At 61.1% G+C, this 53,488-nt stretch carries 50 protein-coding genes and 2 pseudogenes; 28 read left to right on the top strand and 24 right to left on the bottom strand.

From position 1 onward, the window contains the following. Positions 1–135: 135 nt before the first annotated feature. Complete coding sequence (locus tag HDG32_RS33870; RefSeq protein ID WP_221307953.1) at positions 136–648, top strand: hypothetical protein; 513 nt, start codon at positions 136–138, stop codon at positions 646–648. Between the two features lie 1,806 nt (positions 649–2,454). Here HDG32_RS33870 and HDG32_RS33865 read toward each other — a convergent pair. From HDG32_RS33865 to HDG32_RS33835, 7 genes are all read right to left on the bottom strand, one after another. Next, entirely contained in the window at positions 2,455–3,462 is a 1,008-nt protein-coding gene (locus HDG32_RS33865; RefSeq protein ID WP_184073956.1) for a galactitol-1-phosphate 5-dehydrogenase, read from the bottom strand. 32 nt (positions 3,463–3,494) lie between these two features. Continuing rightward, complete coding sequence (locus HDG32_RS33860; RefSeq protein ID WP_184066472.1) at positions 3,495–4,262, bottom strand: SDR family oxidoreductase; 768 nt, start codon at positions 4,260–4,262, stop codon at positions 3,495–3,497. 43 nt (positions 4,263–4,305) lie between these two features. After that, positions 4,306–5,619: a histidinol dehydrogenase gene (gene hisD, locus HDG32_RS33855; RefSeq protein WP_184073954.1), complete on the bottom strand. Its 1,314-nt coding sequence runs from the start codon at positions 5,617–5,619 to the stop codon at positions 4,306–4,308. Positions 5,620–5,719: 100 nt separating this feature from the next. After that, positions 5,720–6,778 (bottom strand): ABC transporter substrate-binding protein, encoded by a 1,059-nt coding sequence (locus tag HDG32_RS33850; protein ID WP_184073953.1) that lies wholly within the window; start codon positions 6,776–6,778, stop codon positions 5,720–5,722. 65 nt (positions 6,779–6,843) lie between these two features. Continuing rightward, on the bottom strand, positions 6,844–7,650 hold the full coding sequence (locus HDG32_RS33845; protein ID WP_018422900.1) for an ABC transporter ATP-binding protein: 807 nt from the start codon (positions 7,648–7,650) through the stop codon (positions 6,844–6,846). A 352-nt stretch (positions 7,651–8,002) separates the two neighbouring features. Then, positions 8,003–8,911: an ABC transporter permease gene (locus HDG32_RS33840; protein ID WP_184073952.1), complete on the bottom strand. Its 909-nt coding sequence runs from the start codon at positions 8,909–8,911 to the stop codon at positions 8,003–8,005. Further along, positions 8,908–9,690, bottom strand: a complete 783-nt coding sequence (locus HDG32_RS33835) for an ABC transporter permease (protein ID WP_184073951.1) — start codon at positions 9,688–9,690, stop codon at positions 8,908–8,910. The genes HDG32_RS33840 and HDG32_RS33835 overlap by 4 nt, the downstream gene beginning before the upstream one ends. A 197-nt stretch (positions 9,691–9,887) precedes the next feature. Between HDG32_RS33835 and HDG32_RS33830 the strand changes: the two genes are divergently transcribed. Further along, positions 9,888–10,934, top strand: a complete 1,047-nt coding sequence (locus HDG32_RS33830; protein WP_184043540.1) for a substrate-binding domain-containing protein — start codon at positions 9,888–9,890, stop codon at positions 10,932–10,934. A 33-nt stretch (positions 10,935–10,967) separates the two neighbouring features. Here HDG32_RS33830 and HDG32_RS33825 read toward each other — a convergent pair whose 3' ends face one another. The 5 genes from HDG32_RS33825 to HDG32_RS33805 form a co-directional block, all read right to left on the bottom strand. Further along, complete coding sequence (locus HDG32_RS33825) at positions 10,968–11,969, bottom strand: Ldh family oxidoreductase (protein WP_184073950.1); 1,002 nt, start codon at positions 11,967–11,969, stop codon at positions 10,968–10,970. Then, the gene (locus HDG32_RS33820; protein ID WP_184043536.1) at positions 11,966–12,967 is read right to left on the bottom strand and encodes a hydroxyacid dehydrogenase; all 1,002 of its coding nucleotides are present in this window, start codon (positions 12,965–12,967) and stop codon (positions 11,966–11,968) included. Before HDG32_RS33820 ends, HDG32_RS33825 begins: the two co-directional genes overlap by 4 nt. Further along, on the bottom strand, positions 12,964–14,298 hold the full coding sequence (dctA, locus tag HDG32_RS33815; RefSeq protein ID WP_184073949.1) for a C4-dicarboxylate transporter DctA: 1,335 nt from the start codon (positions 14,296–14,298) through the stop codon (positions 12,964–12,966). Before dctA ends, HDG32_RS33820 begins: the two co-directional genes overlap by 4 nt. A 227-nt stretch (positions 14,299–14,525) precedes the next feature. After that, positions 14,526–15,701, bottom strand: coding sequence for a UxaA family hydrolase (locus HDG32_RS33810; RefSeq protein ID WP_184073948.1), 1,176 nt, complete (start codon positions 15,699–15,701; stop codon positions 14,526–14,528). Positions 15,702–15,784: 83 nt separating this feature from the next. After that, positions 15,785–16,054, bottom strand: a complete 270-nt coding sequence (locus HDG32_RS33805; RefSeq protein WP_244144807.1) for a UxaA family hydrolase — start codon at positions 16,052–16,054, stop codon at positions 15,785–15,787. A gap of 254 nt (positions 16,055–16,308) precedes the next feature. Between HDG32_RS33805 and HDG32_RS33800 the strand changes: the two genes are divergently transcribed. The 6 genes from HDG32_RS33800 to HDG32_RS33775 all read left to right on the top strand — a co-directional run bounded on the left by HDG32_RS33800 (position 16,309) and on the right by HDG32_RS33775 (position 22,040). Then, positions 16,309–17,094 carry a GntR family transcriptional regulator gene (locus tag HDG32_RS33800; protein WP_184073946.1) on the top strand — a complete coding sequence of 262 codons (786 nt, stop codon included), beginning with the start codon at positions 16,309–16,311 and terminating at the stop codon, positions 17,092–17,094. A 477-nt stretch (positions 17,095–17,571) separates the two neighbouring features. Then, a complete protein-coding gene (locus HDG32_RS33795) occupies positions 17,572–18,591 on the top strand; it encodes an ABC transporter substrate-binding protein (RefSeq protein WP_184073945.1) in 1,020 nt (339 codons plus the stop codon). 2 nt (positions 18,592–18,593) lie between these two features. Further along, a complete protein-coding gene (locus HDG32_RS33790) occupies positions 18,594–19,403 on the top strand; it encodes an ABC transporter ATP-binding protein (protein ID WP_260336690.1) in 810 nt (269 codons plus the stop codon). Then, positions 19,396–20,316 carry an ABC transporter permease gene (locus tag HDG32_RS33785; RefSeq protein WP_184040199.1) on the top strand — a complete coding sequence of 307 codons (921 nt, stop codon included), beginning with the start codon at positions 19,396–19,398 and terminating at the stop codon, positions 20,314–20,316. The genes HDG32_RS33790 and HDG32_RS33785 overlap by 8 nt, the downstream gene beginning before the upstream one ends. A 28-nt stretch (positions 20,317–20,344) precedes the next feature. Further along, positions 20,345–21,097, top strand: a complete 753-nt coding sequence (locus tag HDG32_RS33780) for a sulfite exporter TauE/SafE family protein (RefSeq protein ID WP_184073943.1) — start codon at positions 20,345–20,347, stop codon at positions 21,095–21,097. A 34-nt stretch (positions 21,098–21,131) separates the two neighbouring features. Beyond that, positions 21,132–22,040 carry a LysR substrate-binding domain-containing protein gene (locus tag HDG32_RS33775; RefSeq protein ID WP_184073941.1) on the top strand — a complete coding sequence of 303 codons (909 nt, stop codon included), beginning with the start codon at positions 21,132–21,134 and terminating at the stop codon, positions 22,038–22,040. Here the strand turns inward: HDG32_RS33775 and HDG32_RS33770 are convergent. Genes HDG32_RS33770 through HDG32_RS33745 form a run of 6 tightly spaced genes read right to left on the bottom strand, consistent with a single transcriptional unit; the run spans position 21,980 to position 26,799 of the window. After that, the gene (locus tag HDG32_RS33770; RefSeq protein ID WP_184073939.1) at positions 21,980–23,731 is read right to left on the bottom strand and encodes an L-aspartate oxidase; all 1,752 of its coding nucleotides are present in this window, start codon (positions 23,729–23,731) and stop codon (positions 21,980–21,982) included. The genes HDG32_RS33775 and HDG32_RS33770 overlap by 61 nt on opposite strands. Before the next feature lie 34 nt (positions 23,732–23,765). After that, the gene (locus HDG32_RS33765) at positions 23,766–24,377 is read right to left on the bottom strand and encodes a FumA C-terminus/TtdB family hydratase beta subunit (RefSeq protein WP_184043520.1); all 612 of its coding nucleotides are present in this window, start codon (positions 24,375–24,377) and stop codon (positions 23,766–23,768) included. Between the two features lie 46 nt (positions 24,378–24,423). Beyond that, positions 24,424–25,293: a fumarate hydratase gene (locus HDG32_RS33760; protein WP_184073937.1), complete on the bottom strand. Its 870-nt coding sequence runs from the start codon at positions 25,291–25,293 to the stop codon at positions 24,424–24,426. A gap of 29 nt (positions 25,294–25,322) precedes the next feature. Beyond that, positions 25,323–25,742 carry a succinate dehydrogenase, cytochrome b556 subunit gene (gene sdhC, locus HDG32_RS33755; protein WP_184073935.1) on the bottom strand — a complete coding sequence of 140 codons (420 nt, stop codon included), beginning with the start codon at positions 25,740–25,742 and terminating at the stop codon, positions 25,323–25,325. Next, positions 25,739–26,071, bottom strand: coding sequence for a succinate dehydrogenase (locus tag HDG32_RS33750; RefSeq protein ID WP_184040186.1), 333 nt, complete (start codon positions 26,069–26,071; stop codon positions 25,739–25,741). Before HDG32_RS33750 ends, sdhC begins: the two co-directional genes overlap by 4 nt. After that, positions 26,068–26,799 (bottom strand): succinate dehydrogenase/fumarate reductase iron-sulfur subunit, encoded by a 732-nt coding sequence (locus tag HDG32_RS33745; RefSeq protein WP_018422880.1) that lies wholly within the window; start codon positions 26,797–26,799, stop codon positions 26,068–26,070. The genes HDG32_RS33750 and HDG32_RS33745 overlap by 4 nt, the downstream gene beginning before the upstream one ends. A 477-nt stretch (positions 26,800–27,276) precedes the next feature. On the opposite strand from HDG32_RS33745, the gene HDG32_RS33740 reads away from it, so the two are divergent. The 20 genes and pseudogenes from HDG32_RS33740 to HDG32_RS33645 all read left to right on the top strand — a co-directional run bounded on the left by HDG32_RS33740 (position 27,277) and on the right by HDG32_RS33645 (position 47,951). After that, positions 27,277–27,573 carry a hypothetical protein gene (locus HDG32_RS33740; protein ID WP_184073934.1) on the top strand — a complete coding sequence of 99 codons (297 nt, stop codon included), beginning with the start codon at positions 27,277–27,279 and terminating at the stop codon, positions 27,571–27,573. A gap of 232 nt (positions 27,574–27,805) precedes the next feature. Next, complete coding sequence (locus HDG32_RS33735) at positions 27,806–28,081, top strand: hypothetical protein (RefSeq protein ID WP_184073932.1); 276 nt, start codon at positions 27,806–27,808, stop codon at positions 28,079–28,081. A gap of 895 nt (positions 28,082–28,976) precedes the next feature. After that, positions 28,977–29,651, top strand: coding sequence for a response regulator transcription factor (locus HDG32_RS33730; RefSeq protein ID WP_184073930.1), 675 nt, complete (start codon positions 28,977–28,979; stop codon positions 29,649–29,651). Further along, positions 29,632–31,083, top strand: a complete 1,452-nt coding sequence (locus HDG32_RS33725; protein WP_184073929.1) for a cell wall metabolism sensor histidine kinase WalK — start codon at positions 29,632–29,634, stop codon at positions 31,081–31,083. The genes HDG32_RS33730 and HDG32_RS33725 overlap by 20 nt, the downstream gene beginning before the upstream one ends. A gap of 101 nt (positions 31,084–31,184) precedes the next feature. Beyond that, on the top strand, positions 31,185–31,433 hold the full coding sequence (locus HDG32_RS33720; protein WP_184073927.1) for a hypothetical protein: 249 nt from the start codon (positions 31,185–31,187) through the stop codon (positions 31,431–31,433). A gap of 228 nt (positions 31,434–31,661) precedes the next feature. Next, complete coding sequence (locus tag HDG32_RS33715; RefSeq protein ID WP_184073925.1) at positions 31,662–32,057, top strand: PepSY domain-containing protein; 396 nt, start codon at positions 31,662–31,664, stop codon at positions 32,055–32,057. Between the two features lie 108 nt (positions 32,058–32,165). Beyond that, positions 32,166–32,408: a hypothetical protein gene (locus HDG32_RS33710; protein WP_184073923.1), complete on the top strand. Its 243-nt coding sequence runs from the start codon at positions 32,166–32,168 to the stop codon at positions 32,406–32,408. 202 nt (positions 32,409–32,610) lie between these two features. Further along, positions 32,611–32,940 carry a carboxypeptidase regulatory-like domain-containing protein gene (locus tag HDG32_RS33705; protein WP_184073921.1) on the top strand — a complete coding sequence of 110 codons (330 nt, stop codon included), beginning with the start codon at positions 32,611–32,613 and terminating at the stop codon, positions 32,938–32,940. A 33-nt stretch (positions 32,941–32,973) separates the two neighbouring features. Continuing rightward, positions 32,974–33,579, top strand: a complete 606-nt coding sequence (locus HDG32_RS33700) for a hypothetical protein (protein WP_221307952.1) — start codon at positions 32,974–32,976, stop codon at positions 33,577–33,579. Then, complete coding sequence (locus tag HDG32_RS33695) at positions 33,533–34,243, top strand: ABC transporter ATP-binding protein (RefSeq protein WP_184073919.1); 711 nt, start codon at positions 33,533–33,535, stop codon at positions 34,241–34,243. Before HDG32_RS33700 ends, HDG32_RS33695 begins: the two co-directional genes overlap by 47 nt. After that, the gene (locus tag HDG32_RS33690; protein ID WP_184073917.1) at positions 34,236–34,913 is read left to right on the top strand and encodes an ABC transporter ATP-binding protein; all 678 of its coding nucleotides are present in this window, start codon (positions 34,236–34,238) and stop codon (positions 34,911–34,913) included. The genes HDG32_RS33695 and HDG32_RS33690 overlap by 8 nt, the downstream gene beginning before the upstream one ends. Continuing rightward, positions 34,910–37,561 carry an ABC transporter permease gene (locus HDG32_RS33685; RefSeq protein WP_184073915.1) on the top strand — a complete coding sequence of 884 codons (2,652 nt, stop codon included), beginning with the start codon at positions 34,910–34,912 and terminating at the stop codon, positions 37,559–37,561. The genes HDG32_RS33690 and HDG32_RS33685 overlap by 4 nt, the downstream gene beginning before the upstream one ends. Positions 37,562–37,789: 228 nt before the next feature. Beyond that, positions 37,790–38,083: pseudogene (locus tag HDG32_RS33680) on the top strand (IS30 family transposase); the annotation flags it as partial. 313 nt (positions 38,084–38,396) lie between these two features. Next, on the top strand, positions 38,397–39,305 hold the full coding sequence (gene gcvA / locus HDG32_RS33675) for a transcriptional regulator GcvA (protein ID WP_090805019.1): 909 nt from the start codon (positions 38,397–38,399) through the stop codon (positions 39,303–39,305). Between the two features lie 287 nt (positions 39,306–39,592). Then, positions 39,593–42,091 (top strand): CoA transferase, encoded by a 2,499-nt coding sequence (locus tag HDG32_RS33670; protein ID WP_184073913.1) that lies wholly within the window; start codon positions 39,593–39,595, stop codon positions 42,089–42,091. Positions 42,092–42,468: 377 nt separating this feature from the next. Then, a complete protein-coding gene (locus HDG32_RS33665) occupies positions 42,469–43,560 on the top strand; it encodes an ABC transporter ATP-binding protein (RefSeq protein ID WP_090805787.1) in 1,092 nt (363 codons plus the stop codon). Between the two features lie 39 nt (positions 43,561–43,599). Then, positions 43,600–44,637, top strand: coding sequence for an ABC transporter substrate-binding protein (locus HDG32_RS33660; RefSeq protein WP_184073911.1), 1,038 nt, complete (start codon positions 43,600–43,602; stop codon positions 44,635–44,637). Between the two features lie 52 nt (positions 44,638–44,689). After that, positions 44,690–45,952 (top strand): ABC transporter permease, encoded by a 1,263-nt coding sequence (locus HDG32_RS33655; RefSeq protein WP_184073909.1) that lies wholly within the window; start codon positions 44,690–44,692, stop codon positions 45,950–45,952. Between the two features lie 4 nt (positions 45,953–45,956). Then, entirely contained in the window at positions 45,957–46,796 is an 840-nt protein-coding gene (locus tag HDG32_RS33650; RefSeq protein ID WP_184040168.1) for an ABC transporter permease, read from the top strand. Positions 46,797–46,943: 147 nt separating this feature from the next. Next, positions 46,944–47,951 carry an MDR family oxidoreductase gene (locus HDG32_RS33645; protein ID WP_184073907.1) on the top strand — a complete coding sequence of 336 codons (1,008 nt, stop codon included), beginning with the start codon at positions 46,944–46,946 and terminating at the stop codon, positions 47,949–47,951. Between the two features lie 113 nt (positions 47,952–48,064). On the opposite strand, the gene HDG32_RS33640 is transcribed toward HDG32_RS33645, so the two are convergent. The 6 genes and pseudogenes from HDG32_RS33640 to HDG32_RS36860 all read right to left on the bottom strand — a co-directional run. Beyond that, on the bottom strand, positions 48,065–49,576 hold the full coding sequence (locus tag HDG32_RS33640; RefSeq protein WP_184073960.1) for a CoA-acylating methylmalonate-semialdehyde dehydrogenase: 1,512 nt from the start codon (positions 49,574–49,576) through the stop codon (positions 48,065–48,067). Between the two features lie 154 nt (positions 49,577–49,730). Beyond that, on the bottom strand, positions 49,731–50,888 hold the full coding sequence (locus HDG32_RS33635; RefSeq protein WP_184073905.1) for an iron-containing alcohol dehydrogenase: 1,158 nt from the start codon (positions 50,886–50,888) through the stop codon (positions 49,731–49,733). Positions 50,889–50,936: 48 nt separating this feature from the next. Next, positions 50,937–51,140 carry a hypothetical protein gene (locus HDG32_RS33630; RefSeq protein ID WP_184073903.1) on the bottom strand — a complete coding sequence of 68 codons (204 nt, stop codon included), beginning with the start codon at positions 51,138–51,140 and terminating at the stop codon, positions 50,937–50,939. A 668-nt stretch (positions 51,141–51,808) separates the two neighbouring features. After that, complete coding sequence (locus tag HDG32_RS33625) at positions 51,809–52,072, bottom strand: hypothetical protein (RefSeq protein WP_184073902.1); 264 nt, start codon at positions 52,070–52,072, stop codon at positions 51,809–51,811. 304 nt (positions 52,073–52,376) lie between these two features. Continuing rightward, on the bottom strand, positions 52,377–52,748 hold the full coding sequence (locus HDG32_RS33620) for a hypothetical protein (RefSeq protein WP_184073900.1): 372 nt from the start codon (positions 52,746–52,748) through the stop codon (positions 52,377–52,379). Positions 52,749–53,313: 565 nt separating this feature from the next. Continuing rightward, positions 53,314–53,488 (bottom strand): annotated as a pseudogene (locus HDG32_RS36860) (Tim44 domain-containing protein); the annotation flags it as partial.

Raw genomic sequence — 53,488 nt, 5'->3', positions numbered from 1 at the left:
GTCCTCTTTCTCGTTGCTGGCAAGCTCGATTTCTCCGGCTTCAACCCGCATGCCTCGTGAGCCCCGTTACCCACTGCATTTTCAAAAGAGCCAAAAAAAGGTAATTTGGAATTTATTTTTGATCTACGACATCAAATGCAGGCAGAAGGGTTATCACTAATCACGGTGGCGGGCATCTACCAGCCGACACTAGAACAATTTTTTGGTGATTTTGAAAAAAACGAAAGTTGGAGAAAGTTAAGCTTGGATGTCTTCCGGCGTGACATGAGTTTCAGTTGCGTTTCAAACCAAGACGACCTGAGACTCACTCTTGAATGTGTTGATTTAGCCGAAGACGGGCGAGGGCAAAGCTGGGTCCAATTTTTCCTTCCCATGGCATACGCAAAAGGATTCCGCCTTGCGAACATGACGGATGCCTTGTTCGGTAAGCTCTCCGCGGAATCGAAGTGGCTCGAACTCGGATTTCCGTCTGGCGCAGTCTTCGCGATAATTCGAAAGTTTCTATCGTTAGCTACACACCATGACGGCGGGTCCTGCTCTTTGGACGGCTTAGCCAACGACATCTTGAATAGCGTGTTCGAAACGTCCGGATTTCGTGCTGCAATGGCCGACAAACTCTCTGCTGACGTCTACAACGGACACATTTAGTCGACCAGGGCGATCATGGATACGTTCGAATGGGTTGGCCTTAGGTACTCGCCCCTGCCATACGAATCAACGCCATCAATCATTGGAAGATTCGCATATTTCAACGTCCTGAGTCGCAGCTCGCTTACCAAGCTAGTTGACTTCAAGAGTGACTCGGGACTTCGCCCCTATCCGCGCGGTATTTACGTCGATAAACAGAAGTTCATTGCGCAGACGGGTTGGGAATTTCCCGGCGAGGAGAGTAGGTTTTTTGCTGCGACCCGGGAGTTATCGGGCTTGCTTTTTTCCAATAGCTTTCGATTCTGTCCTTCATGCCTTGACTGCGGGTACCACAGCTACTGGCATCAATTCGAAGGGCTTGAGCGATGCCCACTCCACGGCGAGGTACTAACGAGATTCTGCCCCAATTGCAAAAGACTGGTGGGCACCGTCGCTTTCGGAATTGGCAATGGGTCCGGCTTCTACAACTGCCCTCATTGCAGCGCGCCGCTGTCGGGCAGTCCGTTTTCCTCAGAGAGTCACGAATACCTTCGAGACCACACGTCGTCTCTCGATGCATTCAGGCCACTACAACAATGGTGGGCGGGGGATGATGACCTGCAAACGAAAGACGTAATGCGCATCGTGTCGCGGAAAGTGATTTTCAAATGGGCACATTGGTGTGACGACCGAGCAATCCTCCGAGGTATGGCCCGAAGATTGACGGCTTGCGCACTTGAATCGATGGGAGGGGAGTCGCTCAAGCGTATCACCGTGTTGCGCTGGCCTCTTCAATTGACAACAAACAAATCTTCCGATGACGAGCGTATCGGTCACCTGCAGTGCTCTCCCGAGCGAGAGAGCACTGCATACAGGACGACCTTGCGTGCACTTCATAACTGGGCAGTTGGCAAGCGCGGAGGCGCCATCTTAGCGCGAGACATTCGCACGCTTATGCTAAGAGGGGTTGTGAGCACAGAAGGCAGGGATTTGCGGCAACTTGCACTTGCGTGGTTCCGCTTGCGTTTTGAGCTATGGCCGGCAACGCCTTTCGGATGGGTTAATCCCGATCAAGCGCGTTGGGGAGCACATTCACGACTTCGTCACATGGAAAAATTTGAACCGAGGCCCCCCTTGAGCGCATTTTTGCTTGCGACATATTCACTGATGCTTGAAATTGTGAAACGGCGAGAAAGGGAAAGCGAAGTGTTAGATGTCGGCAGCATCCGAATCGTTGACTCCTGCGTTCCCGTCGTGTACTTACCTGACTATCGGCTTTCGCTGAACACCAGTGAACCGTCAGAAGGATTTGTAATCTTTCCGTCACTTTCGGGGTTCGATTTAGACTCCGTCTGGCTCAAGAGGGATGACGCGGCGTAAATTTAGTGCAATCTCGTCCGCGGTTGACCGGCGCTGCTCAGATTCGGAAGTAACACCGAGGCTTTCAGATGTTTTTCGGTGGGAAAGACTGACGCTTTTAGATGACATTGGGTGGATCCTACTGATTCGAGAGCCACGCAAATTTGGCAAAAACATTGAACACCGAAATATCCCGCCTTAACATGGGATTTGCGTCAGTTTACAGACGCCTTTAGATGGAATCACTGAATGTGGATATATTGATAATACAACGTAAAACGCACCATATACTACACAATTCAATACTTAACACGACATTAGTACTATAATGTCGTGTTTATGGTTGGCGTGCGGATTGTTCAATCGTTAGTGTCGATGTCCTCGAGGCTTGGAATCCGATCGAAGCCTGACGACAATGAGTCTGTCGCGGACAGTCTCGCTTTCCTGCTGGACTGCTATGGCCTAAATTTAGAAGCCCGGCGTCAGGACGACTTTCCCTGACGCCGTCCTGCCGTTCTGCAAATCGTCGAACGCCTGGCTTCCGGCATCGAGCGGCCGCACGTCGAGCCAATCCAGCGAACCGAACGCGCCTTCGTGCAACGCCGAAACCGTCGCGCGAAGATCCGCCATCGTATATGTGTACGTACCCAGCAGCGTGATTTCAGCGAGCGTCAGCTTGCGCATATCGATTTCGCTTGCCCAATCCTGGAGGCCGATGTGCATCACGACGCCGCCAGGCTTCACCGACGATAACGCGAGCGCGCGTGTCGGCTTTGCGCCCACGGCATCGATCACGAACTCAAACCGGCTTTCAGGCGCCGGCGCGTCCAACGGATCCCATGTCTCGCACTGCGCATGCTGCTGCGCCGAACGTCGACGCAGCGGATTGACCTCCGCCATTTCGACCGACCGGCAGCCGTACGATTTCAGTAACAACGCCGACAGCAATCCAATCGCCCCGCCGCCAATGACCAGCGCGCGGGTTTCCGGCAACGGTCTTTGCAGCGCGCGCATCGACAGATTCAGCGCATGCAGCGCCGTAGCAGCCGGCTCGGTCACCGCGGCGTGCGTTGCGGGCATCTCCTGCGGAATTTCGACAACGCATCCCGCAGGCAACGACATATATTGTGCAAATGCACCCGGACGCGTCATGCCGACCATCGTCCGGTTCGCGCACAGATTGTCGCGCCCCTGCACACAATATTCACAGTGCCCGCAGGTGATCAACGGATTGCCCGTGACGCGCAAGCCTTTCGTCAGATGCGGTGCGCGCGTCTCCACGATCGTGCCGGCGAACTCATGACCGAGAATGAGGCCGGGTTTGCGTCGCGGATCGTGGCCGTGGAATGCATGCATATCGGAGCCGCAAATACCGACCGCATCGATCCTGAGTATCACCTCGCCGTCGGCTGCCTGCGGTTCGGGCCGATCCAGCAACTGGACCTCATTGGGCTGCGTGTAGACAAGTGCTTTCACAAGCGTTCTCCGTCGTGCAATTGCGTTACCGCCTACCGCGCGGTGTACCCGCCGTCGACCATGATGGTCTGGCCCGTGACGTACGCGGACGCGTCACTCGCAAGAAACACCGTGACGCCATACAGATCGTCGAGTTGTCCATTGCGTCCGATGCACGTGTTCTGCGCGTGCATGTCCGCGACGCGCGCGTCGTTGAAAACGGGAGCCGTCAGCGCAGTGGGGAAAAAGCCCGGCCCAATCGCGTTGCACGTGATGCCGTAGCGTGACCACGCCTGCGCGATAGCACGCGTCAATTGCACGACACCGCCCTTCGCCGCGCCGTATGGCGCGCTATCGTTGAATGCACGGTATGACTGCAGCGACGCGATGTTGATGATGCGACCATGTCCGCGCGCCTTCATCGAGGGTGCGAGCGCCTGCGTCATGAAGAACGGCGCGCCAAGATGCAGTGCGAGCTGCTGTTGCCACGCTTGCGGCGTTACTTCATCGAATGGTTGACGCAGATTGACGCCCGCCGCGTTGACGAGAATGTCAATCTGGCCGTGCTGTGCCGCTGCGTCGAGCGCGCAGGCGCGCGCCGCATGCGCGTCGCTGAGATCGCACGCGTGCATGTGCGCATCAATACCGTCATCCCGCAGCCGCATTGCCGCTTCGTCGAGCGCATCACTTCGCCGCGCCACCAGCACGACGCGCGCACCCGCCCCGCCCAACGCGCGCGCCATCGCTTCGCCGACGCCCGAGTTGCCGCCGGTCACGAGCGCGGTTCTGCCATTCAGGTCGAATAGTCGAGCGATGTTCAACGGTGTCCTCCTTCGTCGTACCGATTGCACATGCCGATGGCGTTCATACCTGTACCGGTTCGCCACGCACGAATGCTTCGTCGGGAAAGTACTTCTGCAAGCGGTCGTCAGCGGTACGGGCGTGGGCTTCCATGCCTTCGAGCCGCGAGATACGCGCCGTCACTTCGCCAATGCGCTTCGCCGCATCGCGCGTCATGCGCTGCCACGTCAGCGTCTTCACGAACTTGTGCACCGAGAGCCCCCCTGAATAGCGCGCTGCGCCCTTGGTGGGCAGAACGTGATTCGGACCGCTCGCCTTGTCGCCGAATGCGACCGTCGTTTCTTCGCCGAGAAAGAGCGAGCCGTAGCACGTCAGATGTTCGAGCCACCAGTCCAGATCGGCAGCCTGCACTTCGAGGTGTTCCGATGCATAGCGATCAGACACGTCTACCACTTCCTCTCGCGTGTCGCACAGGATCACTTCGCCGTAGTCGCGCCACGCGGCGCCTGCGGCATCGTGTGCGGTCGGCGGCAACGCATCGATGAGTTGCGGAACCCGCTCAATGACCTCGTCGGCGAGCGCCTTCGACGTCGTGAACAACCATGCCGGCGACTCGTGGCCATGCTCGGCCTGGCCGACCAGATCGCTCGCGACCATCGCCGGGTCGGCACTGGCGTCGGCGATCACCGCAACTTCCGACGGCCCCGCGAAGACGTCGATCCCAACCTTGCCAAAGAGCGCGCGCTTCGCCTCCGCGACGAACTTGTTGCCCGGCCCCACCACAACGTCCGCCTGCTTGCCGGTAAAAAGCCCATACGCCATCGACGCAATCGCCTGCACGCCTCCCAGCGTCATCACGACATCGGCGCCTGCCGCCTTGAACGCATACAGCACATACGGATGGATGCCGCCTCCGCGAAACGGGCTCGAACAGGCAATCACCGTCTTCACGCCCGCTGCCCTGGCAGTCGCAACGCCCATGTATGCCGACGCGATATGCGCGTACCTGCCAGCAGGCGCATAACAGCCGACCACGTTGACGGGCACCACTTTTTGCCCTGCCGTCACGCCTGGATACAGTTCGACCGAGAAATCCCCAATCGAGCGCCGCTGGGCGAGCGCGAAGTCGAATACCTGTTGCGCGGCGAAATCGATATCGGCCTTCACGTGCGCGGGCACTTCGAGCGCACGCCGTTCGATCTCATCGGCGCAGACGATGATCGGACCGTCCCAGTTATCGAGTTTCTTCGCATACGCACGCGCGGCGTCTTCGCCATGCGCCTGAATCTGCGCAAGCATTTCACCGACGACCTGTTGCGCCGTCGCGGTCTCGGTTTCCGGCGTCTTGGCTGCTTTCTTCAGGTAAGTCACGCTCATCGCCTTCTCCTTCATCGATGTTAAAAATGATGCAAGCGCTTGCAGCGAGGGGCTTTTAAAAGGCCACACCGTGGCCTTTTTGCGCGATCGCGACCGCGCGTTATTTGCTGCCGTCCATTGCGAACGCCGCGAGTTTAGGGTCGCCCAACACACGCTTCATCGCGCTGTCGTCGATATAGTCTTTTGCTTCGGGGACGGACGCGAGCGCGCCCGATGCATGCATGAACTGCGCGATCTTCGTGAACGAATCGTCGGCCTGCGATGCGCCTTTCGTGCGGTCCATCGCGGCGAGTTGCTGCTTCAGGTCGAAGGTCGGGCGCGTAGCGAATTCCTTGCGCATCGAATCGTCGCTGATGTTGACGCCGCCCTCCTGGTAAAACTTCTTCATCATCGCGACGGCCTGGTCAGGGTTCGCCTTCATCCACGCCCATGCATGCAGATAGACGGCGAGAAATTTTGTCACCTGATCGGGATGCTGCTTCTCGAATTCGCCACGCGTGACGAGCGCGCCGGGCACCGATGCGCCGCCGTCCTTACCGGAGCACAACACGCGCGCGCCCGCCTTCTCTTCGAGCGTATAGTCATACGGCGCCCACACGCCCGCGTAATCAGCATTGCCCGACGACACAGCGGAAATGATCTCGGCCTGGCCCATGTTCCTGAGCGTCACATCAGCCTTCGTCAGCCCATACTTTTTCAGGCATGCCTGTACCGCGTAATCACCCGTCGAGTTGGACGTCAACACGATGGTCTGGCCTTTCAGCGACGCCGGATTGCGGCGCACCGCGTCATAACGCGCCTTGCTCGCCATCAGAACGTTGCCCTGCGATTCGTCGTTTGTCAGGCCGATCACCTGAATGCCGAAGCGCTTGTAGCCGAGCACCGCCGGCACGGAACCCGTGCCGCCCACGTCCCAGGATTTCGACGCCGCCGCCGCAATCTGCGGCACGCCTGCGGGAAACACCGAAAACTCGGGCTTCAATCCGACCTCTGCCCACCACCCTTTTTCGGTTGCGACATAGAACGGCAACGCCCAATACAGCGCGGGCTGATAGCTGACCCTGATCAGAGTGAGATCGGCGCACCACACCGTGCCCGGCAACGCCGCACTGCCCGCGCAGAGCAACGCAATGAAAGGGATCGCACGCAGACGTTTCATGTTGGTCTCCTGTTTTATGGGGTATTGCGCTCAGCCGTTGGAACCGGTGGCAGTTTTATGCAGCTTCATGCAGCGACACGTTCGACAGCGCCGTGTTCGTCGCGCAACGACTTCCAGATATGCGTGCGCAACCGGACGAACGATTCGAGATCCATCACGTCTTCGATCCGCTTGCACGCGTCCCAGCCATGCTGCTCGCGCACGGACTTCACATCGATCACTTCTTTCACGCGCCCCGGCCGGCCCGTCATCACGACGACGCGATCCGCGAGATACACCGACTCTTCGACCGCGTGCGTGATGAACAGCACCGTGCGCGGATTCACGCGCGTGAGCCGCACCAGTTCTTCCTGCATGACGACCCGGGTTTGGGCATCGAGCGCGCCGAACGGCTCGTCCATCAGCAGCACGCCGGGGTCGAGCGCATACGCGCGCGCGATCGCGACGCGCTGCTGCATGCCGCCCGATAGTTGATGCGGATACGCCTGCTCGTAGCCGCGCAGATTCATCAGCGACAGATAGCGTTCGATCGTTTCGCGTCTTGCGTCGGCGGCCATGCCCTTCGCGCGCAAGCCGAGATCGATGTTGTCCCACACTGTCTTCCACGGGAACAGCGCGAACTGCTGAAAGACGACCGCGCGATCGGGTCCTGGCCGTGTCACCTTGCGGCCCGCCACCGTCACGCTGCCCGAAGTCGGAAACTCGAGACCCGCGACCATCCGCAGACACGTCGTCTTGCCACAACCCGACGGCCCGACGATCGCAACGAATTCCTTGTCGGCGATTTCCAGTTCGACGTGTTCCAGCGCGACGACGCTCGCCTTGTCGCGCCTGAACATGCGGGACACATCATTGAAACGAATCATGCTCATCGTGCGCTCCGTCACGGTTGAGAGAGTGAAGCCACGGGTGCCAGGGTCTGTTTACATATGGAACGCACGTGCGTTGCCGCGAGAAGGGCCGCTCGCAAGGATTGCGACGCCGCGAATACTCGACGTATTCGCAAGAAGCATGACGCAGCGAGCGGCCCTTCTCGCGGCAACCCCAGTTCTGAATTTCATTCCAGGGGAATGCCCGCTATCGGCCGCATGGCGGCGTCGTGCGTCGCTCACGTGGCGCGGCCACGCAGCGCTCCTTACTCCTTGCCCTGCGCCCCGAAGGAAGTCCCCTTGGGGGACGCCCGATAGCGGGCATTCGCACGTGCGTTCCATATGTAAACAGACCCTAGTGCCGGGCCACGCGCCGGTTGCGCATCGCGTACGCTTCGATGCGTCCAAGCAGCAGGTCGATTGCCGCGCCCACCATACCGATTGCGATCATCGCGCTCATCACCGTCGCAGTGTCGATTGCCGCTTGTCCCTTGACCATCATGTAGCCAATGCCGCTCGACGCGACGATCAGTTCGGCGCCGACCAGCGACATCCAGCCCAGTCCCGCCGCGACGCGCACACCTGCGATCACCGACGGCAACGCGCCTGGCAGCAGCACTTCGCAGACGATCATCCGGTTCGACGCGCCGAGCATGCGCGCCGCTTCGAGCAGCCTGCCGTCGACCTGCTGCGCACCGCGATAAGCATTGACGACGCACGGCGGAAACGCACCCGCAAAAATGATCAGCACCGGGCCACCGATGCCCGTGCCGAACCACAACGCGGCAAACGGCACCCATGCAATCGGCGCGATGAAACGCACGGTTTCGAAGAGCGGCGTCACGCAGTAGTCGAGCCAGCGGAACCAGCCCATCGTCAGACCGAGCGGCACACCCAGCGCGACGGCCAGCAAAAAGCCCATCAGATAGCGCTGCAAGCTCGACCACAGATGCACTTCGAGCGTGTAACCGACAAACGGATGCGTGAGCAGATCGGCAAACTTGTGAACGACTGCAAGCGGCGTCGGTAGAAAGATCGCGGGGACGAGTTCTGCTGCCGATGCCAGCCACCAGATGCCGAAGAATGCGATCAGCCCCGCGGCATTCAGCGTCCAGAGCGGCACGTTGCGTTGAGCCACAGCACGCCCAGGCTCGCCGACCATCTTGCGCTGGCGCAACGTGCGTGCCGCACTGCCGGACTCGCGATTGACGCCGACGGGCTCGATGTCAGGATGCGCGACACCGCGCAGATGACCCGGTTTCATCTGTTCGCTCTCCAAGGCATGAGTTGCCGTTCGATTTGCCCAAGCGCGACCGTCATCAACCATCCACACAGCGCGACCGTCAGCATCGCAACGACGATCATCGCCGGATAGATGTCGAGCGAGCCTTGCGTCAGCAGATGCCCGAGACCTTTGACCGCACCGATCAGTTCGCCCGCCACGAGCGTCGTCCATGAGGCCTGCAATGAGAGGCGCAAGCCTGTGAAAATCATCGGCAGCGCGCCGGGAATCATCACTTCCAGCACGAAGCGCGAACGCCGCAAACCCAGCATCTCGGCGGCTTCGAGCATCGGCACGTCGAGATTGCGCACGCCCGCGAAACTGTTGATTACGCATGGCACGAACGCCGCGAACCAGATCACCATCACCTTCGCGGAGTCGCCGAGTCCAAGCCAGACGATCGCGAGCGGAATCCACGCGAGCGGCGGAATGGGTCGCAACAGCAGAAAGATCGGGTTGAAGAACGCCTGCGCACGCGGCGAGTAGCCCATCCAGAGGCCGAGCGGCACGCCCGTCACCGCCGCCGTCGCGAAGCCGTATAGAACGAGCTTCACGCTCTGCACGATGTGCTGGTCGAGACGGCCGTCGGCATAACCGTCCGTCACCACCTGGGCAAGCGCCTGCCAGGTATCGAACGGAGTGGGGAATCTCGACGGTGCGACGATGCCTGTGAGAGCCGTCAGCACGTACCACGCGGCGAGCGTTGCTGCGAGCGTGCCGATGCTGCACAGGAAGCGCGGTGAACGCAATGCGGGGAACACATTGTCTCCTGCCTGTTCAGCGGCGTGAAATGCAGCGCGCCGCGCAATGAAATGTAACCGCTTGCATTTGAATATAGACGCTATGATCACGGGTCACATCGGGATTTATACCAATTCGAATGATGTTGTACTGTCGTTCGCTTGCAATCGGGCACTACAATCAATTGAGCCTATCCAAACCTGTCTGATCTGCCGCAATGAATACCTTGCCACGCGCCCGTATCAGCGATGTCGCCACACTCGCCGGCGTCTCGACGGCAACTGTGTCGCGCGCTCTCTCCAACCCCGACATGGTGAAAGCGGACACGCGCGCGCGCATCCGTGATGCGATCGCCACGCTGGGATATGTGCCCGACGGCGCGGCGCGCGCGCTTGCGCTGGGCCGTGCGCGAATGGTCGGCGCAATCGTGCCGACGCTCGACAACGCGATCTTCGCGCGTGCGGTGCAAGGCTTGCAAACCACACTGTCGAATTCCGGCTATCAGTTGCTGATCTCCGCGCACGAGTACAACCTGTCCGCGGAAATCGAAGTCGTGCGCGCGCTGCTGGAACGTGCTGTCGACGCAATCGTTCTGGTCGGCACCGACCATGCGCCGCAAACCTATGAACTGATTCGCGCGAGCCACGTCGCGCTGCTGCTGACCTGGTCGCACGCCGAGCGCCCCGGCGCAGCCGGCAGCGGCGACGCAGATACACCGCCGTCGATTGGCTTCGACAACCAGTTGATCGGGCAACTGGCCGCTGAACATCTGCTCGAACTCGGTCATCGCCGCTTCGGCGTGATCTCGGGCTTCACGCGCCATAACGACCGCGCGCGTCAGCGGATCGAAGGCTTCCGGCGAATCCTTGCACAGCACGATATCCGTCTGCCTGATGCGAACATCATCGAACAGCCATTCGGCTTCGAAGGCGGTCGCGCCGGGCTCAAGCTACTGACGCAATTGCGCCCTGCTCCAACCGCCATTTTCTGCGGCAATGACGTGCTCGCGCTGGGTTGCCTGTTCGAAGCGCAATCGGCCGGTATCGCCGTGCCGCAGCAGTTATCGATTGTCGGTTGCGACAATCTGCCCATCGTCTCGCAGATCACACCAGGTCTCACTACCGTGCTGTTGCCCACTTACGAACTCGGCGAACGCGTCGCGCGCGCACTGCTGCGCTGGCTCTCGGACGGCGTGCCGCCGCAGCGCGAGTGTCTGCCGATCGAGCTGATCGTGCGTGGCACGAGCGGTCCGGCGCCCGCGTGAAGTGCGCCTGGTTCCTTTCGGCGCATTCGCGCATCACGCGACCAATGTCTGCAACTGTGTGAGCAACGCATCGGGAATCTCGATTCCATCGCGGCTTGCCGCGTCGGCCAACGCATGCCGCCGTTGCCCTGGCAAACGGACATCCGCATCCTGCAACATCGCCGCGACAAGCGCCTCGACCCGTTCTACGTACATCTCATTGCCCGCCAGCGCGCCCGGATCGATGGCCCAGAACAGATGGCCGATCCGCGAGCGTGCCCCCTCCTCGGTCAGGAACGATCCCGCTTCATAGCCGAAGTTCGCGCCCGCCAGCGCCGCCGCCAGCAGCTCGACCATCAGCGCGAGCATCGCGCCTTTCGCGCCGCCGAACGGCAGCATCATGCCGTCGAGCGCCGCCTTGGCGTCGGTGGTCGGCGTGCCGTCACGGGCGGTCGCCCAGCCGGACGGGATGGGCTTGCCATCGCGCGCCGCAACCATGATCTTGCCGCGCGCCACTTGCGACAGCGACAGGTCGACTATCAATGCGTCGCCATTGCGGCGCGGAAACACGGCGGCAATGGGATTGGTGCCGAATAGCGCATGACGCCCGCCCCACGCGGGCATCGCCGCCGGGGAATTGCTGAACGCAAGGCCCACCATGCCCGCCGCGCCGATCGCCTCCAGGTGATATGCGCCGACGCCGAAATGATGGCTGCGGGTCACGCTCGCCACTGCGCTGCCGTGTTCGCGCGCACGGCCGATCAAGGTCTCGACAGCAAGCGCGCAGGCGGGAAACGCCATGCCATCGGCGGCATCGACGAGCACGGCGGCGTTGCGCGTCGCAACAATGGAGGGCTTCGCCTGCGGATCGACGCGCCCGTTGCGCAACTGCGCGACGTACATCGGCAAACGCGAAACACCGTGCGACGACAACCCGCACGAGTCTGCATACACCAACGCGCGGGCCGTGGCCGTCGCGGTCTCCGGCGTTGCGCCCGCGTTGCGGACGGCGCGCGTCGCGAGGTCGAGCAGTTCGTCGGCTGAGACTCGCGTCATCGTGAAATTCCTTCGGTCACGTGTGAATCACGCTGCGCAAGCAGGGCCTCCGTCACGCGCGCCGCAACGAGCGTGCTGACACGTTCGTTCGACTGCATGGTCAGCCCCGCGATGTGCGGCGTGAGAATGAGGTTTGGTGCGTCGGCCAGCGGGGAACGGGCGGCGAGCGGCTCATCGTTGAAAACGTCGAGCGCCGCGCCGCCGATGCGGCCTTCGCGCAACGCCAAGGCAAGCGCCGCTTCATCGACGATCCCGCCGCGCGACGTGTTGACGATAATCGCGTGGCGCTTCAGCGCCGCGAGTTGCGATGCGCCGAGCAGATTGCGCGTGCTGTCGACGAGCGGCACATGCAGCGTGATCACATCGGCGGCACGCAACGCTTCGTCGATGCTCACGCGGCGTGCGCCGGTCGCGGCCCAGCACGCCGCGTCGGCCGGCTGCAGCGGATCGTAGGCGAGCACCTGCATGCCCAGCGCGCGCGCGAGCTGCGCAACGAGTTGCCCGATGCCGCCGAAGCCGATTACGGCAAGCGTGCTACCCGCCGCTTCGCGGCCATTCGAAAGCGCCGCGCGCGGCCATTTGCCCGCCGCGACCTCCATGCTCGAACGGTATGCACCGCGCAGCAGCATCAGTGCCGTGGCGAGCACGTACTCGGCCACCGCGCGTGCATTCGCACCCGTCGCCGGGAACACCGATACGTTGCGTTGCGCGCATGCGTCCAGATCGATGTTGTCGAGCCCGACACCCAGACGCCCGACTACGCTCAGACGCGGCGCGGCATCGAGCAGCGCGGCCCTTACCTGCGTGCGATTGCGCACGATCAGCGCGTCGGCATCGGCCAGCAACGCGTTCAACGCAACGGGTTGATCGACAAGCGACGCATCGGCATGCACGTCGAAGCGCTCGCTGAGCGCTGCGACTGCGCAAGCGTCGATGAATTCGCTGATGACGATCTTCTTGCGCGTCGCGCGCGGATTCGTATTCAGGTTCGTGCTCAATTCGAGCGCTCCTGTACATACGCGGGCGGCGCCATGTCGTTGACATCGCTTGCGTTCGCTTGCGGCTCGCCGCGTTGAACTTCCGGCGGCGCGGCCAGCAGTTTGCGCGCGGCCTGCACATCGAATGCGCCTTCCCAGCGGGCGACGACAATCGTCGCCACCGCATTGCCGATCATGTTCACGATCGCGCGAACCTCGTTGAGCACGCGATCGATACCGAGTATCAGCGTGATGCCCGCAACCGGAATGATGTTGTGCGTCGACAGTGTCGCCGTCAGTGCGACCAGCGCCGCACCCGCCACGCCCGCGCCGCCCTTTGACGTCACCATCAATATCGCCAGCAGCCCGATCTGTTGCAGTAGCGTGAGATGGGTATTGGTGGCCTGCGCGATGAAGAGCGAGGTCATCGTCAGATAGATCGCGGCGCCGTCGAGGTTGAACGAATAGCCCGTCGGCAGCACGAGCCCGACTACCGGCTTCGGACACCCAAGCCGTTCGAGCTTTTCCATCAAACGAGGCAACACCGATTCCGTTGTAGACGTGCCCAATACGATCAGCAGTTCCTCACGCAGATACTTGAGCAGCGGCCACAACCCCACGCCCGCCCAGCGGCAGATCGTGCCCAGCACCAGGGCGATGAAGAGAATGCTCGTCAGATAGAAGCACACGATCAACAGACCGAGTTGCTGCAACGTCGAAATGCCATATTTTCCGACTGTGAACGCCATCGCGCCGAACGCGCCAAGGGGAGCCAGGCGCATGATCATTTCGACGATCCGCATCAGCGCTTCGCCGCTCTGTTCGATCACGCGCGACAGGAAGCGGCTGCGCCGCGACATGATCGATAGCGCGATGCCGAACAACACCGAGAACAGCAACACCTGCAGCAGATCGCCCCGTGCGAACGCGCCCACGACCGAATTCGGCACGATCTCTTCGAGGAAGCTGGTGTTCGACTGCGCGTGAACTTCCGTCACGTAATGGCTGACTGCATGCGTATCGAGCGTCTTCGGATCGATGTTCAGCCCGGAGCCGGGGTGCAGCAGATTGGCGACGACAAGGCCGATGACGAGCGCCACCGTCGTCACCGCTTCGAAGTGCATGATGGTTTTGAGGCCGACGCGCCCGACCTGCTTGAGATTCTCCATCCGCGCGATGCCGACGGAGACGGTACAGAAGATCACCAGCGTGATCAGCATCTTGATGAGCCGGATAAAGGTATCACCGAACGGCTTCATCTGGACGCCCAGATCCGGCCAGAAATAACCGACGAGAATGCCTGCCGCAAGTCCGATCAGAACCTGCACGTAAAGATGTTTTAGCACGCGCAAGATGGTGTCTCCTCCACTCGCTGCTGCTGGAAAATGGAACAGCGCCGTGCGGCGCGTGCCGGGCTTCCTGGGCCCGAGACGTCACGCGTGCGCGCGCTGCTGCGAAAGCTCCATTGAATACAGGGGATCCGAAGCTGACGCGAAGCTAACTGTCATCGCAGCCGCCTGCGCGATCAGGATTCAAGCGCCATGCAGCGCGGCCCGTCGCGAGGACGGGCCCGGAGAAATTACGCGCTTTCGAACAGGCGCGTCAACACGAACTCGCGGTGGCCCAGCGCTTCCGCCGACGTAAAGCGCCCGTTCGCGGTGCGCAGCATCGATTCCAGCAGTTTGTCGCCAGCCTGATCGAGATTCTGTTCGCGCTGCAATAGTCCCGACACATCCACGTCGATATGCTCGCTCATCGTGCGCACCGTACGCGGGTTCGCGCAAATCTTGATGACAGGCACGATCGGATTGCCGATCACGTTCCCCTGCCCGGTCGGGAAGAGATGCACGGCAAAGCCCGACGCGGCGCACAGCGTCACCATCTCGGCCGCGGCTGACGACGAATCCATGAACCACAAGCCCGGCCCCGTCGGTTCCTCGGCCTTGTCGAGCACGCCGTCGACGCTGCACTTCTTGCCGATCTTCTGGATATTGCCCAGCGCTTTTTCTTCGATGGTCGTCAGGCCGCCCGCGATGTTGCCTTTGGTCGGCTGCGACTCCGACAGATCGTCGGTCTTCCAGCGGTTGATCATGTCCTGATAGCGGTCGAACATGAACTGGAAGCGCTCGCGCACCTGGTCGTTCGCGCAACGCGCGGCAACGATCTGCTCGCCGCCCGTGAGTTCGGACGTCTCGCCGAAGACGAGCGTCGTGCCCAACCCGTAGAGTTTGTCGAACGCATTGCCGACAGTCGGGTTCGCGCCGCAGCCGGACGTGGTATCGGATTCGCCGCACTTCGTGGATACCCACAGATCCGAAATCGGGCATTCTTCGCGATCGAGAGACGTGGCGTACTGCACCATCTCTTTCGCGGTTTTCGACGCACGCATGATCGTATCGTGATCGCCATGCAGTTCGATGCCGAAGCCCATCACCGGCTTGCCTGACTTCGCAATGCCGTCTACGACGCGCTTGGTCCAGCCTTCCTCGATCCCGATCACGACGACCGCCGCGACATTCGGATTGCAGCCGGCGCCGATCAGCGTGCGGAAATGCAGATCGAGGTCGGCGCCGAACTGCAGGCGGCCGTATGGATGCGGTAGCGCCATCGTGCCTTTGATGGCCGTTTCGACGGCCAGCGCGGCGGCGTTCGACAAATCGTCGACGGGCAGGATGATCACATGGTTGCGCACGCCGACGCGTCCATTGGAACGGCGAAACCCGCGGAAAGTGGTGTTCTGGTCAATCACGCTCATGGTGGCTCTCTTCGATCTGGCTCTGTTGAGTGGGGAAGCTCGCTCGCAATGTCGATGCGCGAGCTGGTCGATCCTCGCGCCGGCTACCAGCGCTTCGTCTTGATGTTGTGAACATGCGCATGTTCACCCGCGCGGATCGGCGCAACGACCTTGCCGATGTCCACGCCGTACTTGAACACCGTGTCGCCGACCGCCATGTCTTTCAGCGCCACCTTGTGACCGATCGGAATGTTCTGTTTCGCCGAGATCGTCACGACCTCGTCGTCGTCCATGATCCACGCGTTCAACTGGGTCCCCGCCTTGATGCCTTCGACAACCGCCACACCGACGGTGTCTTTCGCTTCGTGCAGCACGATATGAATCGTTTTGCGGTCTGACGAAGGGCTGGCGGAAGATCCTTCACCGGATTGTTGCGGTGCACCTGCTGCGGTGTGGCTCATCAGTTGTCTCCAGTCTGTTGGTACGGTTTGGTTCGCCTGCGTGAACCCATCTTAGGCGGCACATTTGCATATGTCAACCATATCATCTATATGTGTTTGATGAACCGTATGAAGTAGAATCAATTGAAAGACAGCAGCAATGAAGATGCAACGACAGGATGAGATCGATGAATACGTTGACGACGGGTATCAATCTACCGAACGGTGCGGCCACCACGCCGGCAATCGGCGGCACGCGCTACAAGGAAGTGAAGAATGCGATGCTGGCCGCGCTGGCCGCGCACGAATGGAAGGGCGGCGAAACGATTCCTTCGGAAAAGCGGCTGGCCGAACGCTTCGGCGTATCGATCGGCACGCTGCGCAAGGCAATCGACGAACTGGTGGCCGACAACATTCTGGTGCGGCATCAGGGGCTCGGTACTTTCGTCGCGCAACACCAGCGTGATCGTCATTTCTTCCGCTTCTTCCGTATCGTGCGCCAGGACGGCGACAAGACCTACCCGACCGTAACGCTCGTGCAGTTCAGGAAGGCCAAGGCTACGCGCGATATCGCGACGCTGCTGAAAGTCGCAACGGGCGCGCGCGTGTTCACGTTCATCAACCGTCTGGCGCTGCATGGCGAAACGGTGATGATCGACAACATCACCGTACCCGAGGCGCGTTTTCCGGGCCTGACGGAAGCCGCGCTGCGCGGCCGGCCGAGCACGCTGTACAACTTCTATCAGGATGCGTTCAACATCAACGTGCTCGGCACCGAGGAACGCGTGCGCGTCGCGGTAGCCAATGAACTCGAAAGCAAACTGCTGGAAGTGCCGCACGGCACGCCGCTTCTTGAAGTGCGGCGCGTCGCGTATTCGTATCATCAGGCGCCCGTCGAAGTGCGGATCTCGCATGCGAACACCGCACGCTACGAATACGTCGGTGCTTCGGCATCGCACGAAGAGCCGCTCTGACAAGGCCGGAAGCCAAGCGCGGTGCGCAGCGCCAAAAGCCGCCGGCCGCGCGCCGCACATGTCACGTTTTCCCGCATTTGCAATCAACAGCACGATCACCTACACTCGCTACTCATACAGATGAGCTAAATCATACGGCGCTGAATTCGCTGAATGCCACAGTCACCGAAGCAAGGCATTTCACGCGCAATCCGGTTGCCCACAACACACCATCTGTGAACCTGATTCCGGCCGCGCCGCGCAAACCGTTTTGTCGCGAGCAGGCCGGCAACAAGGAGACACTCACGATGCGTACCCCGCCTCATCGTCATCCCGCTCATGTCCTTCATGTCGCGCCTTGCCGCGTGACGCATGCGTTGCGCCGGCCGCAGCCACGCGAGACCGAATAAGCACACGCAGCCCCCACCCATCCGGTTTATCCGGTGTCGCATTTCAACAGATTGGCCGTGCCGTTCCTGTCGCAAGGAGTGTCCAGCAATGAGCCTTCGTAAAGTTGCCGTATTTCTCTCAACGCTGCTCGCTCTCGGCGCAGCTCTCACCAGTGCGCCCGCCCGCGCCGAACTGTCGGAGATCCGGATCGCGCGCCAATACGGCGTCAGCTATTTGCCGCTGATGCTGATGCAGGATCAGAAGCTGCTCGAAAAGCACGCCGCGCAACTGGGCGTGCCGAATCTGAAAGTGTCATGGGTCGAATTCGCGGGCGGCAACGTGATGAACGACGCGCTGCTGTCCGATTCGTTGCAGATCGCGTCAGGCGGCGTCGCGCCGCTCGTGCTGCTGTGGGCGCGTACGCGCGGCACGCCCGTCGAGGTCAAGGCGCTGTCGGCGATCAATTCGATGCCGCTGCTGTTGAACACCAACAATCCGACGGTGAAAACGTTGAAAGACTTCACCGGCAAGGACAAGATCGCGCTGCCCGCAGCGAAGGTGTCGATCCAGGCAATCACGTTGCAAATGGCCGCGGAAAAGGCCTTCGGCGCCGGCAACCAGGGGCAGCTCGATAAATACACTGTCTCGCTGGCTCATCCCGATGCGCAGCAGGCGCTGCTGTCGGGCAATAGCGAAGTGACCGCGCATTTCGGCTCGCCGCCGTTTCAGGAACAGGAATTGGCCCACCCTGGCGTGCGCACCGTTGTGAATTCGTATGACGTTCTGGGCGGCAAGTCGACATTCAATCTGGTCTGGTGCATGACGAAGTTCTATCAACAGAATCCGAAACTCGTGCAAGCCTTCATGGCCGCGCTCGACGATGCCGAAGCGCAGATCACGAGGGACAAGCACGCGGCCGCACTCGCCTACCTGCGCATCAGCAAGGACAAGAGCAATGTCGCCGACATCGAAAAGATGATTTCGTCGCCCGATGTCGCCTTCACGACCACGCCCGAAAACACGGTCAAATACGCGGATTTCATGGCACGCACGGGCCTGATCAAGACCAAGCCCGCCTCGTGGAAGGACATGTTCTTTCCGACCGCCCAATCGCTTCAAGGGAGTTGATCATGCATCGCACGCGTGCTGGAGCCACCCGCGCCACATCCTCGCCGAGCGGCATGCCGTTACTGGATGTCGCCGGCGTAACGCTGCAATACAAGACGCCGCGGCATCTCGTGATGGCAACGTATCGGGTCGACTTTCAGGTATTCGAAGGCGACCGTTTCGTTTTGCTTGGGCCATCGGGTTGCGGGAAGTCGACGTTGCTCAAGAGCGTCGGCGGCTATCTGCTGCCGACGGAAGGTTCGATCACGCTGAAGGGCAAGACGGTGACGAAGCCGGGCCCCGACCGGATGATGGTCTTTCAGGAATTCGACCAGTTGCTGCCGTGGAAGACGGTCAAGCAGAACGTGATGTTTCCGCTGCTCGCTTCGCACCGGCTGTCGGCGCGCGAAGCGGAACAGCGCGCGATGCATTACATCGACAAGGTCAACCTCACGAAATTCTCGGACAGCCATCCGCATACGTTATCGGGCGGCATGAAGCAGCGCGTGGCGATTGCGCGCGGCATGGCGATGGAACCGGACATCCTGCTGATGGACGAGCCGTTCGCCGCACTCGATGCGCTCACGCGCCGCAAGATGCAGGACGAACTGCTGACGCTATGGCAGGAAACGCGCTTCACCGTGCTATTCGTCACGCATTCGATTCCGGAAGCGATCAAGGTCGGCAGCCGGATTCTGTTGCTGTCGCCGCACCCGGGACAGGTCAAGGCAGAACTCGATACGGCCGCGGCAGGTGAATCCGCTGCCGCGCTCGAAAAACGCATCCAGCACATGCTGTTCGAAGACGAAATCCACGAGGCAGAGAATGTCTGACGCTACCGCACACGGTTCCGCATCCGTCCATCCGCCCCGCGACGACATGATCACGCGCGCGCCGCGCGGCGAGATCATTCGCGAACCCAGCGATGCACAGCATTTCAGCGTCGTCGAAAAGCCGCTGTCACCGTTCGAGCGCCTGTACAACCAGAGCTGGCTGCGCAAGTTCCTGATCCTCGCGCTGCTCGCGCTGGTCTGGGAAGGCTACGGACGCTGGCTCAACAATCCGTTGCTGTTTCCGACTTTCAGCGCGACCGTCGACGCGTTCTGCACGAGCATCGCAAACGGCGAACTGCCCGGCAAGGCATGGGCGTCGATCCACGTATTGCTGCTCGGCTACGGCTGCGGTCTGCTGCTGGCCGCGTTGCTGACGGCCGCCGCGATCACGTCGCGCATCGGCACGGACTTTCTCGAAACGATGACGTCGATGCTCAACCCGCTGCCCGCCATCGCGCTGCTGCCGCTCGCGCTGATCTGGTTCGGGCTCGGCAACGGCAGCCTGATCTTCGTGCTCGTGCATTCGGTGACATGGTCGGTCGCGTTGAATACGCACTCGGGCTTTCTGTCGGTGAGCAACACGCTGAAAATGGTCGGGCGCAACTATGGGTTGCGCGGCGGGCGCTACGTCGCCGCGATTCTGGTGCCCGCTGCGTTCCCGAGCATTCTGACCGGCCTGAAGATCGGCTGGGCCTTCGCGTGGCGCACGCTGATCGCGGCGGAACTCGTGTTCGGCGTGAGTTCGGGTTCCGGCGGCCTCGGCTGGTTCATCTACGAAAACAAGAACCTGCTCGACATCGCGAACGTGTTCGCGGGTCTGTTCACGGTGATTCTGATTGGCCTCGCCGTCGAAAACCTGATCTTCCGCGTACTCGAACGCCATACCGTGCAACGCTGGGGCATGCAGTCGTGAAGCATGGCGTGCACGCACGGGAGGCTCGTTGCTAAGCGCCGACATCGCGCTGCTGGTGATTGGAGGCAGCGCGGTCGCCGGCTTCGTGTCGGGGCTGGCGGGATTTGCGTTCGGTCTCGTCGCGATGGTGTTCTGGGCATGGGCGCTGCCGCCGCAAGCGATCGGGCCGATGCTCGTGGTCGGCTCGCTGGTCGGACAGATGCTAACCGTGCATACGGTGCGCTCGCAGATACGGCCGAAGATCATCGGTCCGTTCATCGCAGGAGGCATTCTCGGCGTGCCGATCGGCGCGACGCTGCTGCCGTTCATCGATCCCGTCGGCTTTCGGATCGGCGCCGGTCTGCTGATGATCGTCTATTGCGGCGTGATGCTCGCCGCGAAAGATCTGCCGACGGTGACGGCAGGCGGTGCCTGGGCGGACGGCGGCGTCGGTGTGGTCGGCGGCATTCTGGGCGGCATTGCGGGGCTCGTCGGTCCGGCACCGACCATATGGTGCATGCTGCGCGGTCACAACAAAGATACGCAGCGCGCGATCTGCCAAAGCTTTTTCATCGCGATGCAATCGCTGACGCTCGTCACGTATGCACTGACGGGCCTGATCGGCAAGCAGACGTTAGTACTCTTCGCCTGGATGCTGCCGTCGTCGCTGCTGTTTGCGTGGCTCGGCTCACGGCTTTATCGGCGTCTGTCGGACACCGCGTTTCGGCGGGTGCTGCTTGCGCTGCTGTTCGCTTCGGGCGTGGCGCTGCTGGGCTCATCGCTTGTTCACGCGATAAAGTAATGCCGATGCGGCAACGTCAAGCGGAGTGAGCGTCATGAGTGCGATTCGCTATTTCGTCACGTTTCTGTCCGTCGCGCGCCACGGCTCGTTCGCCGCAGCCGCCGACGAAGTGTGTCTCACGCAGGCCGCCGTGAGCCTGCAGATGCGTTCACTGGAACGCGATCTCGACATGGTGCTGTTCGAACGGAGCGCGCGCTCGGTCGCATTGAGCGAACAGGGACGCACGATCGTGCCGCTCGCCGAAACGCTGGTCGCCAACTATCGGCGGATTCTGGCCACGGCGGGCCGCGACGAACTGGCGGGCGTCGTGCGGGTCGGCGCGCTGGTGTCGTCGCTGATGGGCGCGTTCGCCGATGCGATGCTGAATCTGAAACGCCGCTACCCGCGCCTCGAACTGAAGCTTTTCACGGGCCTGTCGAGTGACTTCACGCTACGCGTGGAGAACGGAGAACTCGACGCCGCCATCGTCACGCAGTCGCCCACCGGCTTTCCCGCCGCGTTGAAGTGGACGGTGCTGTATCACGAGCCGATGGTGCTGATCTCGTCGGCTGAAAATCCGCGCGCGCACGTCGACACGCTGCTTCGTGAGCCGTTCATCCGTTTCGACCGGCAGACGTGGACAGGCATGCTGATCGACGACGCGCTGCGCGGCCTCGACGCTTCCGTGCACGACATCATGGAGCTGAACTCGCTCGAATCGATCTGCGAAATGGTGAAGCGCGGTTTCGGCGTTTCGGTAGTGCCGCGTCTCGCGAATGCGAACTGGAATCACGAATCAGGGCTGCGCGTGACCGAGTTGCCCGAGCGGATCGCGCCGCGCCGCGTCGGCCTGCTGGAACGGCGCGAACACGGACGCGAAGCGTTCACGGCCGCCGTGAAGCGTCACTTCACGACGGCGGCCGACGTTTGCGCCAGTGGCAATGATTCGTCGAGCAGCGACTGACCAGGCTTCACGCGCGTGAACTGAACGCGCCGGCGGCTGGTTTCGAAGGCGTTCTGCTGAAGCCGCAGGCATACATACTCGGATGTGTCCAGATCTCCGGCGTCGGGAAAGTCTTCGCGGAAATGCGCGCCGCGCGAATTCTCGCGCAGCAACGCCGACTCGGTGATCGCGCGGCTCACGAGCGTCAGGTTGTGCAGGTTCATCCAGTCGTGCCACGACAGGTTGAAGCGCAGATCGCGTCCATCGACACCCGTGCGGTCCAGCCGTTCGCCGATGTCGATCAACGCGCTTCTCGCGCGCAGCAAGCCCTGCTCGTCGCGCAGGATGCCGACGTCGCGCCACATCAACTCGTACAGGTCGTCGCGTATCGACTCGAGATCGCCCGCAGGCAGGCCGAGCGGCCGCGTGCAACGTTCGATGGCGCGCTCGATCCGACTGGCATCGGCGGTGGCGAGGCGCCCATGGCGCGGCACCCAGCGCGCGAGCGTCTCACCCGCAATGCCGCCGAACACCGTCGAATTCGCGACGCCGTTGCCGCCCAGCCGGTTCGCGCCGTGCACGCCGCCCGCATCCTCGCCCGCGACGAAGAGGCCCGGCAGCGTCGTCGAACAGTCGGTCTCGAACAGCACGCCGCCCATCATGTAGTGCGCGGTCGGCACCACTTCGACCTGGCCGCCCGCCAGATCGAAGCCGCAATCCGCGCAGCGTTCGACCATGCCCTTGAAACGCTGGCGCACGCTGTCGGGCCCGAGATGATCCATGCGCAGATAGACGCCGCCGTTCGGCGTCGTGTTGCCCGCGCGCAGTTCACGGAAAATGCTGCGCGAGACGATGTCGCGCGTCGCGCGCTCGCCGCGCGGATCGTAGCGGTGCATAAAGCGCTCGCCGTCGCCCGTCAGCAGATAGCCGCCCGCGCCGCGCAGCCCTTCTTCGAGCACGGTGCCCGTCATGCGCGTATGAGTGCCCGCCAGCAAGCCCGTCGGGTGGAACTGCACCATCTCCATGTCGCGCAACGTGAGGCCGGCACGCAGCGCCATCGCCATGCCGTCGCAACTCTTGTCTCCGCTCGGCGTGTGGTACTTGTACATCGTGGGGCCGCCGCCCGTCGCGAGCAGCACGGCCTTCGCGCGCACGAAGACGAATTCGCCGCTGCGAATGTCGATCATCAGCACGCCGGCCAGTGCGCTGCCGTCTTCGGACTCGATGAATTCCACCGCGCGATGTTCTTCGAGCCGCTCGATCCCGCGCGCCCACACCTGTTCGGCAAGCCGGTTGATGATCTCGATGCCGGTCTGATCGCCCTTGTGCACCGTGCGGTCGAAGGTTTGCCCGGCGAATGCCTTCTGCTTCAACGTGCCGTCCGGGTTGCGGTCGAAGAAGCAGCCCAGTTCGTTTTCGAGTTCGTTGATCCGCTCGACCGCGCGTGTCACCAGCGTCCACGCGAGTTCCTGGTTCGACAGCCATTTGCCGCCTTCGATCGTATCCATGAAGTGACGTTCGATCGAATCGCCCTGTGCTAGCGCGACGTTATAGCCGCCCTGCACCATGCGCGTACAGCCGCATTTGCCGAGCAATCCTTTCACGGCGATCGTGATGCGCAACTGCGGCGCGTCGGCCTGCGCATGCAGCGCGGCAAACAGGCCCGCGCCGCCGCTGCCGAGAATCAGGATGTCGGTATCCACGTGCTTCATGGTCGGTTCCCGTGATGAACGACGCTGCGTTCGTTCAGCTTCTGATGCCCAGCGACGCGAGCACCGCTTCGCGCCGCTCACGCGTGCTCTGCTGGACCTTCGTGTAGACGCTGCCGCCGTGACTATCCATCGCGACGAGCAGCGGGCCGAATTCGCCGATCCTGAAGCGCCATAGCGATTCGGGGTTCAGGTCGTCGAGATCGACGTCTTCGATCTGTTCGATCCATGTCGTCTCCAGCGCCGCCGTGCCGCCGACGATCGCGAGATACACGCCGCCGTATTTTGCGAACGCATCGCTCGACGCCTGCCCGAGCCCGCCCTTGCCGATCACGATGCGCACGCCGTACTGCGCCATCAGCGCCGCGGTGAAGCGCTCCATGCGTGCGGACGTCGTCGTGCCGACGCAGACGGGCTCGTAGCCCGCCGGATGTGCGTCCGAGCGTGGCACCTTGCGCACGTTCGGCGCGGTGTGAATCACCGCATGGCCGCGCAGATCGAAGCGAGTCGTGCGACCACGGTCGAACATATGGATCTGCGTGGCGTCGCGGATGCCGAACAGCGTGCCTGTCAACGTAACGGTATCGCCCGTGCGCAACGCGCGAATCTGCGCTTCGCTAGCGGGCATGGACAGCGTGTGATGAGTCATCGATCGTTCCTTGACGGTGTGCGTGCCGATGCGGACAGCCCGCGTGTCAGTAGCCGTACTCGACGCCCGCCGGCGTCAGCGTGGCGCGCGCGCGGCGGGCCGAATGACACTGCATGTTCACGGCAACCGGATTCATCGTGATATGCGTCGCCGCCAGTTCGAGGTGGACCGCGAACGATGTCGCGTCGCCGCCGAGCCCCTGCGGGCCGACGCCCAGGCGGTTCACCGCGGCCGACAGTTCCTCCTCCAGCGCGGCCGCCGCCGGATCGTCGCAATGCGTACCGAGCGCACGCGTCGCGGCACGCTTGGCGAGCCACACGCACAGATCCGATGTACCGCCGATGCCCACGCCTACAATCGTCGGCGGACACGTCTTGCCGCCCGCATCGACCACGCAGTCGATCACGAAGCGTTTGATCGCGTCGACACCTTCCGCCGGAATCGCCATTTTCAGAAACGAGTTGTTTTCCGAACCGCTGCCCTTCGGAATCATTTCGATCACGAGCGTGTCGGCTGTCGAGTCGAAGTCGATATGGATCGCGGGCATCAGCACGCCGCAAGACGAATGTTCGTTTTTCCGCGTCAACGGATGCACGACCGACGAGCGCAATGGATGCTCGCGCGTGGCCCGTTCGCAGCCGCGCCGGATTGCTGCTTTCAACGCGACGCCGTCGAGCGCGAGGCCCGTGCCGATCGTCACGTTGTAGATCGGCAGCCCGGTGTCCTGGCACAGCAGGTTGTCCTGATCTTCGGCAATCGCGATATTGGTGCGCATTGTGCCCAGCACGCGGCGCGCGGTGTCGTCGGTTTCAGCGCGTTCGAGGCGCGCGATACCGTCCTTGATATCGGGCGGCAAATGCTTCAGCGCGCGTATGTACAACTGCTTCGCGACCTCTTCGATCTGCTGCATGTCCATTGATGAATCTCCGTCGGGGGACCGTGCGTTCACGACGTGAGCGACAGCGCAAACGCCAGCCCGATGACCAATGCGCCGCCCGCCGTCGCCGCGATCAGGTTCTTGCGCAAACCGCTCCATGGCCGGTTTTCGATGAGCAGAATGCGCACGCCGCCGAACAGATGCGCGGCCAGCAACGTGACGAGGCCCCACTCGGCGAATACGAAGGCGGGTTGCCTCGTCACGGCGAGAAACGACTCGAACGATGCTGCGCCGTGCAAAGCGGTGCCGAGCGCCCAGAAGTGCAGCGGCAGAAAGAAGGCGAGCGCGAGTCCGGACAGACGGTGCACAAGAAAGGCCCACCACGCGGGATGGTTGCGCGCGCGCGAGTCGGCGCGCCGGCCAGGGGTGCGGTGTCGGGCGTGGTTCGTGTCTGTTGCTGGTTTCGCTGCGCGTGCGATGTCGCTCATTGCGGCCCTCCTACCAGCGCGAAGACCGCGCGCAGACCGGCAATCGCCAACGCAATGCCGACGATCACGCTCGCCACCCCGACGCTGCGCCCGCGCCAGCCGAGCCACTCCTCGGCGATCCTTCTCAACCCGACAGGCACATGCGCGGACGACGCAAGCACGAACACTGAATAGAACACCGCCCACGCCGTATTGCCGTGCAGACGCGCGATCACGTTCGCCGCGCTCAGCCCGCCATGCACGACGATTATCATGGTGACAAGATGGACGGCCACGCATAAGGTCAGCACCATCGCCGACAGGCGCTGCAACCGCCAGCCGCTCATCATCGCGGTTCTCCTTTCGGCGCATGGCCGCGAAGCCGCTTCAGGCCAGCAATGCTGGCCGTCGGCTGCAGCGACTTGGGACACCGTTCGGTACACGAGCCGAGCGTATGGCACGAATGACAGCCTGCGTCGTTGGAGACGGCTGCGACGCGGGTTTGCTGCTGGATGTCGCGTACGTCGTTGACGAGCGTCCACGCACGATTGAGCGCGGCGGGTCCAAGATAGTCGGGGTTCCATGCGACGACGTCGCAGCTCGCATAACAGACACCGCAGCCAATGCATTCAATCCCCGCGTCGGCCGCCTTGCGTTCGGCGGAGGCGGGATCGACGCAAGTGGCAGGTTCGTTACGCGTATGCTCGCCCTTGAAATAGCCCTTCGCGTCGCGCCATTTGTCGAAGAAGGCGGTCATATCCGTCGCCAGATCCTTGATGACGGGCAGGTGATTGAGAGGCGCGATTTCGAGCACGTCACCGGCGTGCTTCATGACTTTGGTGACGTGCGTGCGGCAGGTCCATCGCGCGCGGCCGTTGACGGTCATTGCGCATGAACCGCACATGCCGACCCGGCACGCAAAGCGATAGGACAGCGTCGCATCCAGATGGCGCTGGATGTGGATCACCACGTCGAGCACGGTCTGACTTTCCATGCGCGGCACGTCGAAGCGCTGAAAGCTGCCTTCGTCGTTACCGCGCCAGACGTCGACCTTGAGTTGCGGGGGAGTGGTTCGCATCGTGACCGTTGAGGTTCGAATGATTGCGAAGCCAGTCTAAGGGGCGCGCGCCGCCCGTCAAAGCCAAAGATTCTTGTTGCAAGCTCAAGGTTTTTTTATGCTCGCGGGCGTGCGAGTGCCTGTGAGAACGCTCGAGAGGGCGTTGTCACGTTCGCGCGCTGGTCAGCGCAAAGAAATCGCCTCGCCGCTCCCGGCCAACAAGATAGCTTGACTGCTGGCTTCGGGTCCATTGCGTTACGAGGCCGACGAAGACGCGCGAATTTTGCATACTGGACTGCCTTATTGCGGCAAAACCCAATTCGCCAATCCTTACCTGGATGTAACGTTCGGGAAAGATCCCGGCAACGTTCAGGGGCCAATATGAATTCTGTTGGGCCGGCTTGCCGGTACCTGTCAGCGGTACCACGTGCCGCGAACGTAGCCACTCGACAATTCATTTTGACGCGGCACATCGCCGCTCCGTACGGAGGATTCATCATGCGTCACATCTCTCATCTTGCAGTCGCCATTGTGCTCTTTGGAACAACCGCCGGCGCTGCATTCGCGACTCCCTCAACCAGCTATACGACGACGGTCCATTTGCGAGACGGCAAGCAGGTGGTGTGTGCCGTGAACGAGCCGGCCGCCCTCGCGCAGCAAGCTACCGGCCAGACGCTGACCCAGCGGGAGCGCAACGAAGCTCAAATCGATGCGACCGCGGGCCTGGGCAGCGCACAACACAGCAAAAGCGATTATCCGTCGCCGGCCACCGCACCGAGGGTGCACTGCTCCTGAAAACGACCGAGGCGGACGGCACGTGCGTGTATGCGGTCCGTGCTCGTCAAGACAGTCACAGCCTGCCTGCGAGGCGTCCCTCAAAAATATTGAACTATCCTCTCCCGCGCTGCTGCACGCCGTTTGTCAATTGACGGTCCTTCTATCCGCTTGACTGAGAAAGAATCTGTGATGCGATCAATGGCAAACAGTCGCAGCGCCCTCTTTATTCAACTTCGATCGGAGTCATATCATGAAAACAAGGCTTATCGCCGCAGTTCTCTTCGCACTTTCCCCATCGATTGCTGCACCGGCCTTTGCCAGCGGCTATGGTCCGGCTCCGTTCTACCGTCCTGGCGTCGGAGCTCCCGCGTCTCAGCGCGGACAAAGCGCGCTGACCGTAGCAGCCAGGCGCAACAACGCTGCTACGGCAAACATTGGCGGCTATGGCGGCGTGGATGCAGCATTGTCTCAATCGGGCGGCCAGCAGGCTGCGGCAGGCCAGCGCGCGCTCTTTCGCGCTCACTAAGCGCAGCCGGGCGCAAGCTCAGTCCCTCGCTGACCCATGAGGATCTGTCTTTGTTGGCCGAGGTCCTGAAAGCGAATCCCTCACGGATAGTTGTGCCGAAAAAACCATGACAGCGCCGTATAGTGGCGCTGTAACTCGCATACCCTGTTCTCCAGCTTAACGAAATATTAACGGTCAAAAACCTCAGTCATGCTGCAAACGAAGCCGGGCGCATTGCGGCGGCTCATACGTTTTTGGTCTTCATTGATTCATCCTTTCCGCGAAAGGCATGACTGCGCTGCCATCAGTTACTGATGGAGGCCACGATCTTCGATATCGCCTGGTGGAGATTGGCAACAGCTCGTGCTGCCTTTTCGTGCGGCGCCGCTACGGCGGGCTTGCACTGAGGTTCGTGCGACAAGGCTGCAGATAGCCAGGGTGAGACCGATAATCTTGAGCGTCGAGGCCGATTCGCCAAAGCAGGTGATGCCGACGACTGCCGAGACTGCCGTACTGGCGCCGGCCCATGAGCATAGGCCAGACCCATTTCGATGTGCGCAACGTTTATACCGAACGTTGGGAAGAGGATGTCAGCGGTACCACGGATGCGTTTAGATTAGTACAGGACGGAGCACCCCTCGGCGACGGTCGAATGCGGATGGGCTTTCAGATCGTGATCCCGTCGCCGTGGCTGCTATGGACGCCGGGCCCGGACCGTCGCAATGCCGACTGCGGCTCCCGTCACAAGAACCGGGCAAGATGGTCCGGACGGTCTCCCTGCCGGCATGAACTGGCAGATTGAAATGCGTCACGCGATCGCTGCCGCCCCCCGCCCGCTCGAGTCGTACAATGTCCGGCAGATCCGGAATGCTCCTGCGGAAAAGGTCCCGACCGGGGACGGCGAGGAAGAACCATCATGCGCGTGCTGGTCGTTGAAGACGATCGGAAGATTGGCTCGTTTGTCGTGACGGCGCTGCAGCAGGCCGGCTTCGCGGTCGACCATGCGGAAGACGGCGCGAGCGGACTGGATCTGGCGCTCGCGACCGCCTATGATGCAGCCGTCATCGATATCATGCTGCCCCGACTGGACGGACTTTCGCTCATCGAGACACTGCGCCGTGAGAAAGTCACCACACCGGTCATCATCCTCAGTGCCAGACGCACCGTCGATGATCGGGTCAAGGGTCTCCAGACGGGGGGCGACGACTACCTGACCAAGCCTTTTGCGCTGACTGAACTGCTGGCGCGCGTCGGCGCGCTGATCCGCCGGAGCACCGGCGCTTCCGAGCCGACCCGACTGGTCGTCGGTGAACTGACGCTCGATCTGCTCGCACGCGAAGTATCGCGGGGGGACCACAGGCTCGATCTGCAGCCGCGTGAACTGTCCCTGCTCGAGTACCTGATGCGCAATGCGAACCGCCCGGTGTCGAAGACGATGATCCTGGAGCATGTGTGGGATTACAGCTTCGAGCCGCAGACCAACGTGGTCGACGTGCTGGTCTGCCGCCTGCGCAACAAGGTTGATCGTGATTTTCCGGTGAAGATGATACATACCATCCGGGGAGTGGGGTATGTTCTTAAAGGCCCTTGATCTCCTCCGCAAGACGATCAGCTTTCGACTCGCGCTGTGGTACTCGGCGTGCTTCATTCTCAGCACCACCTTGCTTTTCGCACTCGCCTATTTCCTGCTCGCCTCCACGCTGCAACAGCATGATCGCGACGACGTTGAGCAGCGGCTTCACCAACTGGCCGCCCAATATCAGGCAAGCGACCTCGCCGGCCTGAAAAAGGAACTGGCTCTGGAGACCCGGCTACGGAAGTCAAAGCCGTTCTTTATCCGCATTGCCGGACCACGCAATACGACAGTCTTCCTTCAGATCCCGGATCAGTGGGCGGCGTTCGACGTAAGCCGGCTCGAGCGCGCACCGCTCGCCGCTCCCGGCGATCTGATCCGTGTGCCGGCACAGGACGATGAGGCGGTTCTCGAGATTGCCGGCACCCGTCTGCCCGACGGCGGCATCCTGCAGGTCGGCAAAAGCACCGAGCAGCGCGACAGCGTCCTGGAGAGCTTTGGGCGGATCGTCGCCGGGGTCATGGTCCCGATGGTTGTTGTCGGCGTGTTCGGCGGAGTGTTTCTCGCGCGACGATCCCTGCGACCGGTTCGCCAACTCATTCAGGCCGTCCATGCGATCGAGGCAGGGGCCATGGAGGCGCGGGTGCCAGTCCGCGAGACCGGTGACGAACTGGACGAGCTCGGCAAGCTGTTCAACAGGATGCTGAACAAGATTGCGACGTTAATCCAGGGCATGCGCAACGCGCTTGACAACGTCGCCCATGATTTACGCACGCCGGTGGCCCGCATCCGTGGCATCGCGGAAATCGCGCTGCGCTCGGAGCGCGACCCGGATAGTTGCCGGGAGGCGCTGGCGGACTGCGTGGAAGAATCGGATCAACTGCTTCAGATGCTGAACACGTTGATGGACATATCCGAGGCAGAAACGGGCACGCTCAAATTGCACCTGGAACCGGTAGACATCCCGACTCTCTTGGCCGATGCCGTTGACCTCTACCAGCTTGTGGCTGAAGAAAAGGCCATTGCCGTCTCGATCGTCGCACCGCCGCACATGTGGTTGACAGCGGACCGCAACCGCCTTCGCCAGGTCATGGGGAATCTGCTGGACAACGCCATCAAATACACGCCGGCGGGCGGCCGGGTCGAGGTGGAAGCCTACGCTTCGCAGAACACGATGGTGATCCGCGTCGCGGACACGGGCATCGGCATGACGCCCGACGAGTTATCGAAAAGCTGGGACCGGCTGTTTCGCGGCGATCGCAGCCGCTCGCAGCGGGGCTTGGGACTGGGCCTTAGCCTCGTGAAGGCCGTCGTCGAAGCGCACCAGGGCCGCGTCACAGCGTCGAGCAATCTGGGCGCCGGGTCCGTCTTCACCGTCACGCTTCCCGTCGCCTTTCCGGGCGGGAGCCCGTTCCCCCCGAACGACCAGTCAACGCTTACCCGGACGTAACGTTCGGGAAACGTCCCGGCAAGATTCAGCAACCAAAATAGTTGCTGTGGGGCCCGCATGCGAACTCCCGTCCCAGCGCAGGATCTCTGAAGGAGAAGCGGATGAACACCGGCGACAAATCCTTGCACTGGCTGGTCGACAAATGGCTTGCGCCAGGCCCGGCGACGCCTGCTCACGTCACCCGGTTCAGTCGCACGCGTTCCACCCGGAAACGCTATGTACGCGTCGAGACATCGCGACCGGCCGGCACGTTGACCATCCTATTCTTTCGACATGACGATGGCTCGTGGTGCGTGTTTCCGCCGGAAACCGACCGACCGGCGATGGGCATTGGTCAACGGGCACGGTGACGCGGGCCAACCGCGGGTACAGCAACATCGCCACCCGGCGCGGGGTGGACTGTCCGGGTACCTTACCTCGATGTAATGTCCGGGAAAGATCCGGGCAAGATTGAGCGACCACTATAGGCTCTGTGGAGCAGGCATGCCGATGTCCGTTCGCGGTGTCGCAGCGCTGACGCGGACATCGGCATCGAGTCGGCCTTGCAACGCAAACGGTTCGCTCAGGGAGTATGGACAATGAACGGGAAGCAACGGCTAGGTATGGCGATGGGCGCGCTTACCGTGGGCTTCGGACTGTCTGGCGGCGCATCCGCGGCCGGCGACGGCCATACCCAGGCCCCGGCCTATCAGTCCAGCATCAAGGTGCCGGAGCAGCAGAACGGGAAACGTGGTGAAGCGGCCCGGCTTGCCGCGCTGGCAAGGATCGACGCGACCCGGGCGACCTCAGCCGCTTTGGCCCAGGTACCCGGAACCGTGCTCAAGGTCGCCCTCGACAACGAAAACGGCAACCTGGTGTATAGCGTGGAGATCAAGACCACCAGCAACGACATCAAGGACGTGAAGATCGATGCGGGCAACGGGGCGATTGTGCACGTGGAGACTGCCAGCGACGAAGAGGAAACCGAGAAATAGCCGGCCACGGACATATCAATATTCAGCAACGCAGAACGATCGACGTGAAGCCGCCAGGAGAGCGGCGACACGAACCTCAACTGATCTGGCTTCGTGAAAGGAATCGAAATGAGCAGACTACTGTTAATCATCGTTGCCGCGGCATTTTTCACGGTGACTTTCGCTGCGGCGGCCGCTGACACGATTGCTTCGGGTGTCGGGGAGACCGCTTCCCACCCGCAAGCCACTCCTGCCAGCAAATATCAACGCGAGAGTAGCAAACGGGAAATGAAAGAAGAAAAACGTGAGAACAGGAAGCAGGAGATGAATGACGCGAAAGAGACCAGGCAGCAGGAAATGAAAGAACAATGAGAAAGTCGCTGGCACGAAGGCTGTGTGAGCCTGCCGGCGCATGCCCCCAAAGCATGCGCCGGCTCCCGGACACGATCTTCCCTTATCAGATGGCTGGGAGATTCGCGATGAAAACTGTCACGCCTGAGACAGCAATGGTTGTGGCAACCCTGGTGGGGGTGGTCTCCATGCTGGTGCGCAAACTGGCGTCCCAACCGAGCGAATGCAGGGTGCCGTAGCGTATGCCAGCGGCGGGATTGGACTGGATGAAGCAAACGCCATCAGGCAGGTCGCCGTGCAGTATCCGCTGGAACTGGAATTTGCCCGTGCGGCCACGTCGCAGAATGAATACGTGTCTGATGTCAGGGTTCTGATAAAAAACCAGGAAGGCAAGGCCGTTCTCAATACCACCGCCGATGGCCCCTTCCTCCTCGCGAAATTATCGGCAGGAAAATATACCGTGAGTATTGACCGGCAGGGCGACACGAAGCAGCGCGTGGTGCGGATCAAACCGCACAGGCACGAGCAGCTGATTTTTGCGTGGCAGAAGTAACGGGCGCAGCGCGATTACAGGACAGGAGGCACTATGCAAGGCAGAACTCGGATCAAGGGGTACTTCCGGTTACTGCCCATGGCCATCTTTGCCGTCGCTGCCCTGATCGGCAGCGCGACGCAAATCGCGGGCACGCCAGCGATGGCAACAGAACGGCCGGTCACGCCGGAAAAGAATCCACCCGGCGACATTCCAGACACCCAGGTCTTCATCACCTACGCCTCGCCACTGGGTTTCTCGCTCAAGGTACCTGAAGGCTGGGCGCGAACGGATCATCCCGATGGGGCAGGCTTCTCGGACAAATACAACGCGGTCGACGTCACCGTCACATCCGCTCCCCGTGCTCCCACTGCCACCTCCATAGCCAGTCATGAGGCGGCGGATCTCGTCCAGGGCGGTCGTGCAGTCAGGATAGCGGCGATCAGGCAGGTCATGCTGCGATCCGGCCCAGCGCTTCTGATCGTCTACACATCGAATTCCGGACCCAACCCGGTCACCAACAGACAGTTGCGCCTGGAGAGACATCGCTATCTGATCTACCGGGGCGGCAAGCTCGCTACCCTTGATCTCTCTGCCCCGCTTGGAGCCGACAATGCCGATCAATGGAAACTCATCTCAGATTCGTTCCAATGGCGTTGACGCGCAGCCGCTGGAAGCGTTTGAACTCTACCGTTTCTTCCGTAGCGGCGATGACGAAACGGCCGCGTTGCGCGGTGTGTCGCTGCGACTCCGGGCAGGAGAATTCGTCGCGCTGATGGGGCCTTCCGGAAGCGGCAAGTCCACGCTTCTGGCTTGCCTGGCCGGGCTGGATGAACCGGATGGGGGACATGTCGAGGTGATGGGGCTGCGCCTGTCGCGACGGCCCGAAGCGGTTCGCGCCGCGTTGCGCGCGCGGCACATCGGTATCCTGATGCAATCGGGCAACCTGTTCGAGCACCTCACGGTGGAGGCCCATATGCGGCTGCAGATGTCACTGTCCAGGCAGTCCAGCCAACGGACGATCGATCACCTGCTCGAGGTGATGGGACTGGGCGGGCAACGCCGCGCACGCCCCTCGCAACTGTCGGGCGGCGAAGCGGCGCGCGCCGGGCTGGCGGTTGCCCTGTCGTCGAATCCTCGCGTGCTGCTGGCAGACGAACCGACAGCGGAGGTGGACGCGGCCACCGAAACGGACATCCTGAACCATTTGATGGAACGATGCCGCGCCGGAGTCGCAGTCCTGATCGCGACGCACAGCATGGCACTGGCGTCACATGCCGACCGTCTGCTCGGCATTCAGGATGGGCGCCTCACCCATGTCTGACACCCTGATCAAGGCCCAGTCAGTGGGCCGGCGCTATCAGCAAGGCAGGGTGTCTGTCGCCGCAGTCGCGTCTGCGACATTCCGCCTGCACGCGGGCGATCATGTCGCCCTTGTCGGGAGATCCGGGAGTGGCAAGTCGACCTTGTTGCACCTCATGGCAGGACTCGACGCGCCGACAAGCGGCGCGATCTGTTGGCCCGCGTTAGGCACCGCGGACACGCTTCTGCCCGCGAAAATTTCGCTGGTGTTCCAGGTGCCGAGCTTGCTGGAGCCGTTGACGGTGAGTGAGAACGTCGCACTGCCGCTGCTGATGGCGAAAGCGACCTGCGATATCGGCAAGGCGGTGGCGGATGCGCTCGCCACCTTTGGTCTTGAGCGCCTGATGGCCAGGCTGCCCGAAGAGCTGTCGGGTGGTCAGATGCAGCGTGTCGCGATGGCACGGGCGATCGTCGGAAACCCGCGCGTGATCCTCGCCGACGAGCCGACTGGCCAACTCGATCAGCCGACCGGCCGCGCCTTCCTTGACGCACTGGTGGCCCATCTCGCCGGCACCGGGACGGCACTCGTCATCGCCACCCATGATCGGGCGGTTGCGGAACGCATGGATAGCGTCTGGTATCTCGAGCGCGGCACGCTCATCGACGCTCCCAACACTGCGGGGGCGATATGACTTGGCTGTGGTTTTTGGGGCTGGTCCAAAAACGCAAGGCGCGCCTCGCAGGCGCAGCGGCGGGCATCGCGATCACCGTCGCGTTGCTGGCCTCGCTCGGCGCATTTCTGGCCCAAAGCACCGCTTCCATGACGCGCCGCGCCATCGCGGGCGTACCGGTTGACTGGCAGGTGCAACTGGTCTCCGCGACCACCGCCCAGTCGGTCACGGCAGCCATTGGACAGGCCGCAACAGTTTCCCGGCTGCAGACGGTCGGCTATGCCGATGTCGCGGGTTTCGAGGCCCATACCGGCGCAAGCGTGCAGACGACCGGCAAAGGCAAGGTGCTTGGCCTCGATGCTGCCTATGTGCGCGACTATCCAGCGCAGTTCCGGACCCTGCTCGGCCGCCTGGATGGCGTGCTCATCGCACAACAGACGGCGGCCAATTTGCATGTGACGGTCGGCGACGCAGTGACGATCCACCGTATCGGCCTGGCGCCCGTCGATGTCAGGGTGGCTGGCATTGTCGATCTGCCGCATGCTGACTCGCTGTTCCAGGCGGTCGGGGTTCCGGCCGGGGCGGCACCGCAAGCGCCACCCGACAATGTGCTGTTGATGCCCATTGACGAGTGGCACCGCCTGTTTGACCCGCAGGCGGCGATCAGGCCGGATTCGATTCGCGTACAGCTGCATGTCCGCTTGGCGCATGACCGGCTTCCAGGCGATCCGCAGGCGGCTTTTGAGGCGGTACTGGGTGCGGCGAGGAACCTCGAGGCTCGCATCGCGGGCAATGGTATCGTGGCGGACAATCTGGCGGCCAGGCTCGACGCGGTACGCAGTGACGCGCTGTACGCCAAGGTCCTGTTTCTCTTTCTCGGCGCACCGGGGGCGCTCCTCGCCACCTTCCTGACGATGGCGGTGGTGGCATCCGGCGCCGGCCGGCGCCGGCGCGATCAGGCGCTGCTGCGAATTCGTGGCGCCTCGCGCGCGCGGATCATGAAACTGGCGGCGGTCGAAGCCGCGTGCGTGGGTATGGGCGGCACGATTGCCGGACTGGTCCTTGCGACGCTCGTGTCGCGCATGCTGCTCGGCGTGGATATGCTCGCTGTTTCCGCTGTCGGCTGGATCGCCGCCGCCCTGGCTGGTGTTGTGCTCGCCCCTGCCATCATGCTTGCCACAGCCTGGATCGATGCCAGGCAGACCACGGTCGCGACCGCCCGGATGACGATCGGCTACGATCACGCCGCGCTCTGGCAACGCATCGGCCTCGATTTCATTTTCATTGCCCTGTCGGCTGTCATCTTCTGGAGAACATGGAGTACGGGCTATCAGGTCGTGCTGGCGCCCGAGGGAACGCCGTCATCATCGATCGATTACCCGGCGTTTCTCGCGCCGGTTCTGCTATGGCTGGGTCTCGGCCTGCTGGCGGTCAGGGTGTGCCTGACGGGACTCAGGCGGGGTCGGGCACGTCTGGCCAGGTGGCTGGACCCCATTGCGGGCTCCCTGGCGGGCATTGTTGCCGCGGCCCTCAGCCGACAGCGGAAACGCATGACACAGGGTATCGCCCTGGTCGCGCTGGCCTTTGCTTTCGCAACATCGACCGCCATCTTCAACACAACCTACAACGCGCAGACGCGCGTCGACGCTGAACTCACGAACGGCGCAGACGTGACGGTCACCGGCACGTCGCAGGCACCGGCGTCAACGAAACTCAGGGAACTCGCGGCACTCCCGGGTGTGAGCGCGGCGCAGTCGATGCAGCACCGGCTCGCCTACGTCGGCACGGACCTGCAGGACCTGTATGGCATCGACGCGAGGCACATCGGGGAGGCAACGAGGATGTCAAATGCGTATTTCGTGGGCGGCAATGCGAAACAGACGCTGGACGAGCTCGCGCGAACACCCGACGGCATTCTCGTTGCGGAAGAAACCGTCAGGGATTTTCAGTTGCAGGCGGGTGATGAGCTCAATCTGCGTCTGCAAAATGCACACGATCACCAGTATCATGTTGTCCGGTTCCACTTCATTGGCGTCGTCCGTGAATTCCCGACCGCGCCCCGTGACTCCTTTCTGGTCGCGAATGCCCGTTACGTGGGACAGCAGACCGGTGCGGATGCAGCGGAAATCGTTCTGTTGAAGACGTCCACCTCCCCCGCGCAAATTGCTTCCGCGGCGCGGGGCATTGTTGCCTCGCTGGCAGCGGTGCAGGTCAGCGATGTGGGGCAGGCCCAGCATCTGATCGGATCCAGTCTGACCGCCGTCGACCTTGGCGGCCTGACGCGACTGGAGCTTGCCTTCGCCGTCGTTATGGTGGCCGGCGCGGCGGGGCTCGTTCTCGCGCTCGGTATTGCCGACCGGCGGCGCACCTTTGCCATTCTTTCAGCCCTCGGTGCGAAACCCCGGCAGCTCGGCGCGTTTCTGTGGAGCGAGGCCCTACTGCTCCTTGTCACCGGGACCAGCATCGGCTTACTGACCGGTTTTGCGCTCGCATGGATGCTGGTCAAGCTCCTGACCGGGGTTTTCGATCCACCGCCCGAATCTGTCAGCATGCCCTGGCTTTATTTGACTACCGTGGTCGGCGTGGCGTTGCTCTCAGTTGTCTTCGCAGTGATTGGGGCGCAGTGGGAAACGCGCATTCCGCCAGTCCAGCGCATGCGCGAGATTTGACAGGAACGCGCTTGCCACCGAAGGTCAACCGGAATCCGGTAAGTTTTCGCATGGAACGGTCGGATGGCAGCGGCGCAGCACTCCGCCGCTGCCATCCGACCGCTGCGACGTTAATGCCACCGCCTCGTCGTCCACGAGGTCGGGTTTTCAGCGGACATTGCCTGCAATCGGTCCCGAAACCGTAGTTCCTGCAGCGACGCGGGGCGAAGCGACTTCCTGATCAGCAAAGATGCCACCGCCGCGTCGGCCCTGGCCGGCTTCACTGCCAAACTCAACTCGATTGCCGCACCGCTGCGCCAGAGCTTTACCTACGACCAGGGCAAGGAGATGACCCGCCATCACGAACTCTCTGCCGCCACCGGCGTGAAGGTCTACTTCTGCGACCCGCACAGCCCCTGGCAGCGCGGCACCTGTGAGAACACCAACGGGCTGCTGCGCCAGTACCTACCCAAGGGCACCGATCTATCGATCTACAGCCAGGACGAACTCGATGCGATCGCCGATAGCCTCAACCATCGACCCCCGTGCGACGCTCGACTCTCACTCGCCGCTCCGGGTGTTTGCCGCGATGCTCGCAGCCGCCAGTCAGTCCTCAACTCCCATCCATTGAACCCAGTGTTGCACTTCGTTCTTGAAACCGCCCCACCAGGCTTGTCGTTTCAGAGTGTTCGAAATTCCGCGCTAACATAGGTTCGATTGCCCAATTGGATGGAGTGAGCAGGCACTCGTCGACGCCAGGGAATGCCGCCGCGTCCGCGGGTCTAGTGGATCTTGAGTTGCCGCAACACGCAACTAATCCACGAAGTCGGACAGCTTTAGTCAAACGGTCTGCAGAATGAGAAAACGATTACCTCCGCTTAACTGGTTGCGCGCATTTGAATCCTCTGCCCGGCATCTCAGTTTCACCCATGCGGCGACAGAGTTGAGCCTGACCCAGGCGGCGGTAAGCCAACAGGTGAAGGGACTCGAGTCGCAGTTGGGGGCAGTCCTCTTTAAGCGCTTGCCAAGAGGACTCGAGCTCACTGAGGCCGGGCTAGCCTATTTGCCGGTTGTCCACGAGGCCGTAGAGCGACTGGCGGCCGCAACTGAAGAGATCTTCGGGCAAGGTCACGGCAGAGTCCTTACCGTTCGGGTCAGCCTGGTGTTTTTTACCCATTGGCTGGCAATGCGCTTACCCGACTTTCGTGAACGCCACCCCGAGGTCAATCTGCGTATCACCAGCAACATATGGGGGGGCGATTCGAGCGTGACCGACGTCGAAGCCGATATGGAAATCCGCTATGGACATGGAGAATGGACGGGACTCAAGGCCGAGCGGCTGACCTGGGATACGTTGCTGCCGGTCTGCGCCCCATTCTTGCCCTCCGAACAGGCGCCACTGGCTACTCCGAAGGATCTCCGTTACCACGAACTACTCCACGTCCTGGGCTACGAGGAGGGCTGGGGATACTGGTTGAAGAAAGCAGGCGCGGGACAGGTCGACTCTTCGAAGGGAATGCAGTTCGATACCTTGATCTCTGCTTTGAGAATGGCCGAGCTTGGTCAAGGGGTGGCCTTGGCGCGCTCGTCGCTGGTCCAGTCGATGCTGGACACCGGGCAACTGATAGCGCCTTTCAAATCCCGGCTTACGACCAGTGAAGCTTTCTACCTGGTCTATTCTCCTCACAGCATTGTCAACCCTGATGCCGCGGCGTTCGTGGCCTGGTTGAGTGCGAAGGCTCAGGAGGGGCGTGCGCGAAACTGATCAGGCAGGTTGACATCGCACGTCCATTTCGCCGGGCTGCCAGTGATCGACTGGTCATTTTCCTGCGCGTTCACTCCGTTGGCCTCAGCCATAAATAAAATAGCCCCATCCTCGTTTTTTTTATTGCTTTACCGGCTCCCCGTTGTATCCGACAGTGATCCCCAGTTCGTCGCCAAGGCCACTCGCCTCGCATTCGAAATGCGGTTGATTGGTGCTGGCGGCGACCCACCACAATGATGACCTGCGTTTCGAAAGATCTGCAGGTCCTGGAGATGAGTCGGTGAGCCATGGGAAAGCATGATCAACTGCCTTTTAGCGGCGTGAAAGTCATCGACTTTGGCCAGTACATCGCCGGCCCGGCCGTGGCGATGATCCTGGCGGATCTCGGCGCCACCGTCATTCACATCGATCCCCCTGCTGGGCCGCTTTGGGACAGCCCGGCCAATGCCGTACTGAACCGCAACAAGTATTGCTTGCAGCTTGACCTGAAGTCCGCGCAGGGGCTCGAGGCGGCCATGGCATTCATCGCGCGTGCCGATATCGTGATCGAGAACTTCCGGCCGGGCGTCATGACCCGGTTGGGCCTGGACTTCGCCGAGCTGCGTCGTCAAAGGCCCGAGCTCATTACGCTGTCCATCCCTGGTTTCGCCAGCAACGACCAGTTGCGTCGTCACTGGCGCGCCCTCGAGCCGATTATTGCGTCGGCCTCCGGGGTATTCACCGATATGGGTCAGAACCGCGTACTGATGGGGATAAACCCGAGTTTTTCGCCGCTGCCGCTAGCCTCGTCCTACGGCACCATGCTGGCTGTCTCCGCGGTGGCACTCGCTCTGCAAGCGCGGGAGCGCACGGGAGTGGGCGATCAAATCGAGGTACCTCTGGCCGCGGCGGTGATGGAGGGGCTGTCTTACAACTCGATCAAGATCGACGGTTATCCCGAACGCTACAAGACCTTGCGCGAAAAGGAAATTGAGCGGCGGCGGTCGGAAAATCTTCCGATGAACCTCAGCTACGAAGAACTGCAAGAATACCTCGACCCCTTTTACCGCACATACGAGTGCGCGGACGGTCGCAAGTTCTATGCGGTATGCCCGTCACACCGCTCGCACGCCAGGCGTTGCCTTCAGGCGATGGGGTTGTACGAGGAAACGCTATCTGCCGGGCTGCCGACAGTGAGCGACCCCTACCTTCCTATCTCTCAGTGGGAGGGGGATGCCTCACTCGGTGTCTACCCGTTGCCTGACCATTGGGCCCGGCGCATTTCGGCACGCATGAAGGAGGTGTTCCTGACCAGGACAGCGACCGAGTGGGAAAAAATTTTCGGCGAAGGCCGGTTTCCCGGTGCGCCCCACCGATCGACTCAAGAATGGTTGCATGACGAGCACGCCAACGCCGCGGGTCTGGTGGTCGATGTCGACGACCACCAGTACGGCAACATGAAACAGCCCGGCGCGATCGCCTGGCTGGAAGACAGTGCCGACTTGATGCTCTCGCCCGACTCACGCCGCACGGTGAGTCTCAAAGAAGCCCTGGCCATCCTGGATAAGTGCGCGCCCACGGCACTGCCGCCCCCATCTGAACAGCATGTTGGCGGCTGGCTTGACGGTGTGCGTGTCCTCGATCTGACCAATGTCATCGCGGGTCCGCATTCGACCTCCTACCTCGGCCGGTTCGGCGCCGAGGTTATCAAGCTCGACCCCGTAACGCCCAACTATGATCCCTGGAACACAGTGGTCTTTGGCATGTCTTCGGGCCGCGGCAAGCAAAGCGTCCTGGTCGACCTGAACCACCCTGACGGACGCGAGGTGTTTAACCAATTGGTTCGTTCGGTTGATGTGATCGTGATGAATGCACCGGATCGTCAACTGGCACCTTTGGGTCTTGACGAAGTCAGTCTCCAGGCCGTCAACCCTGGCGCGATCTTCTGTCAACTGGATTGCTTTGGGGGACCGCGTCGCGGCCCGCGGACCGATTATCTCGGTTACGACGACTTGATCCAGGCAAGCACCGGCATCATGCTGCGCTTCGGCGGCGGCATGGCAACGCCAGAGGAACACGCTCACGTCGGAACCATTGACGTGAATTGCGGGTTCGCTGCAGCGCTCGGCGTTGGCGCCGCGTTATATCGCAAAGCCAGAACCGGCCAGATCAGCCGTGCCCGGACCTCCCTGGCATCGCTCGGCAACCTGGTGCAGATTCCCTTCTGCTACGACTACCCACGGCGGGCCCCGTTCGATGAGCCTTCCGGCCGTAGCGCCCAGGGCTTTGGCAACCTGTCACGCTTCTTTCGGGCCGCGGATGACTGGTTGTATGTGGACGCCAGCGAAAAGGAACTGGACAAGCTAAACGCCGTAGAGGGGCTGACGGGCATCCGCGACGCGGCAGATCCCGCAGCGTTTCTCAGCTCCGCGTTTGCCACGGTCTCCGCCGAAACCTGGCAGACGCGGTTGCAAGCGGCCAATGTGGCGGCAGCCATTCCGGACAATATCGACAACTTGCGCCAACGCTACAGCCGCCCTGCAGACAATCGTCCGGGTATCGATAACGCCAGCTATTCATTCAGTGTGTATGCCGAGCATCCGAGTGGACGACGCGTCATCCAACTCGATCCTTTTGCGATTCGCCCTCACGTTGCTCCGATCCGCGCACTGGCGCCAGCAGAAAAGTTTGGTGCCTCGACGCGAGGGGTTCTGCGCAAGATGGGCTACAGCGATACCCAGATTGCGACGTTGATTGCGCGAGGGGCGGTCGGCGAAAGCTGGTGCGAAGAGTACTTGCCCAGCTGAACACGTCACCGTTGCGGGCAAGCCGGAACAAATCGCGACCGCTCCGCTGATGTGTGGGCGTGGCCGATAGCAGCAAGCACCCTGGAAGAAAAAAGGCTGTAGCGAAGGGGTGTTCGAATATTTATAAGATTGGAGACGAAGATGCACGTACGACACCGCAAGCTCCCGGGTACCGAAAACACCCGGCGAGGCGCAGAAATCGTTATCGAGAACCTCAATCGAGCTACGCAGCACATGGCGCGAAAACGCCCATGGCGAGGCACGGGGAAGGAGGTGCCCTGTGCGCCTCCCTGTCGCCGCAGCCGATCTGCAGACACAGCACTACCGCCTGCACTGCCAGGTGCCTTGCGCACCGAAAGACATTGAGGGTAACGATCATGCAAGACCAGGGCAACACATTTGTGAGCTTCCGCAATGTTCGGAAGACATACGACGGAGAAACACTCGTCGTCAAAGACCTGAATCTCGACATCCAGAAGGGGGAGTTTCTCACTTTGCTTGGTCCGTCTGGCTCGGGAAAGACCACCTGTCTCATGATGCTCGCCGGGTTTGAATACCCAACCGATGGAGAAATCTGGCTGGATGGTCAGTTACTCAATCGTATTCCGCCGCATAAACGCGACATTGGAATGGTATTTCAGAACTATGCACTCTTTCCACACCTGACCGTCGGACAGAACCTCGAGTATCCCCTCAAGGTTCGCAAGATGCCGCCAGACGAGCGGGCCGCGCGCGTCAAGCGGGCGCTCGAGATGGTCCACATGGAAAAGTTGGGTAAGCGAATGCCAGGTCAGCTCTCAGGCGGTCAGCAACAGCGAGTGGCGCTTGCGCGTGCGTTGGTGTTCAACCCAAAGCTTGTGCTGATGGACGAACCGCTTGGCGCGCTGGACAAACAGCTGCGCGAGCACATGCAGATAGAGCTCAAGGCATTGCACGAATCTCTTGGCCTGACCTTTGTGTACGTCACACACGATCAAGGTGAGGCGCTCACGATGTCTGATCGAGTGGCGGTCTTTGATCAGGGGGTGATCCAACAGCTCGACCGGGTCGACTCGCTCTACGAATCGCCGAGGAATCTGTTTGTAGCCAACTTCATTGGTGACAGTAACCGGGTGGAAGGCACCGTCGTAAGCCGGGATGGTAATTATTGCGAGTTGCGCATTGCAGACGGTACGACCGTACGTGCGCTGAATGTTGCCGGGCTCAATGTCGGTAGCCACGCCACAGGGGTGATCCGTCCCGAGCGGCTCTCGATTGGACGGCAATCCGAACAGCAGCGCAATGTCATCAACAGCGAAACGCTTGGGATGATCTACTTCGGCGATCACGTCCGGCTACGCTGCCGCTGCCCCGGAGAAACAGAGTGTTTCGTGAAGGTTCCGCTCGGACAGGACGGGGCGGCCCATGTCCAACCGGGAAATCGAATCGCGTTGTCGTTTCATGAAGATCATCTGAGAGTTTTCAATTGACCACGCGTAGCGAAATCACCTTGTGCCAAGGAGAACGAAATGAGGTTCTTTAGAAATACGGTCGGCGTGGCTGCCATGATGTGTTGTTCCGCTTTCGCATTGGCCGACGGCCTTACGACGGTCAATTACGGTGGCGCCGTGGGGAATGCCCAGAAGGCTGCCTGGGTTGAACCGTTCTCGAAAGCGAGCGGTATTCCGACGATTGCGATTGAGTACACGGGCGAAATGGCCAAAGTCAAAGCGATGGTCGACGCCAAAGATGTCACGTGGGACGTCGTTGAAGTCGAGTCGGCAGACATCGGACGCGGCTGTCAGGACGGACTCTTCGAGAAGCTCGACTGGTCGAAGATCGCGAAAAAGGGTGATCTGGTGCCTGGATCGGTGACTCCCTGCGCTGCCGGCACATTCGTGTGGTCGACCGTGCTGGCATACAACCCGACGCTGACGAAGGGCACGCCACAGGGCTGGAAGGATTTTTGGGACGTCAAGAAATTTCCTGGCAAGCGTGGCATGAAGAAGGAGGCGCGTTATAACCTCGAGTTCGCACTGATGGCAGATGGCGTTCCGGCGAAAGACGTGTACACCGTGCTGGGCACGGAGGCTGGCGTCAATCGGGCGTTCAAGAAGATGGACGAGCTCAAGCCACACATTCAATGGTGGGAGGCTGGCGCACAGCCGCCGCAGTTCCTGGTCGCCGGTGACGTTTCGATGTCCACCGCGTATAACGGCCGCATCGACGCCGCAATGCGGGCAGGGAACAAGAACCTGGGTATCTCGTGGGACCAAAGCATCTATGAGCTGGACTTTTTCGTGATTCCGAAGGGCTCGAAAAATAAGGATGCAGCCGAGAAGTACATTGCCTACGTGCTCGAACCTCAGGCTCAAGCTGCGTTCGCGCGGCTCATTCCGTACGGGCCAACCAACAAGAACGCTTTAAAGTTGCTCGATGCAGCCACTCTTGAAAACCTGCCTAACTCGCCGAAGCACAGCAAAACCGCTATCCCCAACGACGTAGAGTTCTGGACCGACCACGGCGACGGGCTGGAACAGCGTTTCACCGCGTGGGCAGCGAAATAACGCGAATCGCGTACCCGTCGCTCGAACGCATGGGTACGCGAAGGAGAGAGACATGAGCGCGGTAACTACTCAGCAGCAGGATTGGCATTTGCGTGAGCTCAAGCGATCGCTTAGGAACGTGAATTTACGTAAGCAAATGGCGGCGCTGGCGCTGGTCGCTCCTCTTGCTATTTTCATTTTTCTGGTATTCGTGATGCCCGTTGCATCCATGATTTCGCGGTCGATTCAGAGTCCGGAAGTCGTTGACGCGTTGCCACACACGACGGCGGCGCTGCGAAACTGGGATCGGAAATCGGCAGTTCCGGATGACGCTTTTCGCGGGCTGATGCTGGATCTCGAGCGCAACGGCGGGAACAACAGTTCGGGTACCGCTGCCGGTCGACTGAACGGGCAGAAGGCGGGTTTCCGTTCGTTGTTTTACAAGACTTCGAGCGCACTTCCGTTCGGCGACGATGATTCAGCGCTGCCTGCGCACGAGGTTCGACAAAAGCTGATCGAAATCGACAGGCGTTGGGAAGATCCTAGTTACTGGCAGGTAATCGCTAAAGATTCATCCCGATACACAAGCCAGTATCTCCTCGCGACGATGGACTTCCGTCGCAATTCTGCCGGTGACATCGTTCCGGTTGATCCAGGCGCCTCGGCATATCGGGAGATATTCAAGCGAACGTTCGTGATTAGCGGCCTGGTAACGCTCGCCGCGCTGCTCCTCGGCTACCCCCTGGCATATTGGATCTCCAGTCTGCCGGCGGGTAAGGCAAATCTGCTGATGATCCTGGTGCTCCTTCCCTTCTGGACTTCGATCCTCGTGCGGATCTCCGCCTGGATCGTCATCCTTCAAGGATCGGGCCTCGTCAACAAGGCGTTGCTGTCGCTGGACCTGATATCGTCTCCATTGACACTGCTGTTCAACCGGACGGGGGTGCTGATCTCGATGACTCATATCCTCCTGCCGTTCATGATTCTGCCGCTGTACAGCGTCATGAAATCGGTGCCAGCCAGCTATACGAAGGCAGCGATCTCGCTGGGTAGTCACCCGTTCGGCGCGTTCTGGAAGGTCTACTTTCCGCAAACGCTGCCAGGAGTCGGCGCCGGCGGACTGCTGGTATTCATCACGGCTTTGGGCTACTACATTACTCCGGCATTGCTGGGCGGAGCCGGCGACCAGATGGTGAGCTACTACATCGCCTATTTCACGAATGTGGCCTTGAACTGGGGGATGGCGTGCGCACTGGGAGCGGTTCTGCTTCTCGTGACGTTGATACTCTTCGGTGTTTATCGAAAGATAGTCGGCAACGAACTGAAGGTAGGTTAGGACCATGAAAACGACCGTATCGCGTTTTGCACCTTATACATCGGCCCCCGAGATCGCGTGGCACTACTTTTTGCGATCGACCAATGTCATGATCCTGCTTTTTCTGGTCTTGCCGATACTGGTGATCATCCCGCTTTCTTTCACGGACAATACATTCCTGGTCTATCCGATACACAAGTTCTCGTTCAAGTGGTACCACAATCTGTTTACGTCGATTGACTGGCTTCGTGCCGGAAAAAACAGTTTCATCGTAACCCCGCTTGCCACGATCTTGGCCACTGTCCTCGGGACGTTGGCTGCGTTGGGCCTCAACAAGGCGACGTTCAAAGGCAAAGGCGCGCTGATCGGCATTTTGATCTCGCCGATGATCGTGCCGGTGATCGTCACTGCCGTCGGGATGTATCTGTTCTTTGCGAAGTGGGGGTTAGCCGGGTCGTACCTTGGTCTGATTTTGGGTCATACCGCTATCGCGGCTCCATTCGTGGTGGTCACTGTCAACGCCACCCTTGCCGGGTTCAACCAGAATTACGTGCGCGCGAGCCTGAGCCTCGGTGCGTCGCCCGTCACGACGTTCTTCTCCGTCACCCTGCCCATCATTGCGCCGGGCGTTATTTCTGGAGCCCTGTTTGCATTCGCCACGTCGCTCGATGATGTCGTCATCACGATGTTCATCGCGGGTCCGACACAAGGTACATTGCCGTTGCAGATGTTCATCGGCCTCCGGGAAAACATTACGCCGACGATTGCTGCCCTTGCGACAATTCTGATTGTATTTTCGAGCCTGCTTCTGGTGACGATGGAGTGGCTGAGGTCCAGAAGCGCGGCGCGACAGATAGCGACGTGACATCGCTTGCCGCGGCACCTGTCGCCCTGTTCCTGTGCAAGCCGTCAGGCATCGGGCGTAGTGGTACATCCTTGCATGGTTTATGTTGTCCGGATGTACCATTTCGCCTTGCCTGCCCGCCTGCGTTCACCGTGAGAGAGGACAAGCATGGCTTTTTCAGCCCTTTATCTGCAGCAGAATGACAACGGTTTTTCGGCCGGGGTTACCAGCCTCGATGACCGAACCCTCGATGAGCATCCCCTCGCAGCCGGCGAAGTGCTCATTCGTATCGCGCACTCGACGCTTAACTACAAGGACGCGCTAGCGGTCACGAACCGCGGTCCGGTCGTGCGCGCCTGGCCAATGGTCGCGGGTATCGATGGCGCCGGCGAGGTGGTGACATCGACAGATTCTCGCTGGAAAGCGGGCGATATTGTCCTCGTCAACGGATGGGGCCTCGGCGAAACACACTGGGGGTGCCTCGCAGAGAAAGCCCGCCTGAAGGCCGACTGGCTGATTGCGGTACCGCAGGGACTATCAACGGCCGAAAGCATGGCAATCGGGACGGCCGGCTACACGGCGATGCTATCCTGCCTTGCGCTGGAACAGGCCGGTGTCAAGCCGGCCGACGGTGAAGTGCTCGTGACCGGCGCGAGCGGCGGGGTGGGCAGCGTGGCAATCTCGCTATTGAGCAGTTGGGGATTTACGGTCGTGGCGTCGACGGGCAAGCCGGAGCAGGCGCATTTTCTGAGGCGTATCGGCGCCGCCGATGTGGTCGATCGGGACTCGCTGTCGGCAGCCGGCAAGCCGTTGCAGAAAGAGCGCTGGGCGGCGGTTGTGGATTCTGTCGGCTCGCATACGCTTGCCAACGCATGCGCACAGACGAAATATGGCGGCGCCGTAACGGCATGTGGTCTCGCGCAAGGCATGGAGTTCCCGGCGAACGTTGCGCCTTTCATTCTGCGCGGTATAAAGCTGTTGGGCATCGACTCGGTCATGTGTCCGATCGCTCATCGTCAGATAGCGTGGAATCGGCTCGCTGCCGATCTGGATCGAGCAAAGCTCGCCGAACTCACGCACCTGATAGCGTTGCACGACGTGCCGCAGGCAGCCGTGCAAATGATGGATGGAAAGCTGAGCGGTCGAACGGTTGTCGACATTCGCCGCGACGCATGATGTCGGGCGCTTCCGTACGGATTTGAAGGCCTGCGACTTCAGGACCGGTGGTGTGCTCTCCCGTGCCGGGATGTGGCAGCACGGGAGCTGTAGCGGGTTTTGCAGTGGAAAGACTACCTCGCCGTCGGCATCGCGAATTCGGCACCTTGCTCGATACTCTCCGGCCAGCGTTGCATGATTGACTTCTGACGCGTATAGAACCGGACGCCTTCCTCGCCATACGCGTGCGTGTCCCCGAACAAGCTACGCTTCCAGCCGCCAAATCCGTGCCACGCCATCGGTACCGGGATCGGTACGTTGATGCCAACCATTCCAACCTCAATTCTCCGGCCGAACTCGCGCGCGATGTGTCCGTCGCGAGTGTAACAGGCGACGCCATTGCCGAATTCGTGCGCGTTGACCAGGTCGACGGCCTCTGTAAAGTCCTTCGCACGAACGCAGGACAGCACCGGTCCGAAGATTTCCTCTTGATAGATGCGCATCTCGGGTGTGACGTGGTCGAACAACGTGGCACCGGTAAAAAAGCCTTCCTCGTGCCCCGGAACTTTGAGGCCACGTCCATCGACAACCAGCGACGCGCCTTCTTCGACGCCAATCGCGATGTAGTTTTCAATGCGTTCGACCGCCTGACGTGTGACGATCGGCCCCATCTCGGCGTCGGCCTCCATGCCGTTCTTGACTATTACGGAGCGTGCTCGATCAGCGAGCCGCGGAATCAGCTTGTCCCCAACGTCGCCTACGAGGACTGCGACCGAGATCGCCATGCACCGTTCACCCGCGGAGCCGTAGCCTGCGCCGACCAAAGCGTCGACGGCTTGATCAATGTCAGCGTCGGGCATCACAACCATGTGATTCTTCGCTCCGCCAAGCGCCTGGATCCGTTTTCCGTGCTTTGCCCCCGTCTCGTAGATGTAGTTGGCAATCGGCGTCGAACCGACGAAACTGATCGCTTTTACGTCAGGATGCTCGAGTAGTGCGTCCACGACTACCTTGTCCCCCTGCACGACGTTGAACACTCCGTCAGGCAACCCGGCTTCCTGCAGCAGGCGGGCCATGTAGAGCGAAGCTGAGGGATCACGCTCGCTGGGCTTCAGAATGAACGCATTGCCTGCGGCAATCGCGATCGGAAACATCCAGCAAGGAACCATGCACGGAAAGTTAAAAGGCGTGATTCCCGCGACAACGCCGAGGGGTTGCCGGGTCGTCCAGTTGTCGATGTCGGTCGACACCTGTTCCGTATGGTCGCCCTTCAGCAATTGCGGGATGCCGCAGGCAAACTCGATCACATCAATGCCCCGTGCTACTTCGCCTTGCGCATCGCTGAACACTTTTCCATGCTCGGCCGTCATGATCGCTGCCAGCTCGTCCTTGTGCTGGTTCATCAGTTCGAGAAAGCGGCGCATGACGCGCGCGCGACGGATGGGTGGCGTATCGCTCCATCCCTGGAATGCCCGTGTCCCTGACGCTACTGCGGCACTTACGTCGGACGCGTCGCCGAGGTGCACCATGCGTGCAGGAGAACCGGTCGCGGGGTTGAATATCGGCTGCTGTCGAGTACCTGAGCCAGGCACGCGGCGACCGTTGATGAAGTGAACCACGTCTGCGTCGTCCTTGAAAGGCTGCATTTCATACTCCTTGCTGGGATTGGAACAGGTTCTAAGTGCCGCAAAAACGGGCGATGGGAACAGGGTTTTGCCTTCCGATGGCAAGAGTTGTTGTTGCATCTGAATGACCGTCACTTCGACAGATCAGATGCGGTTTTTTTGAGGGGGAATTCGCTTACCAGAGATCGCGGTAGAGCTCGACCATTTCCGCGACCGAGGGCACGCGTGGGTTATTGCCAGGCGAGCCAGAGGCCAGAGCCTGCTGTGCCATGGTCGGCATTAAGCTGAAGAAGCGCTCGCGGTCGATACCAAATTGTTCGGGCGTCGGCACCTGAAGGTCAGCGTTGATCGACCGCAATTCAGCGAGCAACCTGGCATTGGCGGTCTGCGTACTGTCCTGCCTGTCGGCCACGCCCATGGCACGAGCGCAATCAGCGTAGCGTTCTTCCGCCGCCGGGATCGAGAACGCGGTCACACTGGGCAGCAGCATGGCGTTGGACAGGCCATGGGGAACGTGGAAAAAAGCGCCGATCGGTCGACTCATGCCGTGTACCAGCGCCACGGATGCAGCGGAGAACGCCACACCCGCGAGCGTCGAACCGAGCATCAGGGCTTCGCGGGCGGCTGTATCCTGGCCGGATCGATAGGCTTTACGCAGATTGGGGCCAATCAAGCGCATGGCCGCCAAGGCCTGACTGTCGCTGTACAGGTTGGCTTTTTGGCTGACGTAGGCCTCGATCGCGTGGGTCAGCGCATCAATACCCGTATCGGCGGTGACGCGCGGCGGCAGGCTGAGGGTCAGGTCGTAGTCGACCAAGGCTGCCACGGGCATGAAGCCGATGCCCACACAGAGCATTTTTTCGTCGTTCTGTTCGTCAGTGATGATCGTGAAACGGGTCACTTCCGAGCCGGTTCCCGCAGTGGTGGGCACCGCGATAATGGGCAACCCAACCTCGGTAACGATGCGCGGAAATTTATAGTCGCGCATTTCTCCACCATGCCTGGCAAGAATGCCAATCGCCTTGGCGCTGTCGATCGGACTGCCGCCGCCCAGTGCAATGATACTGTCGTAGTCTCCTGCGCGAGCCTTCTCCACGCCAGCTCGAATCGAGTCAACCGTGGGCTCGGGGACCGTATCAGCGAAAATTTCGGCTGTCATGCCATTGGCGGCGAGATTTTCCTGAATGCTCCCGGCATAGCCCAACTGCACCATCATCTTGTCGGTGATGATCAGAGGTCGACTGCAGCCGAGAGTCGCCAGAACCGTGGGAACTGTCTCGCTGGCGTGGGCGCCGACCTGGAGGATGCGCGGCAAAATCACATGGTTAGACATATCGAATCCAGTATGAATGACGGTTAAATATAAGAAGCAATCCGGGATCTAATCATTAATTGAAGTCTTCATCTCGATGCCTAGTCCTTCTGATAATTTGGATAACCAGACATCGATATCTTTGATATTGGGAATGGTGAAACTTGCCGGAGCGGTATAGTTTTCGGTGTTCGTTAATTCCCAGTTAGGCATCACCTGTTCGAGAGGTCCCTGCAGGCGTGCATCGCGATGACGCAATAAATCCAGCGTCATTAACAGAGATAGCGGCAAAGTGATATGCCCATGGCCGGGCCGGCCGTGCGTTGCCCGAAGTGAATGGCCCTGACTTCGTAAGCCGATAGTTGATTAAGCTTCAACATGACTCATCGTCTCGTCTCCCGGACCCGCAGATTTGCTGCAATGCAGGTCATCATTGTCGTCGGTAGCCGTCAGCACTGATCAATCGCGTTTCGGCTGCAAGCTGCCGTGGCGGCGCGCTGAGGTTACTGTCGGTTAGAACGAGGAGCGGGTAAAGCAATAAAAAAGCCGATGATGGGTCCGCTTTACTTATGGCTATGGCCGTCGGGGCGAGGTGGAAGGCTATTTTTGCCCATCCCCCGCCGAACTGAGCGATCTGAAGAAGCAGTTACATTAATCTCGTCCACGTCATGTGAGCGGTCGCCGCGCGCGAGAGCGACCTTCGGCGGGGACATTTGCGCTGATGCGCCCCGCTGCCCTCGATCGATATTACAAGCAGTTCTTCCCCGCTTCGAACACGATCTCGGTCGCGACGTTCGGCTGGTGCGAGCAGGAATGCTTTACTTGCGTATAGGACTTCAACGCCTGATGCCCTCCAGTGGCGCCACACAGACTGAGCGTTCGGCGCTGCAATGGCCGTTGCCAAGCCGGATCTTGAGGCGGGTGCCGCGCCTCACAGCGATCTAGCGCCGCTGACTCAGCAAGTCGAATTGGCGCTGTTGTCTCAGCGAATTCAGTTCGCGCTGCTGCCTCACCAAATCCAGGTCGCGCTGTTGTTTCAGTAATTGGAGTTGTTCGTTCTGGAGTTCGATCTGTTGCTTCTGCGCTTCCAATTGCGCTCTATAGGCCCCCATGCTTTGGTCAGCCAGCGCTTCCTGCGGGTAAGTCTGCGCGTAGGCGAGGGAACAGCCAGCCGTCAATGTCGCAGCAACGATAAGTGCTTTCATGATGCCCCCGGGCGGATGCTCTTTTGAAATATTTTAGGCCAGAAAGGTGGGGCATCGGCGGGACCGACGTGGCTGTCGGCGTCGTGCCTGGATCGGTGATTGCGTATGTTGAGCGAGCGGCGTGCGTGGCAACGAGAGGCCGGCATCGACCCGTGACTGCCTTTCGACTCCTACCGTTGAGCGACCGCACTTGGTCCAGCAGCGGGCGGTCGCAGCCGCGAACGCCACATCACCTCTCGGTTGAAGGCACGAGCCCGCGATCGATCGCCAGTCACGGTGCCTGGCCTGATCTGATGAAAAAGCGCTACTGCGAAACTGGCGCGTTAGATGGTGCGTCCGCTGGCATCTGCGGTAGTGGCACTGCTGCTGCGTTGTTCGTGCCGCTGCCCGTCGCTCCCGTTTGCCCGCGATGGCCTCGGTGCGAACTGCGTACCACGGTGGGCTCGCTCGCCGCCACCGGCCGCATTGGCGGATGCGCGATGTACTGAAAGTTTTCATTAACCGCGCTATTGCCCGTATCGAACGACCGGTGGATGAACGCGCTGCTACTAACGGGTGAACTGGCTTGCGCGAAAGCCATCGGCCCGATCGACATCATGGCTGCGCCCACCGCCGCACTCACGGCAAGAATGTGCATGAGCAGACCGGCATTACGGGCTGTCGGACGTGCTTTCAATTTACGTCTCCTTCAATATACGTGCGGTTCGCAACCGCTTGCAGCGGGCAGCCGTTTTACCGTTGGGTACGCTGGCTCAAAAAATTGGCCCACGTTGAGGAGGCGCGGGCCGAGCGGAGAAAAACACGAAGCGCTGCCGGGGGAAAAGGCCAGACCAGTCTAGTCCGAGTCATGGAAAAGAAGGTTTCATACTGGATTACAGGTGTTACTCGATATAACTGATCGATGAATCGCGCCGGGAATTCTCCGGATCTGGTGCGAGTTGCCTGCTGCCCACTCCCGAAACAGCGCTTGAAAATGAAGCTGGCTCGTCCGGCGAATCATCGGTCGCCGTCGCTTCGCCAAGTGGCGACTGATAGCTCATCAGCAGACGTTCGCCAACCGACTGCGAAGGACCGTTCGTGGCCGACCATCGCCTCATGCGCCCAGCGTTCACCACTCCGCAAGTGGCGCTCGACTTTCTCACGCACGGTCGCTGGCGAAAGGTTGGTCTCAGGTAGTTCCGCGGCGCGCACCACCCTCACGAGTAACCGGCAGCAGGCCGCTGCCGGTTTCAACTACGCTCTCATCCGTCAATTTGCTGAATGCCGGCCAGTCGCCACGCCTGGTTGCCACGTGCGTCGCTGACCATGTTCCAGACTTCCCGGAACGGCTGGGCAGTCGGCGCATCGTCTTCCCGCATTTGACCGTAAAAGCGAACGCTAACCAGCGTTTCATCCGCATTGCGTTCTGTGCCAAGC

Origin of the sequence: Paraburkholderia sp. CI2, from assembly GCF_014201055.1 — a bacterium.
GTDB lineage: Bacteria > Pseudomonadota > Gammaproteobacteria > Burkholderiales > Burkholderiaceae > Paraburkholderia > Paraburkholderia tuberum.
This window is presented reverse-complemented; position numbering and strand designations above follow the sequence as displayed.

Bases quoted from the DNA above. Each gene is read 5' to 3' on its own strand.
- HDG32_RS33695 (WP_184073919.1), top strand. From the start codon at position 33,533: ATGCCGATCAATGGAAACTCATCTCAGATTCGTTCCAATGGCGTTGAC.
- HDG32_RS33735 (WP_184073932.1), top strand. From the start codon at position 27,806: ATGAAAACAAGGCTTATCGCCGCAGTTCTCTTCGCACTTTCCCCATCG.
- HDG32_RS33625 (WP_184073902.1), bottom strand. From the start codon at position 52,072: ATGAAAGCACTTATCGTTGCTGCGACATTGACGGCTGGCTGTTCCCTC.
- HDG32_RS33665 (WP_090805787.1), top strand. From the start codon at position 42,469: ATGCAAGACCAGGGCAACACATTTGTGAGCTTCCGCAATGTTCGGAAG.
- HDG32_RS33655 (WP_184073909.1), top strand. From the start codon at position 44,690: ATGAGCGCGGTAACTACTCAGCAGCAGGATTGGCATTTGCGTGAGCTC.
- HDG32_RS33710 (WP_184073923.1), top strand. From the start codon at position 32,166: ATGAGCAGACTACTGTTAATCATCGTTGCCGCGGCATTTTTCACGGTG.
- HDG32_RS33650 (WP_184040168.1), top strand. From the start codon at position 45,957: ATGAAAACGACCGTATCGCGTTTTGCACCTTATACATCGGCCCCCGAG.
- HDG32_RS33850 (WP_184073953.1), bottom strand. From the start codon at position 6,778: ATGAAACGTCTGCGTGCGATCCCTTTCATTGCGTTGCTCTGCGCGGGC.
- HDG32_RS33775 (WP_184073941.1), top strand. From the start codon at position 21,132: ATGAGTGCGATTCGCTATTTCGTCACGTTTCTGTCCGTCGCGCGCCAC.
- HDG32_RS33670 (WP_184073913.1), top strand. From the start codon at position 39,593: ATGGGAAAGCATGATCAACTGCCTTTTAGCGGCGTGAAAGTCATCGAC.
- HDG32_RS33725 (WP_184073929.1), top strand. From the start codon at position 29,632: ATGTTCTTAAAGGCCCTTGATCTCCTCCGCAAGACGATCAGCTTTCGA.
- HDG32_RS33840 (WP_184073952.1), bottom strand. From the start codon at position 8,911: ATGAAACCGGGTCATCTGCGCGGTGTCGCGCATCCTGACATCGAGCCC.
- HDG32_RS33645 (WP_184073907.1), top strand. From the start codon at position 46,944: ATGGCTTTTTCAGCCCTTTATCTGCAGCAGAATGACAACGGTTTTTCG.
- HDG32_RS33830 (WP_184043540.1), top strand. From the start codon at position 9,888: ATGAATACCTTGCCACGCGCCCGTATCAGCGATGTCGCCACACTCGCC.
- HDG32_RS33715 (WP_184073925.1), top strand. From the start codon at position 31,662: ATGAACGGGAAGCAACGGCTAGGTATGGCGATGGGCGCGCTTACCGTG.
- gcvA (WP_090805019.1), top strand. From the start codon at position 38,397: ATGAGAAAACGATTACCTCCGCTTAACTGGTTGCGCGCATTTGAATCC.
- sdhC (WP_184073935.1), bottom strand. From the start codon at position 25,742: ATGAGCGACATCGCACGCGCAGCGAAACCAGCAACAGACACGAACCAC.
- HDG32_RS33640 (WP_184073960.1), bottom strand. From the start codon at position 49,576: ATGCAGCCTTTCAAGGACGACGCAGACGTGGTTCACTTCATCAACGGT.
- HDG32_RS33765 (WP_184043520.1), bottom strand. From the start codon at position 24,377: ATGACTCATCACACGCTGTCCATGCCCGCTAGCGAAGCGCAGATTCGC.
- HDG32_RS33700 (WP_221307952.1), top strand. From the start codon at position 32,974: ATGCAAGGCAGAACTCGGATCAAGGGGTACTTCCGGTTACTGCCCATG.
- HDG32_RS33870 (WP_221307953.1), top strand. From the start codon at position 136: ATGCAGGCAGAAGGGTTATCACTAATCACGGTGGCGGGCATCTACCAG.
- HDG32_RS33790 (WP_260336690.1), top strand. From the start codon at position 18,594: ATGCATCGCACGCGTGCTGGAGCCACCCGCGCCACATCCTCGCCGAGC.
- HDG32_RS33760 (WP_184073937.1), bottom strand. From the start codon at position 25,293: ATGGACATGCAGCAGATCGAAGAGGTCGCGAAGCAGTTGTACATACGC.
- HDG32_RS33630 (WP_184073903.1), bottom strand. From the start codon at position 51,140: ATGACGCTGGATTTATTGCGTCATCGCGATGCACGCCTGCAGGGACCT.
- HDG32_RS33785 (WP_184040199.1), top strand. From the start codon at position 19,396: ATGTCTGACGCTACCGCACACGGTTCCGCATCCGTCCATCCGCCCCGC.
- HDG32_RS33825 (WP_184073950.1), bottom strand. From the start codon at position 11,969: ATGACGCGAGTCTCAGCCGACGAACTGCTCGACCTCGCGACGCGCGCC.
- HDG32_RS33800 (WP_184073946.1), top strand. From the start codon at position 16,309: ATGAATACGTTGACGACGGGTATCAATCTACCGAACGGTGCGGCCACC.
- HDG32_RS33845 (WP_018422900.1), bottom strand. From the start codon at position 7,650: ATGAGCATGATTCGTTTCAATGATGTGTCCCGCATGTTCAGGCGCGAC.
- HDG32_RS33690 (WP_184073917.1), top strand. From the start codon at position 34,236: ATGTCTGACACCCTGATCAAGGCCCAGTCAGTGGGCCGGCGCTATCAG.
- HDG32_RS33705 (WP_184073921.1), top strand. From the start codon at position 32,611: ATGCAGGGTGCCGTAGCGTATGCCAGCGGCGGGATTGGACTGGATGAA.
- HDG32_RS33730 (WP_184073930.1), top strand. From the start codon at position 28,977: ATGCGCGTGCTGGTCGTTGAAGACGATCGGAAGATTGGCTCGTTTGTC.
- HDG32_RS33770 (WP_184073939.1), bottom strand. From the start codon at position 23,731: ATGAAGCACGTGGATACCGACATCCTGATTCTCGGCAGCGGCGGCGCG.
- HDG32_RS33745 (WP_018422880.1), bottom strand. From the start codon at position 26,799: ATGCGAACCACTCCCCCGCAACTCAAGGTCGACGTCTGGCGCGGTAAC.
- HDG32_RS33810 (WP_184073948.1), bottom strand. From the start codon at position 15,701: ATGAGCGTGATTGACCAGAACACCACTTTCCGCGGGTTTCGCCGTTCC.
- HDG32_RS33635 (WP_184073905.1), bottom strand. From the start codon at position 50,888: ATGTCTAACCATGTGATTTTGCCGCGCATCCTCCAGGTCGGCGCCCAC.
- HDG32_RS33795 (WP_184073945.1), top strand. From the start codon at position 17,572: ATGAGCCTTCGTAAAGTTGCCGTATTTCTCTCAACGCTGCTCGCTCTC.
- HDG32_RS33720 (WP_184073927.1), top strand. From the start codon at position 31,185: ATGAACACCGGCGACAAATCCTTGCACTGGCTGGTCGACAAATGGCTT.
- HDG32_RS33740 (WP_184073934.1), top strand. From the start codon at position 27,277: ATGCGTCACATCTCTCATCTTGCAGTCGCCATTGTGCTCTTTGGAACA.
- HDG32_RS33660 (WP_184073911.1), top strand. From the start codon at position 43,600: ATGAGGTTCTTTAGAAATACGGTCGGCGTGGCTGCCATGATGTGTTGT.
- HDG32_RS33685 (WP_184073915.1), top strand. From the start codon at position 34,910: ATGACTTGGCTGTGGTTTTTGGGGCTGGTCCAAAAACGCAAGGCGCGC.
- hisD (WP_184073954.1), bottom strand. From the start codon at position 5,619: ATGAGCGTGACTTACCTGAAGAAAGCAGCCAAGACGCCGGAAACCGAG.
- HDG32_RS33750 (WP_184040186.1), bottom strand. From the start codon at position 26,071: ATGATGAGCGGCTGGCGGTTGCAGCGCCTGTCGGCGATGGTGCTGACC.